This window comes from Klebsiella indica (assembly GCF_005860775.1).
Taxonomy (GTDB): Bacteria; Pseudomonadota; Gammaproteobacteria; order Enterobacterales; family Enterobacteriaceae; genus Klebsiella; species Klebsiella indica.
The window spans coordinates 115,343-173,013 of sequence record NZ_VCHQ01000031.1 but is presented as its reverse complement, the minus strand read 5'-3'; the positions used below and the strand labels follow the sequence as shown (position 1 = coordinate 173,013).

Genomic DNA, 57,671 nt, shown 5'->3' with positions numbered 1-57,671 from the left:
CGCGCCGAGGATCCCCAGCGGCAGCGTGATCATCGCCACCAGCGCGCTGCGGAAGTGGAACAAAAATAGCGAGCAAACCAGCGCAACGACGATAAACTCTTCAATAAGCTTATGAGTCAGGGTTTCGACCGAATTTTTAATCAGCTGCGATCGGTCATAGACCGGGACAATCTCTACCCCTGCGGGCAGGCTTTTTTTCACCTCCGCCAGTTTGGCCTTCACCGCATTAATGGTGGTCAGGGCGTTTTTGCCCGAGCGCATAATGATAATCCCGCCCGCCACTTCGCCTTCGCCATTCAGCTCGGCGACCCCGCGACGTATCGCCGGGCCGCGGCGCACGCTGGCGACGTCGGAAAGCAGCACCGGCACGCCGTTGCGCGAAGCGATTACCACCTGATTGAAATCATCAATAGACTTCAGGTAGCCGGTGGTGCGCACCATATATTCCGCTTCGCCCATTTCCAGCACTGAACCGCCTCCTTCCTGGTTGGCGCTCTGGATCGCGCTAATGACCTGTTCATGGGTGACATTCAGCGCCCGCAGCCGATCGGGATTGAGGATCACCTGATACGCTTTCACCATCCCGCCAACACTGGCAACTTCCGAAACATCCGGCACAGTTTTCAGTTCATATTTAATGATCCAGTCCTGAATTGCCCGCAAATCGCCCAGACTATGCTGACCGCTTTTATCGGTGAGCACATATTCAAACACCCAACCTACACCGGTGGCGTCCGGCCCCAGCGATGCTTTCGCTTCCGGCGGCAGACTGCTCTGGATTTGGCTTAAATATTCCAGTACCCGGGAGCGCGCCCAGTACGGGTCGGTCCCGTCATCGAACAGTATGTAAACGTAAGAATCGCCAAACATGGAAAAACCGCGCACGGTTTTCGCTCCCGGCACCGACAGCATCGTGGTGGTGAGCGGATAGGTTACCTGGTCTTCCACAATTTGCGGCGCTTTACCGGGATAACTCACGCGAATGATCACCTGGGTATCGGAGAGGTCCGGCAACGCATCCAGCGGTGCTCGCTGCACCGACCAGACGCCCCAGGCAGCCATAATAAACGCCGCCAACAGTACCAGCAGGCGATTGCGCAATGACCAACGGATAACGGCGGCAATCATAGCGACTCCTTAGCGCCGCTCATCGGCATTATTGTCGTGATTCGCGCCCCGTCATCGGTAAGGGCAAAGCTAAACATAACCGACTCGCCGGGGCGGATTTGTTGGCGCTGCTGCGTCGTAATAGCGAAATCCATGGTCATTGCTGGCCATTTCAGTTCGGCGACCGGCTGATGCTCAATGGTCACCGTCTCACCGTTCAGCGCTTTGATAACGCCATGCGTTGAGTAGTTTTTTCTCTCTTCGCTCTGCCCGGAAAGCTGTGGCAACGCGCTGCGCAGACTGGCTTCGGAGTCAATCAGGAACTGACCGGAGGTGACCACTTTCTGTCCCTCTGCAAGACCGGATTTAATCTCAACCAGACCATTCTGCGTACGCCCGGCGATCACTTCCACCGGTCGGAAATGCCCCTCGCCGTCGGCGATCAGCACCCGATTGCTGGCACCCGTAACGATCAGCGCCTCTTCAGGAATAGTCAGAACCGCACTCCCCTGAGTCTCATCAACCAACTGGATGTTTACATACATTCCCGGTTTGAGCCGATGCTGCGGATTAGTGAGGACCACGCGGGCTTTCAGCGTGCGGGTGCTGGTCTCAAGGTCAGGAAGCAGTTCACTCACCGTTCCCTGAAAGGTGGTGCCAGGCCAGCTGCGGGTGGTCGCCGTCACCTGACTTCCAACGTGCAGCAAACTGGCCTGGTTTTCTGGATAATCAATCACTATCCATACCGGATCGAGGCTGGCCAGCTCGAACAGCGGCTGCGTTGCCGTCACCTGCGCGCCAGTACGGACATCAAGCTTGCTGATATACCCCTCATGCGGCGCACGAACGGTCATGCGGGTTTGCGGCTTGCCGCTGCGCTCGACGCTGCGGATAATCGCTTCCGGCATAAACTGCAGCTGCAGGCGGCCACGTGCGGCGGCAGTCAGCCCGCGATCGCCAAGCTGTCTCACCGCCAGATACTCCTGCTGGGCTGCCGCCCACTGGGGAATCCACAGTTCCGCCAGCGCCTCGTTCTTTTTAACAAACTGCTGAGAGGCGTTGACGTGGAGTTTCTCAATCAGGCCTGTGGCCAACGCCGGAACCGTCTCAACGCTGCGCTCATCAATGGCGACCGTCCCGAAGGCATTTAGCTTCGGCGCCAGCGGCTGGCGGGAAACGTTAGCCGTGCGCACCCCAAGATTTTGCTGCACACGGGCGCTGATTCGCACCCCACCGGCGTCATCCCCCTCGCCTTCATCGGCATAGCGCGGGACCAGATCCATATCCATAAACGGTGATTTTCCCGGTTTATCAAACCGCGTGCCGGGGCTCATCGGATCGTACCAGTACAGCACTTTACGTTCCGCCGGGTTGTGCGGCTTCTCAACGGATGACATCGACACGTTACGCGAGCCCAGCCAGTATCCACCCGTTATGGCAAGAATGACGGCCAGCGCCACAAAAAAAAGAACAGATTTAAGCTTCATTATTTAACATCCTGCGGAATAAGGTAGCGAATGGCGGCCCACGCATTAGCGAGCGCTTTCTCAGCATTATTACTGGCGATCTCGCCGTTAAGCAGATCACGCCGGGCCGAGAGCAGTTCCATCAGCCCACCGCCGCCAGCCCGATAGCGGGCGTTGACGAGGCTAACTTTTTTGCGCAGCAGCGGCAAAATGTCGTTTTGCTGGCGGTCATAAATGGCTTTCGCGGCATGGTATTGCGAGATCAACTGATACTGCTGCGCCTGGTGTTCGCGCACCAGCAGGGTCAACCGATCATTGGCTTCATAGGTGCGGGAGACATCGGCGGCGTGATCTTTGTCCTGGCGTTTACCCTGAAAAACAGGCAGGTCGACGGTAAACATCACACCGACCATATCGTCGTAATCGTCCCCGCGCCTGGCGTAATAGACCTCGACCCCGACATCGGGGATCGCCGCCACGGCGGACTGCCCCGACTTCGCTTTTGCCAGATCGGCTTCTCGCGCCGCCTGAATCACTTCCGGATGGAGCTTAACGCCTTCAAGCAAGGTGGCCTCATCGGCAGGCAATCGCTCGATACGCGGTAGCGGGCCGGAGATATCGCGGACATCCTTGCCGGTAAGCTGCATTAACCGCGCCTGAGCAATCTGCACGTCGCGACGGACGTTATCCTGCTCATTTCTCATGGCGTTCAGCGCCAGTTGAACGTCCAGCACGCTACCGGGCGTGACGCTGTCGCTGCTGACGCCCGCTTTTTGCACCCCGATTTGTCGGGACGTCTCGCTAATCAGTGCCTGAACCGAACGCAGCGACTTCTGCGCCACCGCCAGATCCAGCCACGCCTGAGCGGTTTCCCGCTGAAGTCTCGCGCGAATAACATCCGCATTGGCGACTGCTCGCCGCGCCTCGGCGGTTATCGAGTCGGCTTTACGCTCGCGCTTGGTGCTGCTGATGTATTCCTGCATTATGCCGACCTTTTCCATGGTCATGCCCTCGCGGGTCAGACGACGACCGTTGTTTCCGCCGATCGGGACATTCTCAATCCCCAGTTTCAGCTTCGGATCGGGCAGTTGCAGAGCGGAATCCGCCCTGTTTTTTAATGCGTTAACCTGATAATCGTTGGCGGAAAGTTCGGCGGAATAACTTTCCGCCGCCGATAAGGCTTCTGTCAGCGTCGTCGCTTGCCCGCCGGTTGATATCAGCAACAGCAGAAGTGGCAGCCCCAGGGCCGCCTTATTTAAGATGTGCATAATGACTCCGAGGTTATAGCGCGGTAATGGAAACGAGCGCGTAGCCGGAATCAGTCTGACGGAAGGTAAAATCGACCCGCTGTCCTGCCATGAGTTTTTCCCCCTGATAATCATCAAGTGCAAAACTCATGGTCATCGCGGGCCAGTTCAGTTGTGTCACCGGACCATGGGCGATCGCGACAGCATTGTCACGCCAGGCTTTTATTACGCCGCTGGCGGAATAAATCGGTGCGCTATTATCCTGCGAATTCATACCCGGCATATCTGCCATTGCAGACATATTATGGTGATGCATGGCGCTCTCTTCAGCGCTGGCGATAAATGAAGCGGTGGAAAGGGTCAGAACGCTGGTGATAACCAGAAAAATAGAGGTCGAACGCATAATAAAATCTCCGAAAAAAAACAGTAAGTCGCCCGCAAACCGGGCCGATCTGATGGATGTTTTTTAACGGTGATTTATTCTCTGAAGCGGCAGAAGCGTATTTCAGCCGGTGGGCCAGTGACGGGCGGCGTATGCCAGTCTATACGTTCAGCGCAAATCTCCTGTTGTGGAGAAACAACAACTAAGGCGGTGTCGCCAGTCAATACATTCAGTTGTAGCGAGGTGGAAGCGTTAGGCTGTGCGCTATCCGGGCCGCAGTGTTTATCGCAGATCACTTTCTGGCCTGCGTTTTCCATACCCGGCATAATCACCCTGCCATCGACAACATGATGAACCTGAAGTTGCGTCGTGACCGGTTGCTGCTGCCCGCTATGATGCGCTGCGACAGCTAACTGAAGATTAAGTAGTAGCCAACAGGCCATAACAAGCCCTGCGCGTATACGAAGCCTGCGCCGGGTTGCTTGTTTGAATAATACCTGTATGGACTGGATCATAATGATATTCACAATAAAACGACCGATGAATTAAATCACACTCATCAGAATAATTAAACGCGATTTTTCAGCTAAATATATAAATGAAGTTTCTCTATAATTATTTACACAGCATGGCAAAAAACAATTTGACCTTTCGTTGTGGTGAAGATATATGGCCATTGCATTTTAAATGTCTGGCATTTTGCTGCCATGTTGGCCATCAGTAATTGTATTCAATAAATAACACAGATGTTATTTATTTGTGATTTTAAATAAGAGATATACCCTAAATTATTCGAGTTGCAGGAAGGCGGCGACGCAGTGAATCCCCGGGAGCGTACTCCAGTACGTGACTGGGGTGAACGAGGAAAGCCAACGCACATGCAACTTGAAGTATGACGGGTATATACCACAACTAATTTAAACCGCGCATGCGTTGACCACCGCGGAGCGAACAATGCAGCCAGAGAGCGACAAATTTGGCAGACACGAATCCTGGTAACCAGACTTCCCTGTGCGGACAGGGTGAGGACACGCCTGTAAATTGCAGTATGGCCGAGATTGTTATGATGATGTTGCCGATGCTTTGCCAGATAAGCATTGCAGTATATGCTGGTGGTGGATTATCCCTCGACCGGAGCCCCCTATGGCAGACTGGAATCCTTCTCTGTATTTGAAATTTGGCGCGGAACGCACGCGCCCCGCCGCTGAACTCCTCGCCCGCATCGCCCATCATCCCGTCAGACTAGCGGTAGATTTGGGCTGCGGGCCGGGCAACAGCACCGCACTGTTACGCGATGCCTGGCCAGAAGCGACGATTGTCGGCGTCGATAATTCACCGGCGATGCTGCAAGAGGCCGCGCAAACGCTACCCGACTGCCAGTTTATCAATGCGGATATCACCACCTTTCATCCTGCACGCCCGGCTGACGTGATTTACGCTAATGCTTCATTGCAGTGGCTGACGGATCACCAGCGGCTCCTTCCTCATCTGGTGAATAATCTTGCGAAAAACGGTGTGCTGGCGGTACAAATGCCTGATAACTGGCAGGAACCCTCACATACCCTGATGCGGCAGGTAGCGGAAGAGTTGGATTTTCCGCAAGGGGGGCGCCTTCCGTTACCCGGTGTACAGGAGTATTACGATATTCTGACCGCATGCGGCTGCGAGGTGGATATCTGGCGTACAACTTACTATCATCCCCTCGATTCGCATCAGGCTATTATTGACTGGCTACAGTCGACAGGCCTTCGGCCATTTTTACAACCGCTGGATGATCAGCAACGGGAGAGATTTCTTAAGCGTTATCTGGAACTGCTTAAGCAGCACTATAAGTTACAGCGTAACGGAAAAGTATTACTGCTGTTTCCTCGCCTGTTTATCGTCGCCCGTCGGTCGTCGGCAGCAGAAGGATAAAATCACGGCACCGGCGGTGCCGTATCGTCCGGTTTACCAGGAAAGATGATGCACCAGGGAGAGATCCCACGCCGTAGCCAGCAATGAAAGAAACATAATTAAATTGACAACCGCCTCTATGCGTTTTTCCATTTTGTTTCTCCTGAGTCGTTTCCCCTGTTTTACAGGGAAAATCTTAATAACTTCTTAATTTCCGACTTTCAGAGCGTCACACGATAACGAACATAGTCATCCGCTGGCGTAAATTCATCATACAGATGCCGGGCCGGGTTATCGGTTCGGGTATGCCAGTAGAGTCGCGACCACCCTTTCTCTTTTCCTTCCTTATGCAGCGCCTGCATCAATGTTCTGGCGATACCGCGGCCGCGCACCTGCGGGGCAACAAACAGATCTTCCAGATAGCAAATGGGCGTTGTCACCCATGTTCCTTCATGCAGCACACATACCGCAAACCCCACCACCCGGTTATCCACTACCGCCACACGACCTAAAACCGATGAACCGGGATCAAGCATACGCTGCCAGGTATACTCCGTGACCTCTTCTCGCTGTGGGTTACCATAAAACCCAGTATAGCCTTCCCAAAGCAGCAACCACTGTGCTTTGTCCTGCTGACCCACTTCACGAACCTCAATGGCCATCGATCTGTCTCCTCATACGGATAATCCATTATTTTCCTGTCGGATCATTTCTTCAAGCATCGGCACACAATTCATCTTTTCGCTTAATTTCCCGTTTTGCTGCCAGACGGGGTTGGCACGGTCTTAAAATTTGCGCTATGGGGGTAAATTGATAGTATGTTGTAACTAATGAAAAATGAAAACTCAACGATGTCGGGGCGCCGTCCGTTTAGTTATGCCTTTCAAAGAAAATCGTTGTCCGTTCTGATCCGCATCACAACCGCCAACTGGCCACCAGAACGGCGGCCAACGGATGAGAGTGAGCCCAGCCCACTCCCTCGATGACACCAGAGCGAACTGAACACACAGATGACGGGCTATATTGCGTCTGAGAGATACTCTGCGAGTGGCATTTAACCCCGGGAAACCTAATCTGTAATCAACACAACGGTTTAACAGCCGCACGCATGCCATCGCGCAGAATGGTATCCAGATCCCGCGTCACCTGCTCAACCAGCCCAGGGACTTTTGTCAGATCCTGCTGCCAGTGGGATTCCACAGCCAGCACCGCGTGTACCAGTTTACTGGTACAGATCTGCGCGTCACGATGGTCAGCCCATAGCGCCTGATAGCGTGCTACCCACTCGGCGTCGTCTTGCACCGGATAACTCTCGCCATCACGCTCGCCGCGATAAAACGCGATCAGCGCCGCCAGTGCAAAGGTCAGCCGCGCCGGGAGCTTGCCCGTCTTCTTCTGCCCGGCCAGCAACTGCGGCAGAATACGGGTACGATATTTAGTCATCCCGTTAAGGGCGATCGAGAGCAGTTGGTGTTTGATGTACGGGTTACGGAAACGCCCGGTAACCGCCCTGGCAAACGATTCCAGCTCATCGCGCGGCAGATCGAGAACCGGGATAATGTCCTGGTAAATCGCTTGCTCAACAAAAGAGCAGATTTCCGCGTCATTCATCGCTTCGCCAACGGTATCCAGCCCCGCCTGGAAGGCTACCGGAACCAGCGCGGTATGTGCCCCGTTGAGAATCGCCACTTTACGTTCTTTATAGGGCTTAATATCATCAACAATCAGCACATTAAGCGGCAATTTATCAAGGCGAAGCTCTGCAGCCAGCCATTTCGGCCCCTGGATCACGAACAGATAGAAATGCTCTGCCGTATCGAGGAAGGCATCCTTATAGCCCAACTGCTGTTCGATCTGCGCGGCTTCATCGCGCGGATAACCGGTCACGATGCGGTCCACCAGCGTTGAGCAAAACGCGTTGGCGTCATCCAGCCAGGTCACAAACGCGTCCGGCAGCCCCCACTCCTGCGCATAGCGCAGTACCAGTTCGCGCAGGGCTTCACCGTTATAATCAATCAGTTCGCAAGGGATGATGACCCAGCCTTTATCCGCCGCGCCTGAGAAATGGCTATAGCGCTCAAACAGCAGGCGTGTGAGCTTCGCCGGATAGCTCACCGGCGGCGTATCATCAACATGGTCGCCGGCATGGTAGGCAATCCCGGCTTCAGTGGTATTGGAAAACACAAACCGCATATCCGGGTTATGCGCCAGACGCAACAGTTCATCGTAATCCGCATAGGCGCTGATTTCCCGGTTTACCGAACGAATCAGACGCGCGTCGCTGACCGCTTCGCCCTTCTCATTCAGACCGCGAATGATGGTGGTGTAAAGGCCATCCTGGGTGCTGAGCGACGGTGGGAATGCGCTGTCAATCGGACGCACGATCACGACCCCGGAACCCAGATCGGTATGTTCGTTTAACAGATCGATCTGCCAGTCAATAAACGCCCGCAAAAAGTTGCCTTCACCAAACTGAATGATGCGTTCAGGGTACTGCGCGCCCGGAAAATCACGGCGGTTTAATGTTTTCACAATCAGTTTCCTCACAGAGTAGTCATACAACCTGATAAATTGGTCTAATAAGTTATCAGGTTTTTATATCAATGAAACCCTGTTTTGATCAAAGCTGTATGCAATATCAGCGCGATCAGAGGAATTTATAGAACAGCGATGTTGCGCTCAGCTCTCCATCCGGCATCAACGCATAGCGCGGAATTTCGCCAGCTTTTTCCCAGCCGCACTGGGCGTAAAAGCTTTCTGCCCCGCTACCGGTGGCCGTATCCAGCACCAGCACGCTCTTTCCGTATTCCCGGGCTATTTCTTCCAGTCTGATCATCAACGCATTTGCCAGCCCCTGGCGACGTGCATTTTGGTGAACCAGAAGTTTAGCAACATCGGCACGGTGCGGCTGGTTTTCCGCCTGGTCGATAACCAGTTGTACCGTACCAACGAGTTGCTGCCGAGCATCTACCGCCGCGATGACAATGCGTTCACCGTTAGCCACGCTCTGCACTATTTTTAGCCAGAATGCCGTTGCGGTTTCCGGGGCGAAAGGAAGCATAAAGCTCACCGACGCGCCGCCATTAACGCAACTGACGAGGACATCCGTAAGCTGAGGAAGGAATTCAAGAATATCGTCACGCGACAGCGTGCGTAGAGAGAAAGATGTGGTCATAGGTCACTCCCCGAAATTGACCACATCACTATGTTTTTAATCCATATTTAACACAAGCACCAGTATCATCGGCTTTTCTTATGGCGAACTTTCCGCCAGTTTTTCGGTGTAAATACGATTGCAGCCGGATTTTTTTGCCTGAATCATATTATCGTCGGCTTCCCTTAGTAGCTGATTGAACAGTTCGCTCACCCTTAAGGTTCCCGGATTCTGACTCTCCAGCCCAATACTGAGCGTTAACTGGATTTTGTTTTGCCCCCAGATAAAGGAATGCGACGCAATGCCCTGGCGAATGGTCTCCGCCAGCATTTGCCCCTCTTGCGCTGATGAGGTCTGCGCTGCGACGACAAACTCTTCCCCGCCAATACGCGCCACCATCCCCTTTTCCCCCACCAGCAACCGCACCTGTTGGGCAAACTGAGCCAGCACGCAGTCTCCGCACTCATATCCCCATTGTTCATTGATCTGCTTGAAGCCATCAATATCCAGCACCATGATCGTTAATAACCTGTCAGATGGCAGAGGCTGATGTTTCAGCGCCTCACATAACCCCGAGCGGGAATAGACCCTTGTCTGAAAATCAAAATCAGCGCGCAACGCCAGCTGTTTAACCAGGTTATTAATCGCTTCGACGCTGGAGGCGACAATAACCGGGCTAATTAACATGGCCGCGATCCCCAGACGCGTCGAAAACAGTTGCCACGGCTGCATCCGGGCATCGGCAGAGAAATGGATAAGCGAATTAGCGACCAGCAGAATTTCACCAATCCCGGTTATAAAGGTTAACAGGCAGGTCAGCGGTAAGGGATAGCGAATCGCACACCAGATCAGCGCGGGTAAAGGGAAAGTAATGCTTCCGGCCCCGCCCACCGCAACGCCGAGCCCGATCGACAACACCAGCGCAATCACCGGCAACAATTGACGCAGACGAAAAGCGCCTGACGCAGAAGGCAGCGTGAGGGTCAAAATAAACGGCAGGATTAGCACAGCGGTCGAGAATTGTTCGCTAAACCAGTCCGCCAGTTGGGGAATGAAGGTGGCGCGTTCAACATCCACCGACCCCAGCGCCCCGATGGCGGCACAGAGCAGCGCGGCGAACAGGCAGTAGCAAAATAAACTCAGCGCGTTAATCGGCCCCGGCATCGAATCTGTCCGCCGCTTATCCCATAAGATGAGCTGCGCCAGCGTGACAATAAAGACGATATTGGAGAAATTAATCAGGACAGAGGCGAATCCCATTCCCCAACGAGAGGTTAAACCGTCACAGATAAGCATGGCGGCAAAACAGACGGCGTAAAAATAACTGCGATTTAGCCAGACATAACGCGCAAAAATCCCTGCCATCACGGCATTGAGCGGCCAGAAGAATGACAGTTCCTGTACAAGGCGCAGCATTCCGCCAAGTAAGTGCAGAAGTACTGTTAACGTGAACAACACCAGCGCGTCGCGCAGGCGATGATCCTCACGAAACAGCGAGAATGACCGAATTGACAGTGAAGACATTCATGATGATCCGTCTAATTGTTTCAGACACTTATTGTGTTAATAATCAGTTAGCGATTTATTGTATCATGAGAATAATTATCCGGCATCCACCGGCGCCGGATGAATTATGCGTCAGTATTCATCTGGATCACCAGCCAGTGATGAATCACCTGCACGACATAACGCTGCTCGCCTTCGCTGAGCGCCCGACCGCGCGGGATAGCGTGCCACTTTTCCAGACAACCGCGACAACAGGTCGCCGTCGCATGTTGCGCGATAAATACCGGATGGCCGCGCATTGGCGTCTGCTTACCGTCGTTAGGAATTACCGCCGGCGCCAGCCGTCTGGCGATAAAATCAGCCGCATGCTGATCAATAACGTCGGGCCCCTTAGCCAGGCAATATTGCCGTTCCTTAGCGCCGAGCCGAAAGCGAGCGCGAAAAGACGAACGTTGTAAACGGGTAAACAGATTTTCGATTGACGCCATCAGAATACCGACCTTCCCAGTCTCCGGGTAAGCTTTTCCAGTAACGCGATCCCGGCCAACGAGTTCCCGGCGTCATCAAGCGCCGGGCTCCAGACCGCAATCACCATCTCTTGCGGCACGATAGCCACAATCCCGCCGCCGACGCCGGATTTCGCGGGTAAACCAACGCGCCACGCAAATTCACCGGCATTCTGGTACATCCCGCTGGTCATCATCAGCGCATTGACCTGCCGTGACTGAATCGGCGCGATAACCGGCGTTTCAAGGTGTGCCGCAATGCCGCCGTCAGCCAGAAACAGGAAGGTACGCGCCAGTTCGGCACAGCTCATTTCCAGCGAACAATAGTGGAAATAGTTTTGCAGCACCGTGGCGACATCATTATCAAAGTTGCCGAAGGATTTCATCAACCACGCAATCGCAGCATTACGCGCCGAGTGTTCAAATTCAGAACGGGCAACCACCGGATCATAAGCGATATCGCCCACACCACTCAGACGACGGACGATTTCCAGCATTCGCTGACGCGGCGCGCTAAGGCGACTTTGCAGCATATCGCAGACGACCAGCGCCCCGGCGTTAATAAAGGGATTGCGCGGTTTGCCCTGTTCAATTTCCAGTTGCAAAAGGGAATTAAAGGGTTGACCGGAAGGATCTTTGCCGACTCGCCGCCAAATCTCATCCTCCTGATAGTGATTCATCGCCACCACCAGGCTCAGGACCTTCGAGATAGATTGAATGGAGAAACGCTCATGCGCGTCACCCGCGCTGTAGTGCTGCCCGTCCACCGTGCAGATAGCAACACCGAGCTTATCGCCGCTGACGCGTGACAGTGCCGGAATGTAATCCGCGACTTTACCGCGCCCAATCAGCGGCCTGACTTCAGCCAAAATGGCATCGAGCATTGCGTTATTTATTACCATCGCCACGCGAGGCTCCTTGCCAACAACAAAATTCGGGCGCTAATTATAGGCGCACAACGCACCGAGAAACAGCCTGTTTCTTATTTGCTTTCCTGTCAGGGATAAACGGAATAACGTGCGCAAGCAGAAAACTGATGCAATTCCCCGATTGCGCGGCACGCCACTGCGCAACCGGAGGAACAGTCAGGGCTTAGCGGCGATCTTTCCAGACGGTCTGCACATTGCAGAATTCATGGAGGCCGAAGTGGGATAGCTCGCGACCAAATCCGCTTTTCTTCACGCCGCCAAACGCCACGCGGGCATCGCTGGCGCAGTAGCCATTGATAAACACGCCACCGCATTCCAGATCCCTGGCGAAACGCTGCGCCTGCTCTTCGCTGGTGGTGTAGACTGTTGCCGACAGACCAAACTCGCTGTCGTTTGCCAGCGCCAGCGCATGGTCTGCGTCACGGGCTTCGGTGATGGTCGCCACCGGGCCAAAGAGCTCCTGGCGAAAACCGGTCATCTCCGCGGTGACGCTGCCAAGCACCGTCGGGGCGTAATAGTTGCCCGCGCCTTCGATTTTCTCCCCGCCAAGCAGCAGGGTCGCCCCTTCGCTTAGGGTCGCCAGCACCTGCTCATGCAGCTCGTCGCGCAGATCAAAACGCGCCATCGGCCCGAGATAGTTTTGCTCATCGCGCGGATCGCCCATTTTTAGCGCGGCAACGGCGGCAACAAATTTCTGCGTAAAGGCATCGGCAATCCCTGCTTCGACAATAAAACGTTTCGCGGCGGCACAGACCTGCCCGGTATTCTGGTAGCGACCAATCACCGCTGCCGTCACGGCCTCATCAAGGTCGGCATCGTTAAGCACGATAAACGGATCGGAACCGCCCAGTTCTAATACGCATTTTTTCAATGCCGCGCCGGCCTGAGCGCCGATGGCCTTCCCGGCCCGCACGCTGCCGGTCACGGTGACCGCCGCAATACGTGAATCGTTAATTATTTGCGAAACACCCTCGTTAGTGGCATTCACCCAGCCAAACACGCCATCCGGCACGCCCGCCGCAGTGAAAATTTCGCCGATCATCTCCGCGCTGCCCAGCACGTTCGGCGCATGCTTCAGCAGATAGCTGTTGCCCGCCAGCAGAATCGGCACCGCGCCGCGCAGCACTTGCCACACCGGGAAGTTCCACGGCATGACGGCGAGGATAGCGCCCATCGGGCGGTACTCTATGACGGCTTTATTCTCTTCCACGAGGGTCGCTTCGGTATTCAGCATCGCCGGGCCGTGTTCAGCATACCAGTCGCAAAGGTTAGCCGATTTAGCAACTTCACCACGCGCCTGGGCTATCGGTTTACCCATTTCGCGGCTAATCATCTGCGCCAGCGCCTCGCTACGGGCGCGCATCACGCTGCCGACTTTACGCAATGCCGCCGCCCGCTCTGCCAGGCTGACGTTACGCCACTGGCGATAAGCCTGTTCCGCAAGGGCAATAGCGGAATCGACCTGTTGTTCAGTCGCCCAGGGCAGAGATGACACCGTCTCTCCGGTGGCCGGGCTCACGGAAACCGCATGAGTCGCAGATAAATTCATCGTTTTTCTCTCTGTGTTGATTGCGAAGTCACCTTATTCTGGCTTACCCTTCCATTCATTAAAACTGAATAATATTAAGCAACCCATTCACTAAAGAAGAATACTATGGACCTGAGCCAGCTCGAGATGTTTAACGCCGTCGCCAGCACTGGCAGCATCACCCAGGCCGCACAGAAGGTACACCGCGTGCCCTCGAACCTGACCACGCGCATTCGTCAACTGGAGGCGGACCTCGGCGTCGAATTGTTTATTCGTGAAAACCAACGCCTGCGTCTGTCGCCCGCCGGCCACAGCTTTTTACGCTATAGCCAGCAGATCCTGGCCCTGGTTGAGGAAGCTCGCATGGTCGTTGCCGGCGATGAACCACAGGGGTTATTTTCACTCGGATCGCTGGAAAGCACCGCCGCGGTGCGGATCTCTCCCACCCTGGCGCACTATAACCAGCGCTACCCAAAGATCCATCTGGCCCTTTCAACCGGCCCTTCCGGGGCGATGATCGACGGGGTGCTGGAAGGGAAACTCAGCGCGGCCTTTGTTGACGGACCGCTGGTCCATCCGGGGCTGGAAGGGCTCCCGGTATTCCCGGAAGAGATGATGATCGTCGCCCCCTTTGGTCACTCGCCCATCTCACGGGCCAGCGAGGTTAACGGCGCCAGTGTCTACGCGTTTCGCGCCAACTGCTCCTACCGCCGCCATTTTGAAAACTGGTTTCATGCTGACCGTGCGACGCCGGGACGGATCCATGAGATGGAGTCTTATCACGGAATGCTGGCCTGCGTGATTGCAGGCGCAGGACTGGCGCTGATCCCGCGCAGTATGCTGGAGAGTATGCCTGGCCACCAGCAGGTTTCCGCCTGGCCGCTGGCCGAAGAGTGGCGCTGGCTGACCACCTGGCTAATATGGCGGCGCGGGGCAAAAACCCGCCAGCTTGACGCGTTTATAGCGCTGCTGAACGAAGATCGGCAAGCAGCAGTTTCTCCATAAAGACGCTCAGCGGATCGGGCTGATACGGCGCAAAGGCGCAACGAGTCTGGTAGCCATTGCGGGTATATAAGGTGATGGCGGCATGCTGATGAATACCGGTTTCCAGACGCACGGTATGGCATTCCCGACGTAGCGCTTCTTTCTCCAGTGCCGCCAGCAGTTTTTCTCCCAGTTGCTGACCGCGATGATTTGGATCGATAAATACGCGTTTCATCTCGCCAAATCCCTCTTCACCGAGCACAATCGCCCCACAGCCGACCGGTCGTAACGCGGTATCATGGATCAGCAGTGCAATCACAGACGCCGGCGGCAGGGCGCTAAGGTCGATCAAATGATTGCTTTCGGCCGGGTAAAGCGCCTGCTGGTAAGCATCCAGTTGGGCAATTAAGGCATTCAGATCCGGATGGTCTGGCGGGATCGCGGCGATGGTGTACATAAATACGCTCCTTTTTTCAGCGCACTGTAGCGCAGGGCATACACTTCACTGTCATAGCATTAACTTATAGATCCCCTCCTCGCTTGCGCCATCACCTTGAGACGCAGTAATTTTGCGACACGACATCTGTTATCAGGAGAATGCGATGAATACCAAAGCGCGCAAAGTGATGATTATCGGGGTCGGCAACGTCGGCGCTTCCGCAGCCTACGCTTTGTTAAATCAAAATATTTGCGAGGAGCTGATCCTCGTTGATCTGAACAAAGCCCGCGCCGACGCCCATGCACAGGATCTGAGCGATGCGGCGGCCTATATGCCGGGGATGATGACCATTTCCACGCGGGAAGCCAGCGACTGCGCGGATGTCGATATCGCGGTGATCACCGTTTCCGGTGGCGCGCTGAAGCCAGGGCAAACCCGTCTGGACGAGCTGACTAACACGGCAAAAATTGTCCAAAGCCTCGTTCCGCAGATGATGGCGAATGGCTTCAACGGCATCTTTTTGATCGCCACCAACCCCTGCGACATTATCACCTGGCAGGTGTGGCAGCTTTCAGGTCTGCCGCGCAGTCAGGTGCTGGGCACCGGCGTCTGGCTCGACACCACGCGTTTACGGCGGATACTGGCGCAGGCGCTGAATATCGGCGCGCAAAGTATCGATGCTTTTATTCTCGGCGAACATGGCGACACCCAGTTTCCGGTCTGGTCGCATTCGGCGGTTTACGGCTCCGCCATTGGCGACGTCTATCAAAAACATACCGGCAAAATCCTCGACCGGGAGTTAATTGCCGAAAAGGTGCGCAAACTGGGGTTTGAGATTTACTCAGGAAAAGGCTGTACCGAGTATGGCGTCGCCGGCACCATCGCCGAGATTTGTCGTAATATTTTCACCGGTAGCCATCGTGCGCTGGCCGTATCGTGCATTCTCGAAGGGGAATATGGCGTGAGCGGCGCGGCGGCAGGCGTCCCGGCGGTACTGACACAAAGCGGCGTGCAGCAGATTATTGAGCTGCAGTTAGCCGATGATGAAGCGGAGAAATTCCGCCACTCAATTGATGTTATTAAGGCCAATATCGCCCGTCTGCCGTAAATCGTCTTCCCGGCTAATCGGCAATGAGCAGCCGGGGATGAATATGCGCCAGGGCGTCGCGCGTCTCTTCCGGCAGATGATTATCGGTGATAATGTCGGTTAGTGAGTCCAGGTGCGTAATGTTAAACAGCGACCAGGCCCCGTATTTAGAGCTGTCCGCCAGCAATATCCGCCGCCGGGCATTAGCGATTAAATCGCGCTTCAGTGCCGCCTTTTCTTCCGTTGGCGAGGTCACGCCCTTCTCCAGATCCCAGCCGTTACAGCTTACAAATGCCAGATCGGGCCAGATATTTTGCAACAGCCGACGACCGTGATCGCCGATGCAGGATTGGCTGCTATCATCAATGCGCCCGCCAATAATGGTGACTTCAATTTGCCTGAATTCCGAGAGAAACAGCGCAATATGCAGATCGCTGGTGATAACCCTCAACGGCAGATGGGTAATTTGCCGCGCCAGTTCGATCATCGTCGTGCCGGCATCCAACACAATCGCGTCTCCGGGGTTGACTAATGTCGCCGCCAGGCTGGCGATGGCGTGTTTCTCCTGCCGACTGCGCTGAGATTTCTCCTGCGTCGTCGGCTGGGAAGGTATAAACCGGTTAAGCGTCACGCCGCCATGTGTGCGGCTGATCACCCCTTCCTCATCGAGTTTAATCAGATCGCGGCGAATGGTTGCTGGCGACGCGCTGGTCACCGTGACCAGTTGGTCGACTGTCACCAGATTATGGCTCTTCAGAAAATCCATAATCTGCTCTAACCGGTTATATCCCTTCATATTATTCCTGTGCTATTTGCATGGCGAGCTCAATAGAGGTCGTCATGCTGTCAGACTTGGCTTTGCCTGTCCAGGCAATATCAAACGCCGTCCCGTGGTCTGCGGAAGTCCGGATAAACGGCAGTCCGGCCGTGATATTCACCCCATCATAAAATCCGAGTAATTTTAGCGGAATATGGCCCTGATCGTGATACATCGCCACCACCATATCAAACATCCCTTCATGGCACTGCATAAATACCGTATCCGGCGGACAGGGGCCGGTAACGTTGAGCCCTTTGGCTTTCATCGCTGCGACCGCCGGACCAACGATACGGATCTCTTCATCGCCAAACAGGCCATTTTCGCCGGCGTGAGGATTAACGCCAGCGACGGCAATACGCGGATTGCTGAAGCCGACACGGCGCAGAAAGCTATCGGCGATAGCAATAACCGTCTCCACGCGCGTCTGATTCAGGTTATCAAGGAAGTGACGCAACGCAACGTGTGTGGATATATGGATAACTTTTAGCTTATCCGTATACAGCACCATCGCGAAATCTTTGGTTTGCGTCAGATGCGCCAGCATTTCAGTATGCCCCGGGAAATGATGCCCGGCCAGATGCAGCGCCTCTTTGTTTAGCGGTGCGGTGGCAATCGCCGAAACGTCACCGGCCAGCGCCAGCGCCGTGGCATGCTTGATGCAACGGTAAGCCAAATCGCCAGCCTGCGCCTGCACCTCCCCGGCGCGCAATCCTTCCGGATCGGTCAGTGCCTCATCAATCACATTAATGGTGCCAGGCGTAAACTGCGCCTGTCCGGGATTATCAATGACGCGAAGCTCAGCACGCGGAGTAATTCCTTTCGCCATAACCCGCCGCAGCGTCTGCGCACAGCCCACCACGACCACCGGCGCGCCGCTCAGTTTCCCCGTTGCCAGAGATTTAATAATAATTTCCGGACCAATGCCAGCCGGGTCACCCATCGTTACCGCAATGATGTTAGTCACTCATTTTCTCCTCAATAAAATTCACGACCTCCAGCAATGTGGTTGCCGTGCCGAATCCGCCTGCCTTGGTCATTACCGGCCGTTGCCAGCGACTCCCCAGAAAATTGCCATACGGCACACACTGCGCCACACGACCCGTAATATGAAATCCGCTTGCGCCCAGCGCCTGGGCCACAGCGATGGCTACATCGCCGCCGGATAAATAGAGCGCGCCTGGCTGACTCTGCGCGATAGCTAGTTGGCTGACCCGCGCCAGATACCAGCAAATACGTTCCCCAAGCGCAGCACGATCCACGCCGTACCGATGGCACAGACCATCAATCCCCTTTCGCGCCGCGCTATCGGGCCGCGTAGTGAGCACACAATGATTATTTCCGTTCAATACCGCGGCAATTTGCCGGGCATCCGTTGTTGCATCGCCGTCGAAAGCCCTGGCGACATCAATATCGATCCGCGTTACCCGCGGATGGGTACTCAGACTGGCAACCTGCTGCTGAGCGATTTCACTCATCGAACCAACAACCGCCAGCAACGGCCCATGCTGCACGGTGCTCAGCTTGCGCGCCAGCGCGTCACATAAACCCGCCGAGCCCACCAACAGCACGTGCTGCTCCGTATCCATTACCGCGGCGATAACCGCATCCAGTTGGTGATTCACTTCCGCATCAACAATCAGCACGCGCGGTATGCTGGCCGGACAGGCCAGTTCTGTCGCCAGCTTATCCAGCGACACGTGCAAACAACGACAGTCGCTCTGCTGCGCCACGACGGTGGCAATATCCGCACTACGCACCGGTGTTTTCGGGTCGCTGGCGAACTCCGTTTCATCAACCGGTAAACCATGCACAAAGCACTGACCGCCGCGCGTGACCCGCCCGGCAGCCGGGAAAGCAGGCGCCAGAACCGCCACCCGGCAATTCATCGCCCGCATCGCGGCGTCCAGCTCCGCACCAGGATTCCCCCGCAGCGTGGAGTCGATTTTTTTCACCATCCACCGCGGCTGAAAACGTGGCCAGACCGCCTGTAGTAAATGCGTGACACGCCGCGCCGCCTCTTCACCCGTCAACGCGCGACTGTCGCTATTGAGGATTAATGCCTGCGCCTCACCTTGATAATCCGCAGTGAACGCCACCTCAACCCGCATTCCGCTCTCCGCCAGGCTAACGCCTGCGTCATTAGTGCCAGTGAAGTCATCAGCCAGCACCAGCACCTTATTATCGCCACTGCCCATCGTTATCCCTTATCTCGCTGTTGGAAGCTGATAATGATTATATTCAATCACAATTGATTAAATGTGAGCAAGTTCAATTTATTCACTCGCTGTATAAATTATAACTTCTCTCCACTAAGCGAGTGATACGAGCATGAATGATTAAATTCAATCATTCAAATGACAGGAGAGAGACGTGGCAACCATTAACAGCACTCTGATTAGCGGCGCGGGCGCGTTTACCGCCCTGCGCCCGCTGCTGGCAGGCAAACAACGGATTTTGCTGATCACCGATACCAATGTTGGCAAACTCGACGCCACGCGGCGGATTCGCGCGCTTCTGGAAGATGAAGGCCGTCAGGTACAGATGATTGATGCGGTTCCCGCCGAACCGAGCCAGCATGATATGGCGCAGATCTATAGTCTCGTCACCGCAGACCAGCCGGAAATGGTGGTGGGGATCGGTGGCGGCAGCGTTCTGGATGTGACCAAGCTGCTCTCCGTCCTGCTGCATCCCAGCTCGCCGGGGCTGACCGCGCTGCTAGAGGGAGAAAAACCGCAGCAGAAAGTGGCATCATTATTGATCCCGGCGACGGCGGGAACCGGTTCCGAAGCCACACCAAACGCGATCCTGGCGATCCCGGAACAGAACACCAAAGTGGGGATTATCTCTCCGGTACTGTTGCCGGACTATGTCGCCCTGCTGCCGGAGTTAACCACCAGCATGCCCGCGCATATCGCATCTTCTACCGGCATTGATGCGCTATGCCATCTGCTTGAATGCTTTACCTCAACGGTCGCTAATCCGATTAGCGATAACGCCGCGTTGATTGGCCTGCACAAGCTGGTACGCAATATCGAGCTTTCGGTGACCGATCCGCAGAATCTGACGGCTAAACTGGAGATGCTGTGGGCCTCTTATTATGGCGGGGTGGCGATTAACCATGCGGGCACCCACCTGGTCCACGCTCTCTCCTATCCTCTGGGCGGCAAGTATCATCTGCCCCATGGCGTGGCGAACGCCATCCTGCTGGCACCCTGTATGAAAGTGGTGCGTCCGCATGCGGTGGAAAAATTCGCCCAGGTCTGGGAACTGCTTCCCGATGCCGACCTGACTCTCAGCGCTGAAGAAAAATCACACGCGTTGGTAGCCTGGCTTGCAGCGCTGGTGAAAAAACTACAGCTGCCCGACAACCTCGCCACCCTGGGCGTCCCGCAGCAGAGCATCGGCGAACTCAGCGAAGCAGCGCTTAACGTTAAACGGTTAATGAATAACGCACCATGCAGCGTCAACCAGGACCAGGTCCAGGCGATTTATCGCACGCTGTTTCCACAGCTATAAAACCAGGGAGATAAACCAGAATGAGCAATTCAATTACCGGCGTTTTGACCGCCATTGTCACACCTTTTTCCGTCGATGGCGCAGTGAACATCCCGGCGCTGAAACAGCAGGTCCGGCGGCAGATGGCGGCGGGCAACGGTATTTTCTGCGGCGGTACCAACGGCGAGTTCTTTGTACTCAATGAGGCGGAAAAAGTCGCCGTCGCCAAAGCCTGCGTGGAAGAAGCCGCCGGAAAAGCACCGGTGGTCGCGCACATTGGCGAAGTATCCACCCGCGAAACCATTCGTCTGGGTAAGCAAATTGAAAAACTGGGGGTTGACGCAGTATCGGTGATCACCCCGTGGTTCGTGCCGCTTAAACAGGAGGAGCTTATCAGCCACTATACCGCCATCGCCGACGCGCTGAGCGTTCCGATGTTTCTGTACAACATCCCGGCGCGAACGGGCAATACAATCGAACCGCAAACCGCGCGGGCGCTGGCAAAACATCCGAATATTATCGGCATCAAAGACAGCGCAGGGAGTTATGAAAGCCTGAAGGGGTTCCTCGATGCGGTACAGGATATTGCCGATTTTAACGTGCTGAATGGCCCTGATTCACTGATCCATCAGGGGTTTGTCGATGGCTGCAGCGCCTGCATTTCCGGGTTGGCTAATGTCGCACCAAACGAGATCAACGCCATCTGGTCACAGTTTAAGGCCGGTAATATTGAAGGCTCTCGCAGGGCCCAGGAGAGTGTGACCGGACTACGTACCGATCTTTATAAAGTGGCGTTCTCGCCAGCCGCGGTCAAAAAGGCATTACAGCTAATGGGCCACGAGGTTGGCGACAGCCGCTATGCGGTGCAGTTTAGTGAGCAACAACTGTCGCAGATTAAAGGGATCATTAACACTTATCTGCAATAACCGTTTCGTCCTCCGGCGCGACTCGCGCCGGAACGGGTCTTCAATCTTGCGATGATTAACGTCGCTAAATAGACAGGTTCTGGATATGAAAGTGATTTGTACCTCACCGTCATTTGCAAAATATGACGCAGCGCCATGTACAGCGCTCAGAAACGCCGATCTTGAATTAATTCAACTTGCCGCTGATGCCCCTTTTAGTGAACTCGAAGCACATCTGCCCGATACCGTTGCAATGATAGTCGCATTTACCGATGTGAATGAAATATTACTGGAGAAAGCGCCAAATTTAAAAATCGTCTGTAAACACGGCGTCGGCGTCGATAACATTGATCTTAATGCCACTCGCCAGAGAGGGATATTCGTCACGAATGTACCAGATGCCAATAAACACGCCGTTGCTGATTTCGCTTTTGCCTTAATTCTCAATAGCGCACGTCAGCTTTCACAGGCAATTGAAGAAACCCGCGCGGGTAACTGGCCGCGAATTTTTGCCACCGATGTCTACGGCAAGACTATCGGCATTGTTGGTTTAGGTAATATTGGTAAACAGGTCGCGCTAAGAGCGCGCGGGTTTAACATGCGGGTCCTGGCCTGTGATGACTGGCAAGATGAAGCCTTTGCCCGTGAGCATCAGATTGAGTATGTCTCGCTGGATACCCTGACTGAGCGCAGTGATTTTATCACCTTGCACATTCCCTTAACGTCTGGAACTGAAGGCCTTTTTTCTGCCCCTCGGCTTAACCAAATGAAAAAAGGTGCATTTTTAATTAATGTATCTCGTGGGGGGATCGTGAATGAACAGGATTTATATGATGCCTTGAGTTGCGGCCACCTTGCTGGCGCGGCGGCAGATGTGTTTGCACATGAACCCTGTCATCAACATCCATTATTTACCTTAACCAACTTTATTCCTACTGCACATATTGCTGGTTATACCGATGGCGCCATCAGCAATATCAGTGAACGCTGCGTGAATAATATTATTGCCTGCATCATCGGCAAGCAACGCCCAGAAAATATAATGAATTCACTGTAAATAACGAGGTGGGAAGCATCGCATTCCCACTGAATATGATAAACATCTACTTAAGAGCCGAATATATGAATAAGGTCGCTCTCAATACACGTATTCGTTGGTGGATCGCTGGATTAATGTGGCTCGCTATCGCCATTAATTATATCGATCGTACCGTTTTATCCGCTGCCGCACCGCATTTGATTGATGAACTAAAACTCGATCCTGAAATGATGGGCTTCATCATGGCGGCGTTCTTCTGGTCTTACTCACTACTGCAAATTCCTGCCGGATGGTTTGCCGATCGTTACGGTCAGAAGAAAGGTCTTGGCCTCGCAGTGGCCTGGTGGTCAATCGCCACTTCAATGATGGGACTTGCCACCGGATTTAAGTCTCTTCTGGCGCTACGTCTGGCTCTGGGCGTGGGTGAAGCAGCCGCCTACCCCAGTAATGCGGGAATTGCGGCACGCTGGTTCCCTGACAAAGAACGCGCGACCGTATCAGGTTTATTTGATAGTGCCTCCAAGTTTGGCGGCGCAGTCGCTATGCCCCTGATCGTCTGGATGATATATACCTTCGACTGGCGTTTGACCTTTCTGATTATTGGTGGCGTCGGACTGGTTTGGGTTATCGCCTGGTATTTTGTCTATGCTGAAAATCCGGAAGAACACAAAGCAATCAGTGAAGCAGAAATCCGCCATATTCGTGACGGACAAAAACAGAGGCACGGCGATAAATCTGTATTACCAATAAAATGGTACAAACTGCTGCGCTACCGTAATATCTGGGCCATGTGTATCGGATTCTTTACCATTAACTATACCTCCTATTTTTTTATCACCTGGCTGCCCACTTACCTTGTGAAAGATAAAGGAATGGACTTTATTAAAATGGGTATGGTAGCGGCGTTACCGCTATTGTGCGGAATGGTGATTGAGGTTTTTGCTGGCTGGGCATCTGACCGTCTGGTACATAAAAAGGTCTTTTCCCTGACGGTAACACGTAAACTCTTCCTGACTATCGGGCTACTTATGGCGCTATGCATAGGTTTTGCCCCTCTGACTGACTCAGTCTTCATGACCGTCTTTTTATTATGCGTGGCGAAATCAGGCACGACGGTTGCCGCCTCACAAGTCTGGGCATTGCCCGGGGATGTCGCCCCCAAAAATAGTGTTTCTATCGTCGCCGGATTACAAAACACCGTATCTAATATGGGAGGCGCCGTGGGGCCCATCATTACCGGCGCGATAGTCGCGACAACCGGTTCCTTCACCTGGGCCTTGATCTTCTCCGCGATCCTGGTGGTTATTGGAATACTTAACTATTTATTTTTACTTGGAAAAGTCGAGCCTATTAGTGAGAAAACCGCACAAGCAAGCGATTTAAATACGGTGAAACAGCATTGAGGCGCATATCAGCGTCCGGGCAAACCGGGCGCTGATATCTCAGCAGAAAAATGGATCACTGAATGAAAATTTCGCCCTGCAAATACGTTACAGCTTGCCCACTCATTAAGACCCTTTCCCCTTTTAGCGTACAGCGAATATCGCCGCCTCGCGCGGAAAGTTGACGCGCCAGCATCTGGCTTTTATCCAGCTTCGCGCCCCGGTATGGAATCAGCATGGTATGCGCCGAACCGGTCACCGGATCTTCCCACACCGCCTCTCTCCTTAACGCAGCGTAATCTTGCCGATTAAATAGGTCGTCGCCTGCCCGCCGATTAAGACCCGTTCGCCGCGCCACTGGCAACGCAGATCGCCGCCGCGGGCCGAAACCTGACGGGCCAGCATTTCCGTTTTGCCGAGTTTTTCACCCCAGTACGGAATTAGCATACTGTGCGTTGAGCCGGTTACCGGATCTTCAGCGACCGACTCACCCGGGCAGAAGAAGCGGCTAACGAAATCATATTCAGCATCGGCTGCGCTAATACAGACCATTTTACCCAGATGCTGAAGCCGCTGCATATCCGGGCGCACGGCTTCCACCTGCTGGCGATCGCCTAAAATCACCAGGTAATCGCGTGCTACGCGAACCTCCTGTGCCTCATTCAGCCCCAGACCGGTCAACAGATCCGCAGGCGGCTGCTCGACAACCGTTGAGGCCCAGGCCGGAAAATCCAGCGTCAGCCAGTCACCAGTGCGCGTTACGCGCAGCTCGCCAACAAAACGAGTACTGAACACAATCGTCGATGACGGGTGATTAAGATATTCAAAAATCACGTGCGAGGCAGCAAGCGTCGCATGGCCGCAGAGATTTATCTCATACTGGGTCGTAAACCAGCGCAGCTCATATCCTTCATCCGTACGGACGAAAAACGCGGTTTCCGACTGATTATGCTGCTGCGCCATTTTTAGCAGCGTTGCATCCGGTAGCCATTCAGTGAGTGGGCAAACCGCTGCGGCATTACCGCCAAAGTTAACATTGCTGAATGCGTCAACCAGATAAAAATTAATTTCCTGCATGATTCTGCCCTTTCATTTTTTTTGCTTATCGATAACATGACATAAACACGTAAAATGCACACGTTCTATAGAAAAATTAATCTGTTAGCCACCGTCATCAAGCCAAAGCAAAAATGAGATATAGATCACGAAATGATTGTATTTTTATCAGCAATCGTTTTAAGATCGTGGCTCATCTTTCCTCTTCGTGACCACTCCTGAATTTATGATGACAAAGACGGTTTCACGCAAAGTTGCGTGGCTTCGCGTAGTCACGCTTGCGATAGCGGCGTTTATCTTTAATACCACCGAATTTGCGCCAGTCGGCCTGCTGTCAGATATTGCCGACAGCTTTGGTATGGAAACCGCGCAGGTCGGGATTATGCTCACCATCTACGCCTGGGTCGTCGCCCTGATGTCTCTGCCCTTTATGCTGTTAACCAGCAAGATGGAACGACGCCGACTGCTGGTGATACTGTTTGTCTTGTTTATTGCCAGCCACATATTGTCATTCCTGGCGTGGAACTTTAACGTCCTGATCGTTAGCCGGATTGGTATCGCTTTCGCTCATGCGGTGTTCTGGTCAATCACCTCTGCGCTGGCTATTCGCATGGCGCCCTACGGCAAACGCGCCCAGGCGTTGAGCCTGATTGCCACCGGTACCGCTCTGGCAATGGTCTTCGGCATTCCAATTGGCCGCATTGTTGGACAATATTTTGGCTGGCGCACAACCTTCCTGGTCATTGGTCTGGGTGCGATGGTCACGCTGGCGTGTTTGATCAGGCTGCTGCCAACACTACCGAGCGAACACTCGGGGTCACTGAAAAGCCTGCCAGTCCTTTTCCGCCGTCCGGCGTTGCTCAGTATCTATTTGCTGACGGTCATTGTGGTCACGGCGCACTATACCGCCTACAGCTATATTGAGCCATTCGTGCAAACTGTCGCCGGTTTGAGCAATAATTTCGCCACCGTGCTGTTGCTGACTCTGGGTGGCGCTGGCATTGTCGGTAGCATCCTGTTTGGTAAACTCGGCAACCGCCATGCTTCCGGCTTGATTAACGCCGCGATTGGCCTGCTGCTGGCCTGCCTGCTGCTGCTGCTGCCCGCATCGCACAACGCCAACCATCTGATGCTGCTCAGCGTCTTTTGGGGGATGGCCATTATGATCATTGGTCTCGGAATGCAGGTGAAAGTGCTGGCCTTAGCGCCGGATGCCACCGATGTGGCGATGTCGCTGTTCTCGGGGATCTTTAATATCGGTATCGGCGCGGGCGCGCTGGTGGGCAGTCAGGTCAGTACCCAGTTGTCGATGGCTTCTATTGGTTATGTTGGCGCAATCCCGGCTCTGATCGCGCTGGTGTGGGCGGTAATGATTTTCCGCCGCTGGCCAACCTCACTGGAAGACCAGCAACCACACCACTCCTGACTTCGGTGATGAAAAAAGCCTGCCGATCGGCCAATGCCGTTCACTTAAGCAAATCATCGGTGTTGTCTTTTGTTTTATTTGCCTCTGGCAATCGCATTATCGGTGGTTTAAACGAAAATCTGATTCGGTTGATTCACTAACTGAGCTGATACGGGCTGAAATATAAAGGATATAACTTTTTTTATGACTTTCAGCCTCTGAAAAGCCCCTGACGAATAACGGACTCACCGCATGGGGGTTGGGCGCATCAAGGAAACCTGGCGGGAACGCAGGCGCGCATCCAGGACTGGCCGCCAGGACGGCGGCCAGAGGGCGGGTCGAGACAGGGACGTCGAGTCCCGCCCGGTCCGCCAGATGAAGCCGGAGTGGAGCGGACCGCGCAGCGGCAGGTTTTCAGCGCCATGCCGGGGGTGCAGGGGGACGGGCGAAACGTCCCCCTGCCCGTTCACACGCTGTGGATATAACGAATATCCGCGAGTTTATCGTGAACGGAACTGACCACGGAATCTGAATGGGCGAAAACGAAAAACGCGCCATGTTCGCCATAACCACCGATTGACAGAACCGCTCAGCCAGCCATAAATGCAACTGACAGCCCTTAACTGACAAGCATTTGCCGATCGGCAGGCTTTTTTATCCCGATGCCTGCACCATCAGGCGTGATACTTGGTAATGATCTCCAGCACGCCGTTAATAATGAACTGCACCCCCATACACACCAACAGGAAGCCCATCAGGCGGGAAATTGCTTCTATTCCCCCCTTGCCGACCAGGCGCATAATCGCCCCGGAACTACGCAAACAGGCCCACAGAATGATGCCGATTAATGCGAAAGTCACCGGCGGCGCCACCAGAAACACCCACTCAGGGAATTCAGCGCTGTGCTTTACCGTTGACGCGGTACTGATGATCATCGCGATTGTTCCCGGCCCTGCCGTACTTGGCATCGCCAGTGGGACGAAGGCGATATTGGCTGTCGGTTCATCCTGCAGCTCTTCGGATTTCAGCTTCGCTTCCATCGAATGATGCGCTTTCTGCTGCGGAAACAGCATGTGAAAACCAATAAACGCGACGATCAGTCCCCCGGCAATACGCAGCCCGGGAATCGATATGCCGAACGTATTCATCACCAGTTGCCCGGCATACCATGCAACCATCAGGATGGCGAACACATACACTGAGGCCATCAGCGACTGACGATGACGCTCGGCATTGTTCATATTCCCCGCGAGGCCGAGGAACAGCGCTACGGTAGTGAGCGGGTTTGCCAGCGGTAAAATCACCACCAGGCCCAGGCCTATCGCTTTTAAGAGATCCATCATAGTGAATTAACACCCTGTAAACATTACGTTATAAAAAGTATGTCTTGTGTTTCCAGGTGCGGATAAGCACCTTGATTCAGAAAAATCCACCGCCAACAGCGCGAAGTAGAGTGACCTACATCACAACTATTCGTTTTAGCAAATTGTGGCATCCGCCAATTCATTAAGTTGACTTATATTTGCATGAGCAATAATATCCATCGCAACTAAATCATTGCCTGGGCAACCATCATGAAAAGTTCGAGAGACCTGTTTAACGACATGATCCCCCTTGGTCACTTGATTCAGATGGTTAATCAGAAAAAAGATCGCCTGCTCAACGACTACCTCTCCCCGATGGATATTACTGCCACCCAGTTTCGGGTGCTCTGCTCCATTCGTTGTGAAGTATGCATTACCCCCGTTGCGCTGAAAACCGTGCTTTCTGTTGACCCCGGCGCAATGACGCGCATGCTCGATCGTCTGGCCTGTAAAGGCTGGATCGCACGGTTACCCAACCCCACTGACAAACGCGGTGTACTGGTACAGTTAACACCTGACGGCGCGGCCCTTTGTGAGCAGTGTCATCAGACTGTTGGTCAGAAATTGCACCAGGAACTCACAAAACATCTGTCGGCGGATGAAGTGGTCACCCTTGAGTATTTGCTTAAAAAAATCCTGCCGTAATAAAGAAGAGGTAAGATGATGTCCAGACGCAATAACGACGCCATCACTATCCAAAGTATTTTGTCGTGGATCGAGGATAACCTGGAATCCCCCCTGTCGCTGGAAAAAGTTTCAGAGCGTTCGGGTTACTCCAAATGGCACCTGCAAAGAATGTTTAAGAAAGAAACCGGCCACTCGCTGGGGCAGTATATCCGCAGCCGCAAACTGACCGAGATTGCGCAAAAGCTCAAGCAAAGCGATGAGCCGATTTTATATCTGGCGGAGCGCTATGGTTTTGAATCACAACAAACGTTAACCCGAACGTTCAAAAACTATTTCGATGTCCCGCCGCATCAGTATCGCGTTACCGACGTGCCGGGCGAGTCGCGCTATCTGCACCCACTGAATAACTGCTGTTAATCGCCGGGAAAAACGTATTGAGGAACTCATGAAACTGTTCGTTGCCGTCGCCACGCTGCTCGTGGCGCTGGTCTCCGGCGAGGGGTATGCGGAGCAAACCACCACGCCGGTTCATCACACCAAACGCGATGCGATGATGATGCCATCGGAAGAACATCATTCGCCGTTTGATTTTAATCACATGGCCTCAGGCAGTGATAAATCAGATGAACTGGGCGTCGCGTATTACAACCAACAAAGCCACTAAAATCCCTTTCGCCCCGCCCCCGGGGCTTTTTTTGCTCATCGCAGATTACCGCAGTGTTCCGCACACGCATTCCCCCGCTTTCCTGTCAACGTCGCGTCTTCGCATAACGGACTCATTCCGCAACGTTAGTCACAACATCCACGACATAATTTCAGTCCGGATAGCACATGGCTTAATATAGTCACCAGGTTACACAGGCGATATTTGACGGTAAACCAGCATGTGGCGAGTCATTTTATTCTGTCGATGATGAAGGGCTGAGGGGGCAGGCGTCGCTGCTCTTTGTTGACCAGTGAAAAAGGAAAACGCTTTTATGGACGAATTTGCAATAAAGCGAAACTTTAATATTTTTGTAGTGAGTTCTGCTTTTTCTCTCCTCGGCATCGAAATTTACCATATCGCCTTACCGTTACTGGCATTAAGTCTCGGCCTCAATCCCGTACAGATAAGCTGGTGCGTTTTTGCATTTTACTGCCCGGTCATTTTCATCAAAATCGTCTCCTCGGCGTTTATCGAAAGGAAAGATAATGAATATGCTGACTTTCAGAACGCTGGTGCTTGTCATAAATATCCTACGGGTCATCGTATTCGTTGGTTTTATTATCTCAGCCAGCCCATTCTGGGTATTCTCACTTTTTGTCTTCAAGGCTGTACTCGGCGGCCTGTGGAATGTGGGCTATAACGTTTTCACCATTCAGGAAATGCCGGTTGCGCTTGCCGCCAGAATATCAGCAATCAGCGGAACATTTGTTAAGCTTAGCGCGGGTCTGGGCAGTCTGCTGGCTGGCTATTTACTTGTTCTCGCCGGTTCCACAACAACACTGGTTATTCTGGTTATGCTGACAGTATTTATGCTGACTTGTTCATTTATATGTAAGGCTGAATATCAGCGATACGATGCTTCCCGGAGAGATCTCTGCTAGCTGTTGCAGCCCGATGAAAGCACAAAAGAAATGAACAATACCCATTCAGTACTTGTATTGGTACTGTCGACGCCAGCCATCTTTTAATCGGCGACTGAATCACAGGATCCAGTCGCCTCAATCGTTCGCATTGCGCGGTAAAATGGGATAGACGTTTTATCCCCGTGCCAGTCCCGGACGCACGATCCGCAGACCAAACACGTTAATATACAGTCCGGCCATGATCAGCACCGCGCCCAGCAGTTGCACGCCGTTTAGCGTCTCGCCGAGCAGTAACGCGGCGCTGGCCATCCCGACAACCGGGACCAACAGCGACAGCGGCGCAATTCGCCATGTCTCATAGCGGCCAAGCAGCGCCCCCCAGATTCCGTAGCCGACGAGGGTGGCGATAAACGCCAGATAGAGCAACGACAGGATCGTCAACAGATCGATATGGCGTAAACTGGTCACCATCACCTGCCAGCCATCAAGGAGCCACGACGCCAGCATAAACGGCAGCACCGGGATCAGCGCGCTCCACACCACCAGCGACATCACCGGCGGCCTGCTCGCATGCGACATGATTTTCTTGTTAAAAATATTACCGCAGGCCCAGCTTAGCGCCGCCGCCAGGGTCAGCATAAAGCCCACCAGCGGCACATGCTGGCCGCCGAGGCTGGCTTCCACCAGCACCAGCACGCCAAAAATCGCCAGTGCGATCCCCGCCAGTTGTTTACCCTGCAGACGCTCGCCGAAGACAAACGCCCCAAGAATAATGGTGAAGAAGGCCTGAGCCTGCAACACCAGCGATGCCAGCCCGGCAGGCATGCCCAGGCTAATCGCGCAAAACAGAAACGCAAACTGGCCGAAGCTTATCGTCAGACCATAGCCCAGCAACAGGCGCAACGGAATTTTTGGTCTGGCAACAAACAGTAACGCCGGAAAGGCCACCAGCAAAAAACGCAGCCCGGCAAGCATCAGCGGCGGCATATTATGCAGACCCAGCTTAATCACCACAAAATTCAGCCCCCATACCACCACAACCAGTAATGCCAACAGCCCGTCTTTACGCGTCATACCCTGCCTCAGTTGTTATTGGAATTTTTGTGAACAAAATCAAAGTAGCGAATAATTCGCCTGACGCATAGATCATTATTTCAGGTAGGGCATTTGTGCCCATATCAATGCTGTCCGGCACTATACAAGTCCAGACCACCATGCTATTTGTGATCTGTATTACAAAAATAACATCATATCAGGCAAGGGAAAATGATACTGACACTCAGGCGCTCAACCGCAGCGCTACTGGCTTCGTCGTTGCTGTTAACTATTGGTCGTGGCGCAACATTACCGTTTATGACTATCTACCTCACCCGTCAGTACCAACTGGAAGTGGATAAGATCGGTAATGCGCTGTCAGTCGCCCTGATCGTCGGCGTACTATTCAGTATGGGTTTTGGCATTCTGGCCGATAAGTTCGACAAAAAGCGCTATATGACCCTCGCCGTGCTGGCGTTTATTGGCGGTTTTATCGCCATCCCACTGGTCGACAGCGTCGCGCTGGTGGTATTTTTCTTCGCGTTGATTAACTGTGCCTACTCTGTGTTCGCTACGGTGCTAAAAGCCTGGTTCGCGGATGTCTTGTCGCCGGAAAAAAAAGCGCGAATTTTCTCTCTTAACTATACCTTTATCAATATCGGCTGGACGATCGGTCCGCCGATCGGCACCCTGTTAGTGATGCGCAGCATTAACCTGCCTTTCTGGCTGGCGGCCGGCTGCGCGGCGCTGCCGCTGGTGTTTATTCAGCTATTTGTACGACGCGCAAAGGCCGTGGTGACGCAGGATAATGGCGCCCACTGGTCGCCTTCGGTGCTTCTGCATGACCGAGCCTTACTGTGGTTTACCCTCTCCGCTCTGCTGGCGTCGTTTGTCGGCGGCGCTTTCGCTTCCTGTATTTCCCAGTATTTGCTGGTCGTTGCCGATAGCGATTTTGCCGAAAAAGTGGTCGCCGTGGTGCTGCCGGTTAACGCCGCGGTTGTGGTGGGGTTACAGTACAGCGTCGGTCGTCGTCTCTCTCCCCACAATATTTGTCGGCTGATGACGTTGGGTACGGTCTGTTTTGTTCTCGGACTGAGCGGTTTTATGATCTCCAACAATAACCTGCTGTTGTGGGGCATCTCCGCCGCAATTTTTACCTTAGGGGAAGTTATCTACGCACCCGGTGAATATATGCTAATCGATAACATCGCCCCGGCGGGAATGAAAGCCAGCTACTTTTCCGCCCAGTCGCTGGGCTGGCTTGGCGCGGCGTTTAACCCGACGCTGACCGGCGCTATTTTGACCCATCTACCGCACTGGTCGCTGTTTGTGATATTAATGCTGTCTATGGTTGCCGCACGGCTGATGATTTTCCGCGGAATGAACGTACGACCGTGGCGCGACGAGACGGCCGCCAGCGCCTGATCCCAGACGCCGTGCGGCTGTCAGGTTGCTGTCGTGCTGCTGTCGGGTTCCGATCGTGGCGCTCATCCGCCCGGACGATAACACTCCGTCTCAGGTTTTCCCCTGGAGATAGAAACAATGAACAGCAGTAATCAAGTTAAACAACTCCGTCTGCAGCGCGCCTGGTCACAGGAGCAGCTTGCCGAGTTAGCTGGCGTCAGCGTGCGGACCATCCAGCGAATTGAGAACGGCGATCGTCCCGCGCTGGAGACGCTCAGCGCGCTTGCCGCAGTGTTTGAAGTAAATGTTGCCGAGATTAGCGGCGATTCGCCAGTTGGCCACGAAGAGACGCTGGATTTACGTATTGAAGACGCTAAAGCGCGTATTGAGCAAGAGAGCCATTTTTATCGTTCGCTGATGGTGGCAGTGGTGGTCTGCGCACTGTTGGCGGTGCTCAACAGGCTCACGGATTCGGAGAGCGAGTGGTCTGCCTGGGTGGCGATTATCTGGGGGACACTGCTGGCGATGAAGGGGCTACGCTTGTTTGTGTTTAACGAATGGATCAAAAACTGGCGTCAGGCGCGGTTGCAGCGGCTGTTGCGAAAGTAATCCGCTGAGTCACGCGGCGGTATGCCCCCCGGGCAAGGCGCATGCGCCATGCCCGGTTTAAAAGCGCACAGTATAAGTTTAATCGCCCGGATAACGCGTCAGGCGCAATCCGGGATGCTTTCTGCACGAAAAAAGCTAAATGGTGACCATTCCGCGTACACCGTCGGCGTCCATCTCGCTGCCGCTCCCCTGCCGGATAATCGTGCCCCGGGACATCACCAGGTAACGGTCCGCCAGCCCGGCGGCAAAATCATAGAACTGCTCAACCAGCAAAATCGCCATATCGCCGCGATTCGCCAACTGGCGGATAACTTCGCCAATCTCTTTAATCACCGAGGGTTGGATCCCTTCCGTCGGTTCATCAAGAATCAACAACTGCGGGCGGCTGGCCAGCGCGCGACCGATAGCCAGTTGCTGCTGCTGACCGCCGGAAAGGTCGCCTCCGCGCCGCTGCTTCATGGTTTTCAATACCGGAAACAGTTGATAAATCTCTTCCGGCACCTGACGCGCATCGCGGGCGGGAAAGCGGGATAACCCCATCAGCAGGTTCTCTTCCACCGTCAGACGAGGAAAAATCTCGCGCCCCTGGGGAACATAGGCAATCCCGGACTGTACGCGCTGATGCGGTTTGCGGTGGGTAATATTTTTCTCCTGCCACAACACTTCGCCGCTACGCGCAGGTATTAGCCCCATCAGGCACTTCAGTAAAGTGGTTTTCCCCACCCCGTTGCGCCCAAGCAGGCAGGTGATCTCGCCCTGACGGGCAGCAAAATCCACCCCCCGCAGAATATGGCTGCCACCATAATATTGATGTAGCTGATTAACCTGTAGCATCCTCGCTCCTTAGCGTCCGAGATAAACTTCAATCACCTGTTCGTTATCCTGCACTTCTCGTAGCGACCCTTCCGCCAGCACCTGTCCCTGGTGGAGCACCGTCACCCGGTCGGCGATAGTTTCAACAAATCCCATGTCGTGCTCAACCACCATCAGCGAATGCTGCCCGGCAAGGGTGCGGAACAGTTCGGCGGTATACTCCGTTTCGGCATCGGTCATCCCGGCTGCGGGTTCATCCAGCAGCAACAAATGCGGCTCCTGTACCAACAGCATACCGATCTCCAGAAACTGTTTTTGCCCGTGCGACAGCATCCCTGCCGGTCGATAGCGTTCGGCGTCCAGACGTAGCAGACGCAGCGTCTCGCTGATTCGGTCCGCCTGTTCGCTGTTCAGTCGCGCCCGCAGACTGGCCCATACCGACTTATCGCCCTTCATCGCCAGTTCAAGGTTTTCCGCCACCGTCAGCGCCTCAAACACCGTCGGCTTCTGGAACTTGCGCCCGATGCCCTGGCGAGCGATGGCGATGGGATCAAGGGTGGTTAAGTCCACCGATTGATCGTACAGCGCTCTGCCGCTCTGCGGCCGGGTTTTGCCGGTGATCACATCCATCAGGGTGGTTTTGCCCGCGCCATTCGGGCCAATTACGCAGCGCAGTTCACCCACGCCAATCTGGAGCGACAGGTCAGTTAATGCCTGAAAACCGTCAAAGTTGACGTTAATCGCCTCCAGTTGCAGCACCGGGTCAGTCTGTTCGCGAAAGCGATCCGTCGGCTGCTGACGGGTAAAGATGGCTTCATCCGTTTGCATTACCGATCTCCTTTACGCAGCAGGCCGATAACCCCGCGTGGTAAAAACAGCGTGACGATAATAAAAATCAGGCCAAGAAAAAGCTGCCAGTATTCCGGCATCGCCACGGTAAAATAGCTCTTCGCGCCATTGACCAGCCCCGCGCCCAGCACCGGGCCGATTAAGGTCCCGCGCCCGCCCAGCGCCACCCAAATCGCCGCTTCGATCGAATTGGTGGGCGACATTTCGCTGGGATTGATGATCCCGACCTGCGGCACGTACAGCGCCCCCGCCAGGCCGCATAACACCGCTGAAAGCGTCCACACCAGCAGCTTAAATCCACGCGGATCGTAGCCGCAGAACATCAGACGGTTTTCCGCATCGCGCACCGCCGTCAGTATCCGGCCAAATTTGCTTTGCGCCAGCACATAACCAATCCATAACGTGAGCAACAGCAGCAGAACGGTCGCCATAAACAGCGCCGCCCGGGTGCTGGTGGCGGTCACGGAGAAACCGAGCAGCGTGGTAAAACCGGTAAAACCATTGTTGCCGCCAAAACCGGTTTCGTTGCGGAAAAACAGCAGCATCCCGGCATAGGTCAGCGCCTGGGTCATAATCGAAAAATAGACGCCTTTAATTTTTGAGCGGAAGGCAAACCAGCCGAAAACCAGCGCCAGCAGCCCAGGAACCAGCACCACCAGCAGCATCGCCCAGGCGAAGTGCTGCGTGCCCCACCAGAACCACGGCAGTTCGCTCCACGACAGAAACGACATAAAAGCCGGTAATCCGTCGCCCGCGGCCTGACGCATCAGGTACATGCCCATGGCATAGCCGCCGAGGGCAAAAAAGATCCCATGACCAAGCGAAAGCATCCCGGCATAGCCCCAGACCAAATCCAGCGCCACGGCGACAATGGCATAGCAGAGAATTTTGCCGGTCAGCGTCAGCAGCCAGGTAGAGACCGCCAGCGGATGCGTCGCCGGCAGTAGCGCCAGAAACGGCATACTCAGCAACGCCAGCAGGATCAGAGCCGCGAGCCATTGCAACGGGCGCGGCGCTTTGCGCACCAGGGTTAACGTAATCGGTTGGCTCATCAGTCAATAACCCTCCCTTTGAGAGCAAACAGTCCTTGTGGGCGCTTCTGAATAAACAGGATAATCAGCACCAGGATCAGGATTTTCCCCAGCACGGCCCCCATCTGCGGTTCAAGAATTTTATTAAAAATCCCGAGGCCAAACGCTGCCGCCACGCTACCGGCCAGTTGCCCGACGCCGCCCAGCACCACCACGAGGAAGGAGTCGATAATGTAGCCCTGGCCCAGTTCCGGCCCGACGTTGCCGAGCTGCGAGAGCGCCACGCCGCCGAGTCCGGCGATCCCCGAACCGAGACCAAATGCGAGCATATCCACCCGCCCGGTCGGCACACCGCAGCAGGCCGCCATCGCGCGGTTTTGCGTCACCGCCCGCACGTTCATCCCCAGCCGGGTTTTGTTCAGCGTCAGCCAGGTAAACAGCAGCACCAGCAGCACGAAAGCGAGTACCGCCAGCCGGTTCCACGGCAAAATCAGGTTAGGTAAAACCTGAATGCCACCGGAAAGCCATGCCGGGTTGGCCACTTCAACGTTCTGCGCGCCAAACAGCATACGCACCAGTTGGATCAGCATCAGGCTAATGCCCCAGGTGGCGAGCAGGGTCTCCAGCGGGCGTCCGTAGAGATGTCGAATCACGCTGCGCTCCAGCACCATACCAATCCCGCCGGTGACCAGGAACGCCACCGGCAGCGCAATCAGTGGATAAAAGGCCAGCCACTGCGGCGCCAGTTGCGCCAGCGCCTGCTGCACCAGCCAGCAACTATAGGCGCCAATCATCAGCATCTCGCCGTGGGCCATATTGATCACCCCCAGCAGGCCGTAAGTGATCGCCAGACCGAGCGCGGCAAGCAGCAAGACGGAACCCAGCGACAGCCCCATAAAGGCCTGACCGAGCAGGTCGCCCAGCAGCAGACGGTGCTGAATTTTACTCAGGCTCGCCTGCGCCGCCGCGCGAATCGCCGGGTCAGGTTCATGTTGAGCATCGCTGTAGGGCATGAGCAGCGCCTGAGTTTCCGGGTCGCCGGAGTGGCCAAGCAGTTCAATCGCCGCCAGCCGCTGCGCGGATTGCGGACTGGCAAGCTGCAGACGCGCGAGCGCAATTTCCAGTTGCGCCTTCACCGCGCTATCGCTTTCTACCGCCAGGCGCTGTTGCAGCAGTCCCGCCATCTCTGGGGTTGCCTCTCGCTGAAGGGTTTTCGCCGCTGCCGCTCTTTCCGTGACGTTGTCACTAACAAGTAAATGGGTCGCCAGCGCGCCGGCCACCAGATTCCTTAGCCGGTTAGTCAGGCGTACCGGTTTTGTCGCCCCGTCAGGGGTCGCCGATGCGCCCAGCGCCAGCAGGTTATCCCCCTGCTGGCTAAACGCGTGGCCGCTGCCATCAGCTTTTAATGTTTCACTTTTAAGCGCCCGCAACAGCGGTAATCGCTGCGCCTGCGGCGCGGTGGCCCACTGCTCAAGCAGTCGAGCCTGCTGGCTACGGTTAGCCGCAACAAAATCATCGGCGTCCGCTGCCTGCGCTCGCCACGGTATCAATATTATCAGCAGCGCAAAACTCATGAGACGTAACACGTTCATGATCGTTCTCCTTTCCAGAGTGGCCCGCAAAGCCCGGGCCACAGAGAATGATTCCCCCCGGGCTGCGCCGGGGTTTAATGCTTAGTTGCTGGTGCTTTTTACCGGGTGATCCGGTTTTTTATCGTTCCCGGGAATCCACGGGCTCCAGGGCTGGGCGCGAACGGGCTCGTCGGTCTGCCAGACCACGTTGAACTGGCCGTTGCTCTCGATTTCACCAATCATGACCGGCTTGTGCAGATGGTGATTGGTGGCATCCATGGTCAGGGTGAAGCCCGACGGCGCTTTAAAGGTCTGCCCGGCCATCGCTTCGCGAACCTTGTCCACATCGGTCGTGCCGGCTTTGGTGACCGCCTGCGCCCACATATGCACACCAACCCAGGTGGCTTCCATTGGGTCATTGGTCACGACCGTATCGGCATTTGGCAGATTATGTGCTTTAGCGTAGGCGCGGTAATCGGCGACAAATTGTTTGTTGGTGGGGTTATCAAGGGATTCGAAGTAGTTCCAGGCCGCAAGGTTACCTACCAGTGGTTTGGTATCAATACCGCGCAGCTCTTCCTCGCCGACGGAAAATGCCACCACCGGCACATCGGTCGCTTTCAGCCCCTGATTGGCCAGCTCTTTATAGAACGGGACGTTAGAATCACCGTTAATCGTTGAGACCACCGCCGTTTTACCGCCTGCGGCAAACTTTTTAATGTTGGCAACGATAGTCTGGTAGTCGCTATAGCCAAACGGGGTATAGACCTCTTCGATATCTTTATCCTGAATCCCTTTGGCGTGCAGGAAGGCGCGGAGAATCTTATTCGTGGTGCGCGGATAGACATAGTCGGTGCCGAGCAGGAAGAAGCGTTTCGCCCCGCCGCCATCTTCACTCAGCAGATATTCCACCGCCGGGATCGCCTGTTGGTTTGGCGCGGCGCCGGTGTAGAAAACGTTTGGCGACATCTCTTCGCCTTCGTACTGTACCGGGTAGAACAGCAGTCCGTTCAGCTCTTCGAATACCGGTAGAACCGATTTACGCGATACGGAGGTCCAGCAGCCAAAGACCACTGCAACCTTATCCTGGGTCAGCAACTGCCGCGCTTTTTCCGCAAACAGAGGCCAGTTTGATGCCGGGTCCACCACCACCGGTTCCAGTTTTTTACCCAGCACGCCGCCTTTGGCGTTGATGTCGTCGATAGCCATCAGGGCGACATCTTTCAGCGGGGTTTCCGAAATCGCCATCGTTCCGGAGAGCGAATGCATAATCCCGACTTTAATGGTATCGGCGGCATAAGCCTGAAATGACAAGCCCATGCTGATAACTGAGGCGGAGAGAACAAAAGCTTTTAATAATGTGCGACGCTGCATCTCTATCACTCCTTAATCGTTCAAAGACAAAAAATGAATTAACAACCAAGCAGAAGTGATAAGGCAAGAACGGTGCCAGGTTGCCAGTTAGCCTGAAAACACGGTGGAGGATAAGAGAGATGAAATGCGAGGAGCAGTGTTGCCCTAAGATGGTGCAACACTGCCCTATGAGGGAATTACCAGACCTGAGCGGCGATACCGGTAACCAGACGAACTTTATCCCACTGTTGCGCTTCGGTCAGTGAATTCCCCTCTTCAGTGGAGGCAAAACCGCACTGCGGGCTGAGGCAGATCTGTTCCAGCGGAACATACTGCGCGGCTTCCTGCAGGCGGGCTTTTACGCCTTGCGGATTTTCCAGCTCCCCATTTTTGGTGGTGATCAATCCCAGTACGACCTGCTGATGACCCGGACGAATAAAGCGCAACGGGGCAAAGTCGCCGGAACGATCGTTATCGTATTCAAGGAAGAAGGCATCGATATTGACGCTACCGAACAGCACTTCCGCTACCGGCTCGTAGCCTCCTTCGGAAATCCAGGTCGAACGGAAGTTACCGCGGCATACGTGCAGACCGATGGTCAGATCCTCCGGTTTCCCTTCCAGCGCTTTATTCAGGACCTCAGCGTAAATCTTCGCCAGTTCATCCGGGTCTTCGCCGCGCTCGCGAACCTGTCGACGCTGTTCATCTGAGCACAGATAGGCCCAGACGGTATCGTCAAGCTGCAGATAACGGCAGCCAGCATCGTAAAAAGCGCGGATCGCATCACGCCAGGTTGTGGCCAGGTCAGCAAAATATTCGGCGAGATCCGGGTAAACCGTCGCATCGATATCTTTACGTCCGCCACGGAAGTGCAGCACGCTCGGGCTGGGAATGGTCATTTTCGGCTGCGCGCTGCCGCTGATGCTTTTCAGATAGCGGAAATCCTCCAGCATCGGATGATCGCCAAAGCCCAGTTTACCCGTCACCCGGATACCGTGTGCTTTGGTCTGCACGCCATTAAACTGGATACCCTTTTCTGCATCGTAGCGCTCGACGCCCTGTAAACCGTCAAAGAAATCAAAGTGCCACCACGCACGGCGGAACTCACCATCAGTGACCACATGCAGGCCACACTCACACTGTTGCTGCACCAGATGACGAATCGCCTCATTTTCTATCTGCCGCAACTGCTGAGCGTCAATGGCACCCGCGGCCAGCTGCTGACGCGCCTGTTTAATGGCATCCGGGCGTAAAAAGCTGCCGACGATATCGGCGCGGAATGGGGGCTGATGGCGTTGCATGGTGTCTCCTTAGCGGCGGGGAGGATTAGTTACCCACCGTGATAGTTCATTTTTGAATTTTGGACTTCTGGATGGCTATATGTCCAGATAGTGTCATGCCAACGGTTCATCGGCAAACGAGAATATTTCATGTGACATGAAATAAATTCATTTTGCGAAAGGCAACCCCTCATCGTCCCAGCCGGTTAAGCCGCCGAGCATGATTTTTACCCGTCTTCCCAACCGCGCCAGTTTCAAGGCCGCAATATCCGCCCCATTGCAGTGTGGCCCGGCACAATAGACGACAAACAACGTCTCCGCAGGCCATTGGGCCATTCTGGCTTCATCTATCTCTCGGTGCGGTAAATGCAGCGCATCAGGGAGATGACGACGGGAAAAGCTCTCCTCGCTGCCAACCACATGCAGCAGGACGAAGTCGGTTTCACCGTCGCGCATCGCGCTATAAACATCAGCGCAGTCCGTCTCAAAGCTTAATCGGCGACGAAACCACGCGACGGCATCACTGGCACTGGCGGGGGCAAAAGCGGTTACAACACTCATGGCATCTTCTCCTTGTCTGTGATACCAATAAGTTAATCCTCCGCCTGCGACACATCTGCCAGCAACCATGACTAAAAACGCTGAAATCATGACAACTCAATCAGTGACGTTGTCACGTCATCGGGTGATTGCCCTTGCCTATGATGGCCTGTGTACCTTTGAATTTGGCGTTGCGGTAGAGATTTTCGGTCTGCCTCGCCCGGAAATGGGCGAACGCTGGTATCGCTTTGCTGTGGCTGCCGTCGATGACGGTGAACTGCGGGCTACCGGCGGCATTCGTCTGATGGCCGATGGCGATATGGCGCTATTAAGCGAAGCGGATACCATCGTGGTGCCCGGCTGGCGCGGGATTGACTCCCCTGTTCCTCCCGCGCTTTGTGAAGCCTTAGTCGCCGCCCAGGCACGGGGCTGCCGCATCATTTCTATATGCTCCGGAGTTTTCGTACTGGCTGCAGCCGGGTTGCTCAACGGACGTCAGGCAACAACCCACTGGCGCTATACCGATCAGTTGCACAGGCGATTTCCACTGATTGATGTAATTGACGATGTATTATACGTCGGCGCTGATGGCGTGATGACTTCTGCGGGAAGCGCCGCGGGAATCGATTTGTGTTTACATCTGGTACGGGAAGATTTTGGCGCCGAAGCGGCCAATATCGTCGCCCGACGCCTGGTGGTTTCCCCCCATCGTGATGGGGCTCAGGCTCAGCAGGTTGTGCGACCGGTGGCCAGAGCCCGGGAGAGCCTGCGGCTGGGGCAATTATTCGATTTTCTCCACCAGAATCTTGCCGTCAGCCACACCGTGGCCTCACTGGCGGAAAGAGCCGGTATGAGTCCGCGCACCTTATTGCGCCGTTTCGCAGACGCCACCGGTAAAACCCCTGCCCGCTGGCTGCTTGATGAGCGCCTGCAGCGCGCCGCACAACATCTGTCCTCCAGCCGCCTGAGTATTGAACAGATTGCTGAGTTATGTGGATTTGCCAGCGCCAGCACCCTGCGCCATCACTTTCGTCAACAATTTTCCCTCAGCCCGTTGCAGTATCGGAAAAGCGTGATGGCAGAGAATAAACGCAAGCTACCCGCTGGCGACGAATGGCAAAATCCGACAACGGGTTAACCCTTTGTTTAGATTGACCTGATTATAATCTCACCAACAACCGTAAGTCTGTTCAATAAGGATACCGTAGCGCATAGCAAAACTAATGGAGGTTAATGATGCCGGGAAATATGCATGTCTTTATGGCCCTTCTGGGAACCATTCTGTTCTTTGGATTTGTGGCCGCCTATCTAAGCCACAAATGGGACGACTGATGAACGACGATAATCCCCACCCCTTGGTGCATCAGCAACAGGGGGCGTTTTTATTTTCATTCTGCCGTACGGCAAGCCAGGCCGCACCGCGCATGCCACTGCTATCGCCATGCCGGGCCTTTACAATCGGCGTCTGAAACATATCAGTGAAAACCAGCGGGGCTACCTCCTTGTCAATAGCATCAATCAGCAGCGGTTCATTCGATAAACCGCCGCCAAGTACAATAATATGTGGATCAATAATGTTGACCACTGTCGCCAGCAAACGCGCCAGTTGGTAGCGAAAGCGTTGAATCTGTTCTTGCGCCTGAGACTCCCCTTTTTTGACTCGCTGTAGAATCTCTGGCGCGCTACAGCGCTTTGCGCAAAGCTGATAATAGCGCTCAGCAAGACCGGAGCCAGAAACAAAAGATTCGCTACAATTGCGTTTTCCGCAGTAGCAAATGACGTCAGGACCATCATCCACAGGGCGATAACCCGGAAGCGCAATATGCCCACATTCGGCCGCATTCCCCCATGCGCCGGGAAATAACTGCTGATGAATCGCAATACCGCCTCCGCACCCAGTCCCTAATGTTAAACCAAACACCACTCCATACCCCTGCCCGGCACCGTCACAGGCTTCCGAAAGTGCAAAGCAGTTAGCATCATTAGCGATAATGACCGGAGCGCCAAGTCTATCGGCCAGATCAGATTTTAAATTCTGACCATTTAGCACCAGAATATTTGAGTTTTTAATTCTGCCGCTGACGGGTGAAATACTGCCGGGTAGGGCAATACCTGTAGCCATATCAGAGTCGACCTTATTTCTGATGTCAACAATAAATGCCATAAGCCCGGCAATAAACATCTCATAAGTATCTTTAGTTGTGGACGTGCGATAACGAGCTACTTCATGCCCTGTGGCATCCATTACCACTGCGGCTATTTTACTACCGCCAATATCTATTCCAAGGTAAAGCATATGGTCTCCTTGTATCTTTTGGAGATAAACGAACCGGCCTGATGCAATAGATTAAATTAAAGCCAAAAAAAGTGCCCTTACAAATAACATGCAGCAAGCCGATTCAATAAAAAAAATTAGAAGTGATATTTAAATCTTACACGTGCGCCATAACGATCTTGATCATCATGAGTATTGTTAGTACTGATACGTGACCAATAGGCTCCCAGGTAAATATCAAAATTGTCCATATCCATCACATTACGAATACGATATGACGAATGCACAGTGTTGATGTCATACTTTCCTATAATAACGTCACTGGCATTTGTAACGTCCATATTACTAACATTAAACTCTTTAATGTCATTTTTTGCATAGATGTAGCCAAGTTCAAAATCACGCCATAGGGCGTTAATTCCAGCGCTTAAATCTTTTTCTCCCGTCGCATCCATATATGCCGTACTCATATTGATGATCATACCATTCTCAGGATTGTTTTTCTGCCCATTCCAGCTCACTGTTGCCCCATAGCCATTACGCCTGGACTGGTTGTTAAATTTCCCGTTGCTGTCCGTATAGCCGTAGGCATTATTCACCACGTTACTTTCCATGGCGATAGCAGCGGTAATCTCATTAAGGTTAAGAGAAATCACCGGGCGCATATAAATAACATTTTTTTTGTTTTCCAGACTATTGCCATGATAGTTGCTGTCCTGGAACAAACCGGTACCATCACGCGCCGTAGTGTTAAGTTCAAAATAGAAAGGCCCGCTTATTTTACTCAACTGGATAGCGCCACCGGAGCTACGCCCGCGCCCTTCTTTCATCATGTAGATATAGCCATAGCCATCGTCATACAGGTCGTTAGCCGTATTCCCGGAGTACTCAATATAAGTATCCTGGTTAAGGGGGAACATATCATAGGCTTCATATCGTCCAATCTTGATTTTCCAGTTATCTTCCTGACCGAAGAAAAAAGCGGCGTCATCCAGATTCATAGAACCAGAGAGATCCGCAAGAGGCTGCACGGAAAAACCGGCAAACTGATTATTACCGGAGGTCCGATAGCCATCAAGGCCAATTAAAATACGACCATTAACATCCCAACGCTCAGCATCGCCAGCTTTCCAGTCTTTACCTGCACTGGTTTTAAGCGAGGTTAATTGTCCGGTTCGGCTGGCACCATCGGTATTAAACTCGACGTCGCCATAAAGCTTCAGACTTCCTTGCGGTGTATCGAATGTCATCGCCGATATTGCTGGCGCGGAGATCGCAAATAAGGCACAGAGATAATATCTATATTTCATCATTAACCCCTTTGTTATTTTTAGATAAAGAGCAGCACATTATTAAGCGCACCATTAAGATGCGGCTTAAATATTTTTATAAGAAGTAATTTTTTGAAAAAGAAATAAATTCGGCGTAGTTATTACACTGGCTCAGGCTATCAATCACATCATCATCCAGAATATTCGTTAAATAGTCATAGATAAGCATGCTATCAATAAATGCGTCTTCACTAATTGCCAGCATAAAGACCAGTTTTATTAATTTACCAGGCTCCCATTCGATACCTTCAGGGAAAATAGCAACGGTAACCATCGTACTTAATGCGACTAAACCTAAAGGATGGGGAATAGCTATTTTATCGTCCAGTAAGGTCGATGCCCGCCCTTCACGTTCAAGAACTGATCTATAATATTTTTCATCCACTCTACCTTGTAACTGTAGCTGTGATGAGAGGAAGTTGATTAGCGATTCTTTTGTATGAGTCTGACTATCAAATACAAAAAAGTGTTCCGCAGAGAAATAGTTCACCATCGCTTCTGGCTGCGCATTATCTGCGCTAAGAAAGTATTTCATATTCTCCAGTTGCCATCGTTCCGGCAGCGGCGGCAAATTGATGACCCGGCGATTTTTCTCTTCAATCTCTACCAGGCTGATGACCAGACTCTCCTCAACGTATGCCATCATCTTGTATTGTTCAACCGAGATACATTTGGTGATCGAAATATTCGGGTACATGCGCACAATTTTCTGGCATACGATTCGGGTAGAAGCGCTGCCCTGATCGCTCACAACCAACGCGGTAACCGTCTTGCTCTCATCCTTCAGATGAGTTTCCTCCAGAATCGCGCCAATGTGCATGACCAGATAACCAATTTCATCGTCGCTTATTTCTCCGGTAAAAAAATGCGCCAGTTCGCTAAATGCCGCAAGGGTCATTTCATACATTAATGGATAATGACGTTTAATCTGTTCAATCAGTGGATTAATAATTGTTATGCCATTATTAACCCGAATACGCATGGATTTAATATGATTAAGCAGATTCTTGCGCGCCAATTCATCGTAATTCACATCACAGAACCACGAGGTGCTGACATAACTGAGAAAGTGGTTCATAACCGCCTGTTCGGCAATATATGCCTCCCCGGGCGGTAAGGCCCCTTCGCGCTGAGTTGAGCAAAATGCCGCCAGATTCATGGCCAGATAATCTATTTCACTTTGCGGAACATTCGTTGCCGTCCCCGTCAGTAGCCGTGCAAAAATTTCGCCTGCGAACGCTTTAATATCAGGATCGGCATTTGTAAATTCATACTCAAGTAACCAGCATTCACCGCGTATACGTTCGCAGGTGATCGCACACATCAGAGTAAAAAAGCGCATATTCACATCGCTCATTACCAGACCGTACTGAACTAAATACTGGCTTAATATCTTTTTGATATCAGAAATATGCACATCTGATGAAAACAGGGAATAATAGTCGTCTTCTACTTCTTTTGAACGCAGCAGATGATCATACATGCAGCGGCGCAAAGCGATTTCACTTCCCGAAAGTCGATATTTGTCAGTTCCTTCAGCATGAATATCCAGTTCATAAAGAGCAAAGTGGCGCTTCAGTAAGTTAATATCGTTTCTCAGCGTGTAGATGCTGATAAACCACAGCGATTCCAGCTCTTCCAGAGAGATTTCCACATCCTGCCGCATAAACGCGGCCAACAAAGCCCGCCTCCGCTCAGACGTAGAACGCGTCTCCTTCCACGGCCGCTGCGACTGCTCAATAAGCACTCTGTGCCCCGCCGGATTATCTATCTTAATGGAATAACCGCGTTTTCTGTCGTAAATGAGACTGTTACCGGAGCCAATGATGACATCGCTGAGCTCTTTCAGATCATTACGAATCGTACGAGTGGATACATTCATCTCCTTCGCAAGCTCGGTTTGCGTCGCGCTTTCCTGCGCTATATGGTTGAAAATATCCCTGATCCGCTTATTGGTAAACAGTCTCATCTTTCTCTCTTTATTCGATTTCTACGTAGACAGTCTGCAGGTCATTTGGCTTAAGCGTTACCCTTTCCCCGGCGGGCGTTTTCTCATCCAGCATAACGTTGTATGACCCTTCCAGCGTCGGGATTGTCACAGCAGTTTCCAGATTAGGGTTGTAGAAGCGTATAACCAGCCCATCACCTTGCTCCGCGCACTTCACAACGCTGACTTGCGCATCATTCGGACCATCAGGCAACTCCAGCAAACTGTATTCCTGCGGATAAGATCTCGCTTCATCGCTCAGGCAGAAGCGCAGACGACCATTCAGAAAGTCGCTGTCCTGATAAACAGGAAATGAGGTCAATAACGCTTTCGAGACTCGCGCATGCTGCGCCGCATCAAATACGCCGCTGAAAATACGCCAGCCAAAGGTAAAGGACAACATACCCAGAATTTGTGCATCCGGAGTGGCCACGACCGACTCACCCGAAGCACGTCCCGGACGGTAGAGCAGATTTTCTTTGCCCATAAAGCCGAACGAGCGGAAAAGGGTCACGGAAATCGTGTCAAAGCTATCGCCAACGATTTCATATTCCCGCACGCCATTGGTATGCAATGTGAATCCATGATTGTCGTCATGCAAATTAACGTAGCTTTGCATCGGCTCAATAGATATCGGTTTTTCATGCCAGTTTTCCGCTTCCCATACTTGTAGCGCATTGCTCAACTGCACCGGGCGAGCCACAACTCCAAATAATTGATCGGCATAAGAAACATTGGCAAGAATATCGGTAGCAAAGTGGACGCACAGGCGATGGCTGAGCACCTGATTATCCACATCAATCGCAAAGCGAATCATATCATCGTGCTGAAGCATGACGCGTACAGCTACCTTCATTGCGCAATCCCTCACGCCCTGCGCACGTCTGGCAAGATCACCTGGAACGTGTAAAACATACTCTAAGTTCAGAGACTGAGTCAGGTCATTGCTTGTGCGGCTGACGGCGGTCAGGCCCCCCTCTGAAGTAACAACCAAATCACCACGCGGCGGAGAATAATTATAAGAGTCGCCATCGTCGCCGTTCTCCACCAGTAACATCTGACGCTCATAGCGCTTACCGCTGGCTTTATGTGTAATGGTTAACAGGCCATTTTCTTCAACATCGATCCGATATGCTCTGTTTTCGATAACCTGTCCACCGTCAGACGTCGTCCGGCTGGCGCCATCGGCTGAAAAATCCAGGATCCAGCGGGTATAGCCGAGCGCCGGTAAATCACTGCTCTTCACCGTGATTTTGCTACGAAAAACTTTTTCCGGCTTATGGTACGGCTTACCTGGATTAAGGCGTATCGTTTGATTCAACACATATTGAGTCAGCTCTGTCCGTTCCTCAATAAAATAAGGCAGCGCCCTACCTGCTGCATCGCGCAAAGTAAACGGAATACCCGGAAGCCAGGCATCAAAAGTCACCAAAGGTGCGGCAACATGAGTCTGTGGATTAAATACCGAAAACGTATAATCGTGCTCACGCGGCGTGCGTATAGCAATCAACCTGGTATGCAATTCCAGTAAATTCACAGCCAAATCGCGGGCTTGTTTATAGCGAAAGTAGATATCCTGATTCGTATCATCGCTATTGCAGCCGCCAATACTGTCATGGGCAGCATTGTAAAACATCAGCTTCCAGATATCGGCAATGATATGGGATGGATACGGCAGGCCAAGGCTGCGGCTAATCGCCAGCACCGGTTCAAGCGTGTTAACCAGCAATGCCTCAATCTCATTGTTGAGCAGCTTCAGGTCTGCACGACATGAGAATATGGTTTTATGTACCCGTGAGTGTTTACCCTCTGTCAATTCGCCCTGCAATTCCCGCGCATCGACCGCGGCTTCTTTCTCCAGTTCCTTAAGAAAAGTCAATGGATTAGCTATCTGATAATGGCGCTCTTTATCGCAGGCATTAAACTGCTCCACCAGTTCCGGGAGATTCTCTCGTATCGGAGCCTGATCGAAACCATGCGGATAAAGCAAATTTTTACGCACGCTACGCGCCTCAATTGACGACATTTTTTCATTCAGAAACTCAGCCATTGTTTCAGGCGTTTCATCAAGCAATCCGCCATAGTGGTATCCCCACGGCATCTGGACCGCGAACAGGCGATCGCCATTATCCCCTCGCCAGATAAATTCCGTTTCACGCAGCGTATTATCGGCAATACCGCGCCAGAAAAGCGCATGGTGAATGCCGAACTGTTTATATATTTGCGGCATATTGCCGCCCTGGCCAAAACAGTCAGGGACATACCCCACCATCATGCAATGACCTGCGTCTGTCGCCACCTGCATTCCGTACCAGAGATTACGCACAACAGACTCTTGATGAATAACCAACTGATCTGTCTGCGTATACCATGGCCCGGTAAGCAACCGTTTTTCGGCAATAAGTTTGAACAATACCTCTTTATCTTCCGGAGCCCACTGGAGATAGCTGTCAATTAACGCACTTTGCGCATCCAGAAGGTAGCACGGGAAATCATTGTTGCTCTCAAGTATCCGTATTACATTTTTAATGTGATTAAAAAGGTAAATGCGTGAGCGTGATGATGTAAAATACCATTCCTGATCCCAGTGGGTATGGGTATAAATATGGACAATTCTATTTTTCATATAACATCTCCCGTAGCGCAAAGTGCAAAAATTAATCAAACTTTATTTCAATTTCTTCCGCATCACTCTTTTTACTCAGTTTAAGATCCGGCTCATCATCGTTAAAACTTACAAGCATGTTTGCGCCGACAGCAATAATAGCTGTGCCGACCAAAGCACCAATAAAATAGGCCCAGGGATTACCAACAGTAAATCCACCATATAATCCTCCGAGCGGCGGCATAATTGGATAGGCTTTTAAAAGCGCGACCGTCACCGATCCCAGCGTCCCGGCCAACACGTTAAGCGGGATCAGGCGTGCCGGATTGCGCAAAGTAAACGGAATCGCACCTTCAGATATTCCGAGAATACCCATGATAATGGAGCCATTTCCCGCCTCTTTCAGCGTTTGATTGAAGTTGTGTGGTCGTAAGAAACGCGCTGCCGCATAACCCAACGGAGGAATAATAATCGCAACGTTAACCAGTATCGCGGGAAGATATACGCCGCTCAAAAATAGGACATTAGCCGTTCCCCATGCCGCCTTATTAACCGGGCCGCCAAGATCGAAACAAATCATTCCACCAAGGACTGCAGCAAGCACAACCGTACTGGTACCATCTTCCGTCATCCTCTGTACCCACGCCATCAACGAAGTGTTGAGCCAGCTCAGGACATCGCCCAGCAGGAGCAGCATAATGACAACCTGCAGTCCCACTGTGATAAACGGCAAAATAATCAGTGGTACGGAACTCGCTGCTGAACCGGTAATGCGAATCTTACGTGCAACCCACTCTGATGAGTATCCCGCAAGCAATCCTCCCAGAACTGCGCCAAGGAAGCCTGATCCCGTTAGCGAAGCTATCAAACCTGCAGTAAAGCCCGAGGCCAGCCCTTTTTTACCCGCGATGGAATAGGCTACATAGGCACCCAGTACATAGTTCATCAAGCCGATAATCTTAAAACCAATGTTCTGAGTAAGATAAAGCCAGTTTTGCAGACCATCGCTATTTGCAAAGGCATCCAGATTAGACTCACCAATTGCCAGGCCGATTATTTTGGCCACAGCAACCATCAGAGAACCGGCAATAATGACAGGTAGTGCGTAGGAAATACCCGTCATGAGATGATTTTTTATTTCAATCATTATTTTTTTCATGGCATCACCGATATTATTTGTTGCGACGGGCATCAACGGCCGAAACACACTTAGAAATAACGTCAGAGGCGTGACTGACACATTGTCCTATTTTTACCCTAATAATTATTTTGCCGGAGAAACGCTCCTCTTCTTCAATGGTACGATCGGCCGCGATGAGTACAAAATCAGCAGCGTTAATTTCCTCAGCTGTAATTTTATTCATGATACCCATAGCACCCTGCTGCTCTATTTTCACCTGATGACCGAGACGAGCTCCTTCTTTTTCCAGAGACTTAGCCGCCATTGGCGTATGAGCTAACCCGGCAATACAGGACGTAACGCCGACAATTTTCATAGTTCCTCCTCAACGGAAATGCGTGACTTCATATATTGGAATAACTCTTCTACATCGTTAACCGCAAAGAGTTGGTCGCGAAATTCATCATCAACTATCTGACTGGCAAGGCTATTTATAATCTGTAGATGCAGAATTTTAGCGCCAGCCTCAGGTACCAGGAGGCCAAAAATAATTTTCACCGGTAGACCATCGAGGCTCTCCCAGTTAATCGGGCGCTGTAGACGGATAAAAACAATACCGGCCTCGGAGACGTTTTCCGTTTTAGCATGCGGGATCGCAATTTGGCTCTCAAACCCCGTTGAATACTGGTTTTCTCGAGTCCAAAGATCTTCTTCAATCTTATCGGCATCATCAGCCCATCCCTGAGCCACAGCATGTAAAGCAAGGAAACGAAAAATTTCCTTTTTATCCCTGAAGGACTGATCTAAAAAAATATTCTCTCGTGCAATGAGCATATACGTACATCTCCATCCGCGTATTACGTCAATTAAGATACGTATATACTAATGTTTATTTTGTCTAAGTGCTGACAAACGTTTTCCGCCTTTCACAGGAAACGTTTTCTTTACGGTGAGAGGAAAAAAGCGACACGGATCAAAGAACACTAATATTTTGTGATGGGCGTCATGTTTATGGATAAGTGATCACAAAAATGATAATGACATTGCGCTGTTTTCGTGAAACATTCGTTATGGAAAAACATAAAAAACTCAATGGGATTTGCCTCGATAACACTGCCCGTTGGTTACCTGTGTAAGCATATTTGCCATAATTCGCATCATCGACGCTAAACATGGTACATATTAATACCTGGCAACCACCACTCTGGCATTCTACTTTATAAACCGGAAACCGCCTCATCATCAATCTGCGGTTAAAAAGCGCCTGGCCTTTATCACCGAGCCCCTCGCCGGCCAGTCGTTCCGCCAACACCGGCCTATGCGATAAATAATGCAGCTCGAAACGAAAACCGGGAGCCTGATCCTGACTTCACTGCCCCCCTCCCGCAAAGTGAGTGGATACGTTACCGTCTTGATGGCGAGGCATTAGACGCATTTGCTGTGCCGGGAACGACTACCGGCTAACCGTTGGTTATATAAGTCAAAGATGATGCTCCACATATTTTCCTCCCCAATATCGCCTCAAGGTATAACACCGCAACAAAAAAATTATTCCCTCACAGCGGATTGTATCCATTAGCTTTTCGGTTCATTTGTTCCGAATGATTAATGGCGAGTGGTACCGTGCGGGTTGCTCAATGCCGATGCCTGGACTAAGCCTGGAGAAGTTTTAACCTGTCGATTCAACTTACCGGGAGATTCTTCATGAGCAAACTTGGGATTAATGGATTTGGTCGTATTGGACGTTTGGTGCTGCGTCGGTTACTGGAGGTCAATAGTTCATTAGAGGTCGTGGCCATTAACGACCTCACCTCGCCGAAAGTGCTGGCCTATCTGTTAAAGCATGATTCTAACTACGGCCCTTTCCCATGGAGCATTGATTTTACTGAAGATGCTCTGATTGTTAATGGCAAAAAAATTACCGTTTATGCCGAAAAAGAGGCTCAGCATATACCGTGGAAATCGGTGGGCGCCGACGTTATCGTCGAATGTACCGGCTTCTATACGTCAGCAGAGAAAGCACAGGCGCACCTGACCGCCGGGGCGAAAAAAGTGTTGATTTCCGCGCCAGCAGGCAATATGAAAACTATCGTGTATAACGTTAACGATGACACACTGGCCGCAGACGATACGATTATTTCCGTCGCCTCCTGCACCACCAACTGCCTGGCCCCGATGGCAAAGGTGCTCAACGACGCTTTCGGTATTAAAGTGGGAACCATGACCACCATCCACGCCTATACCGGTACCCAGTCGCTGGTTGATGGCCCGCGCGGAAAAGATTTGCGCGCCTCGCGCGCGGCGGCGGAAAATATCATTCCGCATACCACTGGCGCGGCGAAGGCAATCGGCCTGGTCATCCCGGAGCTTAGCGGCAAGCTGAAAGGCCATGCCCAGCGCGTACCGACCAAAACAGGCTCAGTCACCGAGCTGGTATCGGTGCTGGAGAAAAAGGTCACGGCCGAAGAGGTCAATCAGGCGATGAAAAATGCGGCGACCAACAATGAATCGTTCGGCTATACCGAAGAAGAGATCGTCTCGTCGGATGTTATTGGCTGCCATTTCGGGTCAATTTATGACGCCACCCAACTGGAGGTTGCAGAAGTCGGCGACCTCCAGCTTGTGAAGACAGTCGCCTGGTATGATAACGAGTATGGCTTTGTCACTCAGTTGATTCGCGTACTGGATAAGTTCGCGAAATAACATCACAGCGGATAGCGCCAGCTATCCGCTATTGTCCACGCAATTACGCCTGCAAATAGACCACCTGGGTTTGCAGATACTCATTGAGGCCGTGCCGCCCGTCAGCGCCGCCAATCCCTGATTTGCGCCAGCCAGCGTGGAAGCCCTGCATCGCTTCAAAGTTCTCGCGGTTAATATAGGTTTCGCCAAACTTCAGCCCTTTTATCGCCTTCATGGCAACGTTCAGATCGCGAGTATAAATTGATGAGGTCAGGCCATAGTCGCTGTCGTTCGCCATCGCCAGCACCTCTTCGAGCGTGTCAAACGCGATCACCGGCAATACCGGCCCAAACGTCTCTTCATGAACAATATCCATCTCCTGGCGCACATCCAGCAGCAGCGTCGGCGGATAAAAATAGCCCTTACCTGCCACGGCCTTGCCGCCAAGCACCACCCGCGCCCCCTGAGCGACCGCCTTCGCGACCTTCTGCTCAACGCGCGCCAGCGCAGCAGCGTTAATCAACGGCCCCATGGAGATATCGTCTCGTAAAGCCGGATCGCCGAACTGTACCTCTTTTAATGCCTCGCCCAACCGGTTAACAAAACGATCGTAAACGCCTTTTTGCACATAGACGCGCTCGACGCAGTTACATACCTGCCCGCTATTGATAACCCGTGAATCCACCACCGCTTTTACCGCCAGTTCAATATCCGCGTCATCCATCACAATCGCGGGCGCTTTTCCGCCGAGCTCCAGGCACACTTTGGTGATATTTTTCGCCGCTGCCGCCATAATTTTCTCGCCAGCAGCTACGCTACCGGTCATGCTCACCATCGCGACTTTCGGGTTCCCCGCCAGTTCCTGTCCAACCGTCTCACCGCGGCCCAGCACCAGGTTAAACACCCCTTTCGGCAAGCCGATGTCATGCACGATTTGCGCGAAGGCGATAGCGTTATTCGGCGTGAACTCGCTCGGTTTAATCACGATGGTATTGCCGGTAATCAGTGCGGGAGCCAGTTTGCGGGCAATCAGGAAAAACGGGAAGTTCCACGGCAGAATCCCTGTCGTCACGCCCAGTGCGCGTTTGAAAAGCAAAATATTTTCGCCCGGACGATCGCTCTGGATGATCTCCCCTTCATAGCGCCGCGCCCATTCGGCCATATAGTCGAGATAATCGGCAGTAAATGAGACTTCAACCGCCGCCAGTTGCTGAATTTTCCCGCCCTCGGCAACAATCAGCGCAGCGATCTCATCAGCCCGTTCACGAATACCGGCAGCGATTTTGCGTAACCATCCCGCTCGCTCAATGGCAGGCAGAGCTTCCCAGGCGGGCTGTGCTCGCTCAGCGGCCAGAATCGCGCGTTGCGCATCTTCCGCGCTGCCATCGGGGATCCGCGAAAGCAACGCTTCGGTCGCCGGATTGATGACATCAATCCATGCATCAGCGCGGCCAGGTTCAAACTGACCATCAATGTACATAGGGTGTTGAACGGGTGCTGTCATGATCTGCTCCTGTGGCATTATTGTTTTTAGCAAGTGAATTTAATGTTAAAAACTATCGCCTGACAGGCAAAGAGACAGTTCGACGACTTGCTTTTGTGAGACATTTCATAAAAACAAGCAAACCAGAGGCTGAAAAGCACGTTATTGAATAACACGCAGTGCCCGTTTGCGAGGGTCCTGGTGGAAACGGGCAAATAGCAAATGCGGCTGGATGATGGAATGCGTTCACATGGTCGCGTTTGAGGAAAGACAAGGCGTATCCTCGAATAGTGTGCGCCTTTTTCTCTCCACGACTGTTTCTTGTTCAGATTGCCGGGAAACAGATAACGCCTGAACCGCATTAGCACCGTTCAGAAAAAATCCCTTCGCCGTTTAACCCAACTGGCGCGCACTCAGCGCATCGGATAACAGACTGTCGTCGCGCAGCGTCTGCCACGCCTGAACAATATGCGGAGGAATATCAACATGGACGATAAACCCCTTACCCAGCGGACCATAACCCTGCGGATCATCCGTCAAACGCGGTAGCTCACCCAGCATCAACGCCAGATAGCGACCAACCGGCCACAGCCCCTTATTCTCACCGCTGAAAGTTAATCCACTTTCACCATTGCACAATATCGGTGAACAGCCCGGCGCGCTGTACCACCGTGGCGCGGCCTCCTCTCCTTGCCAGACGCGGGCAAACGTCGCCATCGTCCTGCGCTGCATTGTCGGATCCTGAATGACAACGCCCGTACCATGAGCTACGCCCCTCTGCTCCAGCATATATCGGGTAAAGCGCGCGTTCTCTCCGCAGTGGGTGGACTGGTCTTCCACCACAATTCGCTCCAGCGGAATATGCCAGAAGCGATGAGCGATATCGGCAAGAATACACGCCTCAGCGCGACCTGATACCGGTAACTGACAGTAGCGTGGATCATTTAACACTGCGTTATATAAAAAAGCGGTGGAGTGACCGATACCGCCGCTGATCAGCAGTGGAACAGCGCTACGTGCTGCCAGTTGGCAGGCAAAATCAATGGTCGGGATCACCGCATTGCCTGCCAGCACAACCACTTCTATTTGCGCCTCCTGAGGCAAATCATCCTGCGCCAGCCACGCCCCAAGCTGGTTTGCCGCCATTAATGTCGCCTCAGGCAAGGCTGGAAAATATTCTGACATTCCTTCTCCTGTTTCCTTCATTTCACGCTTCAGTGAGCGAATATCATCATAAACCGCCGAAGACATTTGAGATCATAAACGGCAAATCGACGAAGAATACGTTCACCTCTCCTTTTGCAACATAGTCAATACACACAGATAGCATTTTATTCACTTTTTGAAGGAGCTCAATATTCTGATAAATAGGTGAAAATCATCTCTGTATCGGTTTTAAGGCCGCAAAATGCATATTCACCCACAAAAACACTGTTCATATGATTTGTTATGCATAAACAACCTCGCTCTCACGTAACGGCGGTATATTCTGCATTTTCGTCAAATTCCATTCTATTAAATTGGTGATAACCTTCCGTTTACAGAGTTTATGTCTATCTCTTTCCGCGACCAACAATATAATTACCACAGTAAAACAGGACTCTTATGGAAAAGTTATCTTACGCTTCTGAAAGTAGTACATCGCCCTGGACCACCTACCTGCGCCAAATCGATCGCGTCGCGCCCTACCTGGGCGATCTCGCATACTGGATTGAAACGCTGCGCCACCCTAAACGTGCGCTAATTGTTGATATACCAGTACAAATGGATGACGGAACCATCCGTCATTTCGAAGGTTATCGCGTCCAGCACAATCTATCGCGTGGGCCGGGTAAAGGGGGGATTCGCTACCATCCGGATGTGGATCTGAATGAGGTGATGGCGCTTTCCGCCTGGATGACCATCAAGTGCGCGGCTGTCAATATTCCTTATGGTGGTGCGAAAGGCGGTATCCGCGTCGATCCGTTCTCATTATCAGAAGGTGAACTGGAACGTCTTACCCGCCGCTATACCAGCGAGATCGGCATCATCATCGGCCCGCAAAAAGATATCCCGGCGCCAGATGTCGGCACCAACGGCAAAGTAATGGCCTGGATGATGGATACTTACTCCATGAATCACGGTACCACCATCACTGGCGTGGTGACGGGTAAACCTATCCATCTCGGTGGCTCCCTCGGCCGGGAAAAAGCCACCGGTCGCGGCGTATTCGTCACCGGACGTGAAGTCGCGCGCCGCAGCGGTATCGAAATTGAAGGCGCGAAAGTGGCGCTGCAAGGTTTTGGTAACGTCGGTAGTGAAGCCGCTCGTCTGTTTGCTGACGTCGGCGCACGCATCGTCGTCATTCAGGACCATACGGCGACACTGTTTAACGAGGGTGGCATTGATATGACCGCGTTGACCGCCTGGCAGGCTGAGAACAAGCAAATTGCCGGTTTCCCGGGGGCACGTGAAATTGCGAAAGAAGCGTTCTGGACCATGCCAATGGATATTCTGATCCCGGCGGCGCTGGAAGGCCAGATCACGCGTGAACGGGCGGAAATCATTAGCTGTAAACTGGTGCTCGAAGGCGCCAACGGCCCGACCTATCCGGAAGCCGATGACGTACTGGCTGAGCGCGGCATCGTGGTGGTGCCGGACGTAATCTGTAATGCCGGTGGCGTGACCGTCAGCTACTTCGAATGGGTGCAGGATATGGCCAGCTTCTTCTGGAGCGAAGAGGAGATCAACGCCAAAATGGACCGCATCATGACCGACGCTATCGTTCACGTGTACGAAAAAGCGATTGAAAAAGCGTGCTCTTTACGTACCGCCGCCTATATTGTGGCCTGCGAACGGATTTTGATGGCGCGTAGAGATCGCGGCATCTATCCTGGATAACATTCCCATGATGAAGCTGATGACAAAACCGCATTAAATATTATGCCGCATTTCCGCCAGATAGCGGACCACCATTCAGTACGCGCTCCCCCGGTAAGCACGATTGACTGCGCCACCGGGGGAAACGCCATAATTACGCGGTAATCTGATCCATCGCCTGCAACACCCGCTTGTCAGAAATCGGGTACGGCGTGCCGAGCTGTTGTGCAAAGTAGCTGACGCGCAGCTCCTCAATCATCCAGCGGATTTCTTTGACGTCGTCGTCATCACGGCGGGCTGGCGGCAGCTTGTTAATCCACTGCTGCCAGGCCTGCTGCACGCTTTCAATTTTCAGCATCTGCGCCCTGTCACGGTGCGGATCGACCGCCAGTTTCTCCAGCCGTTTTTCAATCGCCTGCAAATAGCGCAGCGTATCGCCGAGGCGCTTAAAGCCGTTGCCGGTGACAAAACCGCGATACACCAGCCCGCCCATTTGCGCTTTGATATCAGACAGCCCCAGCGCCATCGTCATATCCACGCGTCCTTTCAGACGTTTGTTGATCGTGAACACGGCGGTCAGGATCTGCTCGACCTGCTTCGCGATATCGACAACGGTGTCGTTCAGCTCGGCGCGCACCTTCTCATGCAGCGCGGCAAAAGCCTCTTCCGTCCATACCGGGCCGCCATTGACGTCGATCAGCTTGTCCACGCCGCAGGAGATGCAGTCGTCAATCAACTCCAGCACTTTGCCATACGGGTTGAAGTACAGACCGAGCTTGGCTTTGTTCGGCAGTTTTTCGTGCAGATACTTAATCGGCGACGGAATATTCAGCAGCAGCAAGCGGCGTAAACCGCACCACATTGCCTGTTGCTGCTCCAGCGGATTGTCAAACAGCCTGATGGCGACGCTATCACGCTCATCTACCAGCGCTGGCCACGCCTTCACTTTGTAAT

General features: G+C 53.0%; 55 protein-coding genes (2 of these 55 running past the window's edge). 18 read left to right on the top strand and 37 right to left on the bottom strand.

All coding sequences use genetic code 11. The features are described from left to right. From FE839_RS21500 to FE839_RS21480, 5 genes are all read right to left on the bottom strand, one after another. A protein-coding gene (locus FE839_RS21500; RefSeq protein WP_138362791.1) for an efflux RND transporter permease subunit crosses the window boundary here: on the bottom strand, positions 1-1,128 show its 5' end (the start). It extends 1,986 nt beyond the left edge of the window; the window shows 1,128 of its 3,114 coding nt (coding positions 1-1,128); its start codon is at positions 1,126-1,128; the stop codon falls past the left edge of the window. Further along, positions 1,125-2,594: an efflux RND transporter periplasmic adaptor subunit gene (locus FE839_RS21495; RefSeq protein ID WP_138362790.1), complete on the bottom strand. Its 1,470-nt coding sequence runs from the start codon at positions 2,592-2,594 to the stop codon at positions 1,125-1,127. Before FE839_RS21495 ends, FE839_RS21500 begins: the two co-directional genes overlap by 4 nt. After that, positions 2,594-3,841, bottom strand: a complete 1,248-nt coding sequence (locus tag FE839_RS21490) for a TolC family protein (RefSeq protein WP_138362789.1) — start codon at positions 3,839-3,841, stop codon at positions 2,594-2,596. Before FE839_RS21490 ends, FE839_RS21495 begins: the two co-directional genes overlap by 1 nt. Before the next feature lie 13 nt (positions 3,842-3,854). After that, positions 3,855-4,223 (bottom strand): copper-binding protein, encoded by a 369-nt coding sequence (locus FE839_RS21485; RefSeq protein WP_138362788.1) that lies wholly within the window; start codon positions 4,221-4,223, stop codon positions 3,855-3,857. Positions 4,224-4,297: 74 nt separating this feature from the next. Then, complete coding sequence (locus FE839_RS21480) at positions 4,298-4,645, bottom strand: hypothetical protein (RefSeq protein WP_241675661.1); 348 nt, start codon at positions 4,643-4,645, stop codon at positions 4,298-4,300. A 700-nt stretch (positions 4,646-5,345) separates the two neighbouring features. Between FE839_RS21480 and tam the strand changes: the two genes are divergently transcribed. Then, positions 5,346-6,116 (top strand): trans-aconitate 2-methyltransferase, encoded by a 771-nt coding sequence (gene tam, locus FE839_RS21475; RefSeq protein ID WP_138362786.1) that lies wholly within the window; start codon positions 5,346-5,348, stop codon positions 6,114-6,116. A 200-nt stretch (positions 6,117-6,316) separates the two neighbouring features. Here tam and FE839_RS21465 read toward each other — a convergent pair whose 3' ends face one another. From FE839_RS21465 to sad, 7 genes are all read right to left on the bottom strand, one after another. Continuing rightward, complete coding sequence (locus FE839_RS21465; RefSeq protein WP_138362784.1) at positions 6,317-6,757, bottom strand: GNAT family N-acetyltransferase; 441 nt, start codon at positions 6,755-6,757, stop codon at positions 6,317-6,319. 418 nt (positions 6,758-7,175) lie between these two features. Beyond that, positions 7,176-8,627 carry a tagaturonate reductase gene (locus tag FE839_RS21460; RefSeq protein WP_138362783.1) on the bottom strand — a complete coding sequence of 484 codons (1,452 nt, stop codon included), beginning with the start codon at positions 8,625-8,627 and terminating at the stop codon, positions 7,176-7,178. A 115-nt stretch (positions 8,628-8,742) separates the two neighbouring features. Next, positions 8,743-9,270 carry a GNAT family N-acetyltransferase gene (locus FE839_RS21455; RefSeq protein WP_138362782.1) on the bottom strand — a complete coding sequence of 176 codons (528 nt, stop codon included), beginning with the start codon at positions 9,268-9,270 and terminating at the stop codon, positions 8,743-8,745. Between the two features lie 78 nt (positions 9,271-9,348). Then, the gene (locus tag FE839_RS21450; protein ID WP_171034939.1) at positions 9,349-10,773 is read right to left on the bottom strand and encodes a GGDEF domain-containing protein; all 1,425 of its coding nucleotides are present in this window, start codon (positions 10,771-10,773) and stop codon (positions 9,349-9,351) included. Positions 10,774-10,880: 107 nt separating this feature from the next. Continuing rightward, a complete protein-coding gene (locus FE839_RS21445; protein ID WP_138362781.1) occupies positions 10,881-11,243 on the bottom strand; it encodes a DUF4186 domain-containing protein in 363 nt (120 codons plus the stop codon). Next, positions 11,243-12,163, bottom strand: a complete 921-nt coding sequence (gene glsB, locus FE839_RS21440; RefSeq protein ID WP_374043513.1) for a glutaminase B — start codon at positions 12,161-12,163, stop codon at positions 11,243-11,245. The genes FE839_RS21445 and glsB overlap by 1 nt, the downstream gene beginning before the upstream one ends. Before the next feature lie 190 nt (positions 12,164-12,353). Further along, positions 12,354-13,739: a succinate-semialdehyde dehydrogenase gene (gene sad, locus FE839_RS21435; protein WP_138362779.1), complete on the bottom strand. Its 1,386-nt coding sequence runs from the start codon at positions 13,737-13,739 to the stop codon at positions 12,354-12,356. Between the two features lie 105 nt (positions 13,740-13,844). Here sad and ptrR point away from each other — a divergent pair, with 105 nt between their 5' ends. After that, positions 13,845-14,723, top strand: coding sequence for a putrescine utilization regulator PtrR (gene ptrR, locus FE839_RS21430; RefSeq protein ID WP_138362778.1), 879 nt, complete (start codon positions 13,845-13,847; stop codon positions 14,721-14,723). Here the strand turns inward: ptrR and FE839_RS21425 are convergent. Next, on the bottom strand, positions 14,677-15,159 hold the full coding sequence (locus FE839_RS21425) for a GNAT family N-acetyltransferase (RefSeq protein WP_138362777.1): 483 nt from the start codon (positions 15,157-15,159) through the stop codon (positions 14,677-14,679). The genes ptrR and FE839_RS21425 overlap by 47 nt on opposite strands. A 145-nt stretch (positions 15,160-15,304) precedes the next feature. On the opposite strand from FE839_RS21425, the gene FE839_RS21420 reads away from it, so the two are divergent. Beyond that, positions 15,305-16,249, top strand: coding sequence for an L-lactate dehydrogenase (locus FE839_RS21420; RefSeq protein WP_138362776.1), 945 nt, complete (start codon positions 15,305-15,307; stop codon positions 16,247-16,249). A gap of 13 nt (positions 16,250-16,262) precedes the next feature. Here FE839_RS21420 and FE839_RS21415 read toward each other — a convergent pair whose 3' ends face one another. From FE839_RS21415 to dtnK, 3 genes are read right to left on the bottom strand one after another with little or no spacing between them, the layout of a single operon-like run. Further along, positions 16,263-17,024: a DeoR/GlpR family DNA-binding transcription regulator gene (locus tag FE839_RS21415; protein WP_138362775.1), complete on the bottom strand. Its 762-nt coding sequence runs from the start codon at positions 17,022-17,024 to the stop codon at positions 16,263-16,265. Position 17,025: 1 nt separating this feature from the next. Further along, a complete protein-coding gene (locus FE839_RS21410; protein WP_138362774.1) occupies positions 17,026-18,012 on the bottom strand; it encodes a D-threonate 4-phosphate dehydrogenase in 987 nt (328 codons plus the stop codon). Further along, a complete protein-coding gene (gene dtnK / locus FE839_RS21405) occupies positions 18,005-19,243 on the bottom strand; it encodes a D-threonate kinase (RefSeq protein WP_138362773.1) in 1,239 nt (412 codons plus the stop codon). The genes FE839_RS21410 and dtnK overlap by 8 nt, the downstream gene beginning before the upstream one ends. 175 nt (positions 19,244-19,418) lie before the next feature. Between dtnK and FE839_RS21400 the strand changes: the two genes are divergently transcribed. The 4 genes from FE839_RS21400 to FE839_RS21385 all read left to right on the top strand — a co-directional run bounded on the left by FE839_RS21400 (position 19,419) and on the right by FE839_RS21385 (position 23,890). Continuing rightward, positions 19,419-20,564 carry an iron-containing alcohol dehydrogenase gene (locus tag FE839_RS21400; RefSeq protein ID WP_138362772.1) on the top strand — a complete coding sequence of 382 codons (1,146 nt, stop codon included), beginning with the start codon at positions 19,419-19,421 and terminating at the stop codon, positions 20,562-20,564. Between the two features lie 20 nt (positions 20,565-20,584). Beyond that, positions 20,585-21,469, top strand: a complete 885-nt coding sequence (locus FE839_RS21395; RefSeq protein ID WP_138362771.1) for a dihydrodipicolinate synthase family protein — start codon at positions 20,585-20,587, stop codon at positions 21,467-21,469. Between the two features lie 85 nt (positions 21,470-21,554). Next, positions 21,555-22,505: a phosphoglycerate dehydrogenase gene (locus FE839_RS21390; RefSeq protein WP_138362770.1), complete on the top strand. Its 951-nt coding sequence runs from the start codon at positions 21,555-21,557 to the stop codon at positions 22,503-22,505. A gap of 65 nt (positions 22,506-22,570) precedes the next feature. After that, positions 22,571-23,890 carry an MFS transporter gene (locus FE839_RS21385; RefSeq protein WP_138362769.1) on the top strand — a complete coding sequence of 440 codons (1,320 nt, stop codon included), beginning with the start codon at positions 22,571-22,573 and terminating at the stop codon, positions 23,888-23,890. 55 nt (positions 23,891-23,945) lie between these two features. Here the strand turns inward: FE839_RS21385 and FE839_RS21380 are convergent, their stop codons facing one another. Together FE839_RS21380 and FE839_RS21375 are read right to left on the bottom strand one after the other, a co-directional pair. Next, positions 23,946-24,143, bottom strand: coding sequence for a PhzF family phenazine biosynthesis protein (locus tag FE839_RS21380; protein WP_421808871.1), 198 nt, complete (start codon positions 24,141-24,143; stop codon positions 23,946-23,948). 11 nt (positions 24,144-24,154) lie between these two features. Continuing rightward, positions 24,155-24,946 (bottom strand): PhzF family phenazine biosynthesis protein, encoded by a 792-nt coding sequence (locus FE839_RS21375; RefSeq protein ID WP_138362768.1) that lies wholly within the window; start codon positions 24,944-24,946, stop codon positions 24,155-24,157. Positions 24,947-25,151: 205 nt separating this feature from the next. Here FE839_RS21375 and FE839_RS21370 point away from each other — a divergent pair, with 205 nt between their 5' ends. Then, complete coding sequence (locus FE839_RS21370) at positions 25,152-26,351, top strand: sugar transporter (RefSeq protein WP_138362767.1); 1,200 nt, start codon at positions 25,152-25,154, stop codon at positions 26,349-26,351. Between the two features lie 653 nt (positions 26,352-27,004). On the opposite strand, the gene FE839_RS21365 is transcribed toward FE839_RS21370, so the two are convergent. Then, a complete protein-coding gene (locus FE839_RS21365) occupies positions 27,005-27,673 on the bottom strand; it encodes a MarC family NAAT transporter (RefSeq protein WP_138362766.1) in 669 nt (222 codons plus the stop codon). A 231-nt stretch (positions 27,674-27,904) separates the two neighbouring features. On the opposite strand from FE839_RS21365, the gene marR reads away from it, so the two are divergent. The 4 genes from marR to FE839_RS21345 all read left to right on the top strand — a co-directional run bounded on the left by marR (position 27,905) and on the right by FE839_RS21345 (position 29,908). Beyond that, complete coding sequence (gene marR / locus FE839_RS21360) at positions 27,905-28,339, top strand: multiple antibiotic resistance transcriptional regulator MarR (protein ID WP_138362765.1); 435 nt, start codon at positions 27,905-27,907, stop codon at positions 28,337-28,339. An 18-nt stretch (positions 28,340-28,357) separates the two neighbouring features. Continuing rightward, positions 28,358-28,738 (top strand): MDR efflux pump AcrAB transcriptional activator MarA, encoded by a 381-nt coding sequence (gene marA / locus FE839_RS21355; RefSeq protein ID WP_138362806.1) that lies wholly within the window; start codon positions 28,358-28,360, stop codon positions 28,736-28,738. 28 nt (positions 28,739-28,766) lie between these two features. Continuing rightward, positions 28,767-28,985, top strand: coding sequence for a multiple antibiotic resistance protein MarB (gene marB, locus FE839_RS21350; protein WP_138362764.1), 219 nt, complete (start codon positions 28,767-28,769; stop codon positions 28,983-28,985). 527 nt (positions 28,986-29,512) lie between these two features. Continuing rightward, positions 29,513-29,908, top strand: a complete 396-nt coding sequence (locus tag FE839_RS21345; protein WP_138362763.1) for an MFS transporter — start codon at positions 29,513-29,515, stop codon at positions 29,906-29,908. 156 nt (positions 29,909-30,064) lie between these two features. Here the strand turns inward: FE839_RS21345 and eamA are convergent, their stop codons facing one another. After that, on the bottom strand, positions 30,065-30,964 hold the full coding sequence (eamA, locus tag FE839_RS21340; RefSeq protein ID WP_138362762.1) for an O-acetylserine/cysteine exporter: 900 nt from the start codon (positions 30,962-30,964) through the stop codon (positions 30,065-30,067). Positions 30,965-31,156: 192 nt separating this feature from the next. On the opposite strand from eamA, the gene ydeE reads away from it, so the two are divergent. Together ydeE and FE839_RS21330 are read left to right on the top strand one after the other, a co-directional pair. Further along, positions 31,157-32,350: an efflux MFS transporter YdeE gene (gene ydeE, locus FE839_RS21335; protein ID WP_138362761.1), complete on the top strand. Its 1,194-nt coding sequence runs from the start codon at positions 31,157-31,159 to the stop codon at positions 32,348-32,350. Positions 32,351-32,467: 117 nt separating this feature from the next. Beyond that, entirely contained in the window at positions 32,468-32,938 is a 471-nt protein-coding gene (locus FE839_RS21330; RefSeq protein ID WP_138362760.1) for a helix-turn-helix domain-containing protein, read from the top strand. 135 nt (positions 32,939-33,073) lie between these two features. Here the strand turns inward: FE839_RS21330 and urtE are convergent, their stop codons facing one another. The 7 genes from urtE to FE839_RS21295 form a co-directional block, all read right to left on the bottom strand. Continuing rightward, positions 33,074-33,772 carry an urea ABC transporter ATP-binding subunit UrtE gene (gene urtE, locus FE839_RS21325; protein WP_138362759.1) on the bottom strand — a complete coding sequence of 233 codons (699 nt, stop codon included), beginning with the start codon at positions 33,770-33,772 and terminating at the stop codon, positions 33,074-33,076. Positions 33,773-33,781: 9 nt separating this feature from the next. Then, the gene (urtD, locus tag FE839_RS21320) at positions 33,782-34,579 is read right to left on the bottom strand and encodes an urea ABC transporter ATP-binding protein UrtD (protein ID WP_138362758.1); all 798 of its coding nucleotides are present in this window, start codon (positions 34,577-34,579) and stop codon (positions 33,782-33,784) included. Then, positions 34,579-35,652 (bottom strand): urea ABC transporter permease subunit UrtC, encoded by a 1,074-nt coding sequence (gene urtC / locus FE839_RS21315; protein WP_138362757.1) that lies wholly within the window; start codon positions 35,650-35,652, stop codon positions 34,579-34,581. The genes urtD and urtC overlap by 1 nt, the downstream gene beginning before the upstream one ends. After that, a complete protein-coding gene (gene urtB / locus FE839_RS21310) occupies positions 35,652-37,223 on the bottom strand; it encodes an urea ABC transporter permease subunit UrtB (protein WP_138362756.1) in 1,572 nt (523 codons plus the stop codon). Before urtB ends, urtC begins: the two co-directional genes overlap by 1 nt. Positions 37,224-37,304: 81 nt before the next feature. Next, entirely contained in the window at positions 37,305-38,576 is a 1,272-nt protein-coding gene (gene urtA / locus FE839_RS21305; protein ID WP_138362755.1) for an urea ABC transporter substrate-binding protein, read from the bottom strand. 176 nt (positions 38,577-38,752) lie between these two features. Then, complete coding sequence (locus tag FE839_RS21300; protein WP_138362754.1) at positions 38,753-39,856, bottom strand: cobalamin-independent methionine synthase II family protein; 1,104 nt, start codon at positions 39,854-39,856, stop codon at positions 38,753-38,755. 147 nt (positions 39,857-40,003) lie between these two features. Next, complete coding sequence (locus FE839_RS21295) at positions 40,004-40,396, bottom strand: rhodanese-like domain-containing protein (RefSeq protein ID WP_138362753.1); 393 nt, start codon at positions 40,394-40,396, stop codon at positions 40,004-40,006. A gap of 67 nt (positions 40,397-40,463) precedes the next feature. Here FE839_RS21295 and ftrA point away from each other — a divergent pair, with 67 nt between their 5' ends. Then, positions 40,464-41,513: a transcriptional regulator FtrA gene (ftrA, locus tag FE839_RS21290; RefSeq protein ID WP_138362752.1), complete on the top strand. Its 1,050-nt coding sequence runs from the start codon at positions 40,464-40,466 to the stop codon at positions 41,511-41,513. A gap of 95 nt (positions 41,514-41,608) precedes the next feature. Further along, positions 41,609-41,707 (top strand): protein MgtS, encoded by a 99-nt coding sequence (gene mgtS / locus FE839_RS21285; protein WP_421808867.1) that lies wholly within the window; start codon positions 41,609-41,611, stop codon positions 41,705-41,707. Between the two features lie 31 nt (positions 41,708-41,738). Here the strand turns inward: mgtS and FE839_RS21280 are convergent, their stop codons facing one another. From FE839_RS21280 to FE839_RS21250, 7 genes are all read right to left on the bottom strand, one after another. Next, on the bottom strand, positions 41,739-42,671 hold the full coding sequence (locus FE839_RS21280; RefSeq protein ID WP_138362751.1) for an ROK family protein: 933 nt from the start codon (positions 42,669-42,671) through the stop codon (positions 41,739-41,741). A 116-nt stretch (positions 42,672-42,787) separates the two neighbouring features. Further along, positions 42,788-43,960, bottom strand: coding sequence for a carbohydrate porin (locus tag FE839_RS21275; protein WP_138362804.1), 1,173 nt, complete (start codon positions 43,958-43,960; stop codon positions 42,788-42,790). A 76-nt stretch (positions 43,961-44,036) separates the two neighbouring features. Beyond that, positions 44,037-45,950: a BglG family transcription antiterminator gene (locus FE839_RS21270; RefSeq protein WP_138362750.1), complete on the bottom strand. Its 1,914-nt coding sequence runs from the start codon at positions 45,948-45,950 to the stop codon at positions 44,037-44,039. Between the two features lie 10 nt (positions 45,951-45,960). Then, a complete protein-coding gene (mngB, locus tag FE839_RS21265; protein ID WP_138362749.1) occupies positions 45,961-48,594 on the bottom strand; it encodes a mannosylglycerate hydrolase in 2,634 nt (877 codons plus the stop codon). 31 nt (positions 48,595-48,625) lie between these two features. Further along, positions 48,626-49,732 carry a PTS fructose transporter subunit IIC gene (locus FE839_RS21260; protein WP_171034938.1) on the bottom strand — a complete coding sequence of 369 codons (1,107 nt, stop codon included), beginning with the start codon at positions 49,730-49,732 and terminating at the stop codon, positions 48,626-48,628. A 13-nt stretch (positions 49,733-49,745) separates the two neighbouring features. Beyond that, positions 49,746-50,069, bottom strand: a complete 324-nt coding sequence (locus FE839_RS21255) for a PTS fructose transporter subunit IIB (protein WP_138362747.1) — start codon at positions 50,067-50,069, stop codon at positions 49,746-49,748. Further along, positions 50,066-50,527 (bottom strand): PTS sugar transporter subunit IIA, encoded by a 462-nt coding sequence (locus FE839_RS21250; RefSeq protein ID WP_138362746.1) that lies wholly within the window; start codon positions 50,525-50,527, stop codon positions 50,066-50,068. The genes FE839_RS21255 and FE839_RS21250 overlap by 4 nt, the downstream gene beginning before the upstream one ends. A gap of 870 nt (positions 50,528-51,397) precedes the next feature. Between FE839_RS21250 and gap the strand changes: the two genes are divergently transcribed. Next, a complete protein-coding gene (gene gap, locus FE839_RS21245) occupies positions 51,398-52,396 on the top strand; it encodes a type I glyceraldehyde-3-phosphate dehydrogenase (RefSeq protein ID WP_138362745.1) in 999 nt (332 codons plus the stop codon). Between the two features lie 43 nt (positions 52,397-52,439). On the opposite strand, the gene aldA is transcribed toward gap, so the two are convergent. Next, positions 52,440-53,879 (bottom strand): aldehyde dehydrogenase, encoded by a 1,440-nt coding sequence (aldA, locus tag FE839_RS21240; protein WP_138362744.1) that lies wholly within the window; start codon positions 53,877-53,879, stop codon positions 52,440-52,442. 372 nt (positions 53,880-54,251) lie between these two features. Then, positions 54,252-55,043 (bottom strand): YdcF family protein, encoded by a 792-nt coding sequence (locus tag FE839_RS21235; RefSeq protein WP_138362743.1) that lies wholly within the window; start codon positions 55,041-55,043, stop codon positions 54,252-54,254. A 420-nt stretch (positions 55,044-55,463) separates the two neighbouring features. On the opposite strand from FE839_RS21235, the gene FE839_RS21225 reads away from it, so the two are divergent. Next, positions 55,464-56,738 (top strand): Glu/Leu/Phe/Val family dehydrogenase, encoded by a 1,275-nt coding sequence (locus FE839_RS21225; protein ID WP_138362742.1) that lies wholly within the window; start codon positions 55,464-55,466, stop codon positions 56,736-56,738. A gap of 133 nt (positions 56,739-56,871) precedes the next feature. Here FE839_RS21225 and hrpA read toward each other — a convergent pair whose 3' ends face one another. Then, on the bottom strand, positions 56,872-57,671 hold the 3' end of the coding sequence (hrpA, locus tag FE839_RS21220; protein WP_138362803.1) for an ATP-dependent RNA helicase HrpA. It continues 3,103 nt past the right edge of the window; only the last 800 of its 3,903 coding nucleotides appear in the window; the start codon falls outside the window, past its right edge; its stop codon occupies positions 56,872-56,874.

What these genes read in the sequence shown, in the direction of transcription:
- FE839_RS21495 (WP_138362790.1), bottom strand. Translation starts at nt 2,594, where the DNA reads ATGAAGCTTAAATCTGTTCTTTTTTTTGTGGCGCTGGCCGTCATTCTT.
- FE839_RS21490 (WP_138362789.1), bottom strand. Translation starts at nt 3,841, where the DNA reads ATGCACATCTTAAATAAGGCGGCCCTGGGGCTGCCACTTCTGCTGTTG.
- FE839_RS21485 (WP_138362788.1), bottom strand. Translation starts at nt 4,223, where the DNA reads ATGCGTTCGACCTCTATTTTTCTGGTTATCACCAGCGTTCTGACCCTT.
- FE839_RS21480 (WP_241675661.1), bottom strand. Translation starts at nt 4,645, where the DNA reads ATGGCCTGTTGGCTACTACTTAATCTTCAGTTAGCTGTCGCAGCGCAT.
- tam (WP_138362786.1), top strand. Translation starts at nt 5,346, where the DNA reads ATGGCAGACTGGAATCCTTCTCTGTATTTGAAATTTGGCGCGGAACGC.
- FE839_RS21465 (WP_138362784.1), bottom strand. Translation starts at nt 6,757, where the DNA reads ATGGCCATTGAGGTTCGTGAAGTGGGTCAGCAGGACAAAGCACAGTGG.
- FE839_RS21455 (WP_138362782.1), bottom strand. Translation starts at nt 9,270, where the DNA reads ATGACCACATCTTTCTCTCTACGCACGCTGTCGCGTGACGATATTCTT.
- FE839_RS21450 (WP_171034939.1), bottom strand. Translation starts at nt 10,773, where the DNA reads ATGTCTTCACTGTCAATTCGGTCATTCTCGCTGTTTCGTGAGGATCAT.
- FE839_RS21445 (WP_138362781.1), bottom strand. Translation starts at nt 11,243, where the DNA reads ATGGCGTCAATCGAAAATCTGTTTACCCGTTTACAACGTTCGTCTTTT.
- glsB (WP_374043513.1), bottom strand. Translation starts at nt 12,163, where the DNA reads ATGGTAATAAATAACGCAATGCTCGATGCCATTTTGGCTGAAGTCAGG.
- sad (WP_138362779.1), bottom strand. Translation starts at nt 13,739, where the DNA reads ATGAATTTATCTGCGACTCATGCGGTTTCCGTGAGCCCGGCCACCGGA.
- ptrR (WP_138362778.1), top strand. Translation starts at nt 13,845, where the DNA reads ATGGACCTGAGCCAGCTCGAGATGTTTAACGCCGTCGCCAGCACTGGC.
- FE839_RS21425 (WP_138362777.1), bottom strand. Translation starts at nt 15,159, where the DNA reads ATGTACACCATCGCCGCGATCCCGCCAGACCATCCGGATCTGAATGCC.
- FE839_RS21420 (WP_138362776.1), top strand. Translation starts at nt 15,305, where the DNA reads ATGAATACCAAAGCGCGCAAAGTGATGATTATCGGGGTCGGCAACGTC.
- FE839_RS21415 (WP_138362775.1), bottom strand. Translation starts at nt 17,024, where the DNA reads ATGAAGGGATATAACCGGTTAGAGCAGATTATGGATTTTCTGAAGAGC.
- dtnK (WP_138362773.1), bottom strand. Translation starts at nt 19,243, where the DNA reads ATGGGCAGTGGCGATAATAAGGTGCTGGTGCTGGCTGATGACTTCACT.
- FE839_RS21395 (WP_138362771.1), top strand. Translation starts at nt 20,585, where the DNA reads ATGAGCAATTCAATTACCGGCGTTTTGACCGCCATTGTCACACCTTTT.
- FE839_RS21390 (WP_138362770.1), top strand. Translation starts at nt 21,555, where the DNA reads ATGAAAGTGATTTGTACCTCACCGTCATTTGCAAAATATGACGCAGCG.
- FE839_RS21385 (WP_138362769.1), top strand. Translation starts at nt 22,571, where the DNA reads ATGAATAAGGTCGCTCTCAATACACGTATTCGTTGGTGGATCGCTGGA.
- FE839_RS21375 (WP_138362768.1), bottom strand. Translation starts at nt 24,946, where the DNA reads ATGCAGGAAATTAATTTTTATCTGGTTGACGCATTCAGCAATGTTAAC.
- FE839_RS21370 (WP_138362767.1), top strand. Translation starts at nt 25,152, where the DNA reads ATGATGACAAAGACGGTTTCACGCAAAGTTGCGTGGCTTCGCGTAGTC.
- FE839_RS21365 (WP_138362766.1), bottom strand. Translation starts at nt 27,673, where the DNA reads ATGATGGATCTCTTAAAAGCGATAGGCCTGGGCCTGGTGGTGATTTTA.
- marR (WP_138362765.1), top strand. Translation starts at nt 27,905, where the DNA reads ATGAAAAGTTCGAGAGACCTGTTTAACGACATGATCCCCCTTGGTCAC.
- marA (WP_138362806.1), top strand. Translation starts at nt 28,358, where the DNA reads ATGTCCAGACGCAATAACGACGCCATCACTATCCAAAGTATTTTGTCG.
- marB (WP_138362764.1), top strand. Translation starts at nt 28,767, where the DNA reads ATGAAACTGTTCGTTGCCGTCGCCACGCTGCTCGTGGCGCTGGTCTCC.
- FE839_RS21345 (WP_138362763.1), top strand. Translation starts at nt 29,513, where the DNA reads ATGAATATGCTGACTTTCAGAACGCTGGTGCTTGTCATAAATATCCTA.
- eamA (WP_138362762.1), bottom strand. Translation starts at nt 30,964, where the DNA reads ATGACGCGTAAAGACGGGCTGTTGGCATTACTGGTTGTGGTGGTATGG.
- ydeE (WP_138362761.1), top strand. Translation starts at nt 31,157, where the DNA reads ATGATACTGACACTCAGGCGCTCAACCGCAGCGCTACTGGCTTCGTCG.
- FE839_RS21330 (WP_138362760.1), top strand. Translation starts at nt 32,468, where the DNA reads ATGAACAGCAGTAATCAAGTTAAACAACTCCGTCTGCAGCGCGCCTGG.
- urtE (WP_138362759.1), bottom strand. Translation starts at nt 33,772, where the DNA reads ATGCTACAGGTTAATCAGCTACATCAATATTATGGTGGCAGCCATATT.
- urtD (WP_138362758.1), bottom strand. Translation starts at nt 34,579, where the DNA reads ATGCAAACGGATGAAGCCATCTTTACCCGTCAGCAGCCGACGGATCGC.
- urtC (WP_138362757.1), bottom strand. Translation starts at nt 35,652, where the DNA reads ATGAGCCAACCGATTACGTTAACCCTGGTGCGCAAAGCGCCGCGCCCG.
- urtB (WP_138362756.1), bottom strand. Translation starts at nt 37,223, where the DNA reads ATGAACGTGTTACGTCTCATGAGTTTTGCGCTGCTGATAATATTGATA.
- urtA (WP_138362755.1), bottom strand. Translation starts at nt 38,576, where the DNA reads ATGCAGCGTCGCACATTATTAAAAGCTTTTGTTCTCTCCGCCTCAGTT.
- FE839_RS21300 (WP_138362754.1), bottom strand. Translation starts at nt 39,856, where the DNA reads ATGCAACGCCATCAGCCCCCATTCCGCGCCGATATCGTCGGCAGCTTT.
- FE839_RS21295 (WP_138362753.1), bottom strand. Translation starts at nt 40,396, where the DNA reads ATGAGTGTTGTAACCGCTTTTGCCCCCGCCAGTGCCAGTGATGCCGTC.
- ftrA (WP_138362752.1), top strand. Translation starts at nt 40,464, where the DNA reads ATGACTAAAAACGCTGAAATCATGACAACTCAATCAGTGACGTTGTCA.
- mgtS (WP_421808867.1), top strand. Translation starts at nt 41,609, where the DNA reads ATGATGCCGGGAAATATGCATGTCTTTATGGCCCTTCTGGGAACCATT.
- FE839_RS21280 (WP_138362751.1), bottom strand. Translation starts at nt 42,671, where the DNA reads ATGCTTTACCTTGGAATAGATATTGGCGGTAGTAAAATAGCCGCAGTG.
- FE839_RS21275 (WP_138362804.1), bottom strand. Translation starts at nt 43,960, where the DNA reads ATGAAATATAGATATTATCTCTGTGCCTTATTTGCGATCTCCGCGCCA.
- FE839_RS21270 (WP_138362750.1), bottom strand. Translation starts at nt 45,950, where the DNA reads ATGAGACTGTTTACCAATAAGCGGATCAGGGATATTTTCAACCATATA.
- mngB (WP_138362749.1), bottom strand. Translation starts at nt 48,594, where the DNA reads ATGAAAAATAGAATTGTCCATATTTATACCCATACCCACTGGGATCAG.
- FE839_RS21260 (WP_171034938.1), bottom strand. Translation starts at nt 49,732, where the DNA reads ATGAAAAAAATAATGATTGAAATAAAAAATCATCTCATGACGGGTATT.
- FE839_RS21255 (WP_138362747.1), bottom strand. Translation starts at nt 50,069, where the DNA reads ATGAAAATTGTCGGCGTTACGTCCTGTATTGCCGGGTTAGCTCATACG.
- FE839_RS21250 (WP_138362746.1), bottom strand. Translation starts at nt 50,527, where the DNA reads ATGCTCATTGCACGAGAGAATATTTTTTTAGATCAGTCCTTCAGGGAT.
- gap (WP_138362745.1), top strand. Translation starts at nt 51,398, where the DNA reads ATGAGCAAACTTGGGATTAATGGATTTGGTCGTATTGGACGTTTGGTG.
- aldA (WP_138362744.1), bottom strand. Translation starts at nt 53,879, where the DNA reads ATGACAGCACCCGTTCAACACCCTATGTACATTGATGGTCAGTTTGAA.
- FE839_RS21235 (WP_138362743.1), bottom strand. Translation starts at nt 55,043, where the DNA reads ATGTCAGAATATTTTCCAGCCTTGCCTGAGGCGACATTAATGGCGGCA.
- FE839_RS21225 (WP_138362742.1), top strand. Translation starts at nt 55,464, where the DNA reads ATGGAAAAGTTATCTTACGCTTCTGAAAGTAGTACATCGCCCTGGACC.